Below are 56795 nucleotides of genomic sequence, written 5' to 3' on the forward strand. Positions count from 1 at the left end.
CACGGGACGCACTTCGAGATCGGCCAGTACATCGGCCGGGACATCGTCCAGATCCGGCTCGTTACGCGCGGGGATGAACACCGTCTTCAGCCCGGCACGCTGAGCGGCGAGCAGTTTCTGCTTCACCCCACCGATCGGCAGCACCCTGCCGTTCAGCGTCACCTCACCGGTCATCCCGATATCCGAGCGCACCGGACGGCCCAGCGCCAGCGAGACCAGCGCGGTGACCATGGTGACCCCGGCCGACGGACCGTCCTTGGGTACCGCGCCCGCAGGGACGTGCACGTGCAGGTTGCGGTCCAGGACCGAGGACTCGATACCGATCTCGCCCAGATGCGACCGCACATAGGTGAGCGCGATCTGCGCCGATTCCTTCATCACCTCGCCCAGCTGGCCGGTCAAGGTCAGCGCGCGTTCACCCTCGGCGGTGTTGGCCTCTATATAGAGAACGTCCCCACCGAGTCCGGTGACCGCCAAGCCGGTCGCCACGCCCGGCACAGCGGTGCGTTCCGCCGAATCCGGTGTGAACCGCGGGCGCCCGAGGTAGTCCTTCAGATCGGCGATATCGATGGTCAGCGGTTGCGCCCCGCCATCGGTGGCCACGGCCTCCGTGCCCACCGCACCGGGCGCGGGATCGCCGCCCGGTTCCTGGGCGGGGCTCCCGGCTTCGGACAAGCGGGTCGCCGCTTTGCGCAGCGCCTTGGCGATCAGCCGTTCCATCTGACGGACACCCGCCTCCCGGGTGTAGTTCGCCGCGATCTCACGCAGCGCCGGCTCGGTGACCCGCACCTCCTCGGCGGTCAGAGCATTGCGTTCCAGCTGGCGGGGCAGCAGGAAGTCGCGGGCGATGGCCACCTTGTCGTCCTCGGTGTACCCGTCCACCGTGATCACTTCCATCCGGTCCAGCAGCGGGCCGGGAATGGTTTCCATGACATTGGCGGTGGCCAGGAACAGGACATCGGAGAGATCGAGGTCCATATCCAGGTAGTGGTCGCGGAAGGTGTGGTTCTGCGCCGGGTCCAGCACTTCCAGCAGTGCGGCCGCGGGGTCGCCGCGGTAATCCGAGCCGATCTTGTCGACTTCGTCGAGCAGGACCACCGGGTTCATGGAACCGGCTTCCTTGATCGCCCGGACGATCCGGCCGGGCATCGCGCCGACATAGGTCCGCCGGTGACCGCGGATTTCCGCCTCGTCCCGGACCCCACCCAGCGCGACCCGCACGAACTTGCGGCCCAGAGCGCGGGCGACGGATTCGCCGAGCGAGGTCTTCCCGACCCCGGGCGGGCCGGCGAGCACCAGCACCGCGCCGGAACCGCGCCCACCCACGACCTCCAGGCCACGTTGCGCGCGCCGCGCCCGGACCGCCAGGTACTCCACCATCCGGTCCTTGACTTCGTCCAGGCCGTGGTGGTCGGCGTCGAGTACGGCCCGGGCCGCCGCCACATCGGTGGAATCCTCGGTCTTCACCCGCCACGGCAGTTCCAGCACGGTGTCCAGCCAGGTCCGAATCCAGCCCGATTCGGGGCTCTGATCGCTGGACCGCTCCAATCGGCCCACTTCGCGCAGCGCGGCTTCGCGCACGCTGTCGGGAAGATCGGCCTGTTCGACGCGGGTGCGGTAGTCCTCGGCACCGTCCGGCTCGTCCTCGCCGAGTTCCTTGCGAATGGCGTTGAGCTGCTGGCGCAGCAGGAATTCCCGCTGGCTCTTCTCCATGTTCTCGCGGACCTCGTCACCGATTTTCTCGGTGACCTCGGCTTCGGCGATATGGGCCCGGGTCCATTCGACGAGGCGGTTCAGGCGCTCGGTGACGTCGGGGGTTTCGAGCAGTTCACGTTTCTGCTCGTTGGTGAGGTAGGCGGCATAGCCGGCGGTATCGGCGATGGCCGACGGGTCGGTGAGCTGGTTGAACGCGTCGACCATCTGCCACGCCTCGCGCCGCTGCAGCACCGAGACGACCAGCTTCTTGTATTCGGCGGCCAGTTCCCGGGTGCGGCCGTCCGGGGCGGGCGTTTCGACCGGTTCGGCCTCCACCCACAGCGCGGCACCCGGCCCGGTGACACCGTGCCCGATCTTCGCGCGCCGTTCCGCCTTGAGTACGGCGGCGGGCGTTCCGCCGCGCATCCGGCCGATCTGTTCGATGGTGGCGACCACACCGTAGGCGGCGTAACCCTCGGTCAGGCGTGGGGCCAGTAGAACGGTTCCGGTCTTCGCGGCCTGCGCGGCATCGATCGCCGCCTGGGCGGATTCGTCCAGTTCGATCGGCACGACCATTCCCGGCAGCACGATGGGATCGGTCAGGAACAGCACCGGAAGATTCAGTGGTGTAGTCACGAACACAACCTCCAAAACTTGAGCTACACCCACTCAACTTCACCGGGGTGGCCTTTGTTCCACACCGGTGTTCGCCCACGGCGAAGCCGCCATGTCGATTCTCATTTGATGTGTCGTCTTCTCATATTTCTGTCGGTAACTTGTCGCCCTTCTCATCTGTTGTCGCAGGTGAGACCATAGAGAGGTGTCCGCGCGGATCCGCTCCGCATTGAAGGTGGGGCTGAGTTACGCGACCGAGGAGCTCGGCCGGGTGGACACGGACGTGCGTTCCGCGGACGCGGAGTTGCTGGTTCGGGGCCTGCCAGTCCGGCGAGTTCACACTGCGGCGGGCAAGAGGCACTACACCGGCGCCTTTTGGTCGTCGACCACACGGACTCAGCACTACTACGAGAGCCGCTTGGAGCTGGACCGGCTGTGGCTTGCCGACTTCGATCCGTCCGTGGCGTGGATGGCTGCGCAGCCGTTCTGGCTGTGGGGACGTGACGGCACGGTCGTTCGTCGGCATGTGCCTGACCTGCTGTTGAAGCTGGGTTCGGGTTCATTCGTTGTGGTCGATGTCAAACCAGCGACGTTCCAGCTGGAGCCGAGAGCGGCGGAGGTCTTGCGGTGGACCGCGGGTGTGTGCGCCGCCAAGCAGTGGCGTTACGAAGTGTGGGGCGGGGGCGACAAGATCGAATTGGCCAATATCCGGTATCTCGGCCGCGCACGGCGGCAATTTCTTCGCCCGAAGCGCGACATGGACTTGACCGCGCACTGCGATCCTGCCGGTCGGCCGTGGCGTGAGATCCGGGCCGAGCTCGTCCGTGCCCAAGTCAGTATTCCTGACCTGTGTATTTCGGCGATGTTGTGGCAGGGACGCTGGGTTGCTGATCTGGCCCGGCCTCTCGACAGCTCATCGGTGTTGCGCACCGGGGAGGCGTGGTCGTGACATCGACAATGCAGCTCGGGATCGGCGTGACGGTGTGGATCGCCGGGCGTAGCTGGACGGTGCAGTCATTCGACGGTGGGACCGTTGTTCTTATTTCCGCTGACGAGGTCATGCGGGTCCAGATTGGTGAGTTGGCGCGCATCGCCAGGCTGATGGAATCCGATCCGGGGTCGGATCCCGCGAGCGCTGTCCCGGTCGGGATCATGCTGACCAGTCTGAAGCCGAGGAAACTGCGGAAACTGGAGAAGCGGGCGGCGTACCTTCGAGAACTCGGGGCGGTGCCAGCGTCGGAGCGTGCTCCGGCCTGCCAGAAGACGGCCGCGAAGTTAGGAGTGTCTGTACGGACTGTGCAGCGTTGGCTGGCCGCGTATGAGACGGCAGGCATCGCTGGTCTGGTCGATTCGCGGATTCTGGGGAGAACTCGTCGCGGTGTGCATCCGCTGTGGGACGAGGCGTGTCTGGCGGAATTGCGGCAGTACACGAACCGGTCGACTCCGTCCAAGGGCTCCATCATCGATTCCACCGCGATCCGGCTCGAAAACGAACATGGTCCTGGAGCGATCCGGCTACCGTCGCAGGCTACTGCGTACCGGCGAGTGGCAGAACTGTCCAAAGGCAAGTATTCCTTCGGAAGCGCCAAGGCTCGTAGGTCTGTCGCGAACCGGCCCGGCACGCCCTACGGAAGGCTGCGCGCCACACGTCCCGGCGAGTATGTGGTGCTCGATACCAATGACCTGGATGTCTTCGCGATGGAGCCGGTCACGTTGCGGTGGGTTCGGGTCAATTTGACCGTGGCGATGGATCTGTACAGCCGTTGTATTCTCGGCTTGCGGCTGTCGCCGATCTCGACGAAGTCGGTTGACGTCACCAATGTGCTGTTCCAATGTGTATCGCCGCAGACTGCCGCTGAGGGCGGCATCTGGCCTTTCCACGGCGTTCCGGGCACGGTGCTGGTCGGGCATGAAGACATCTCGCCGGTGAAGGTGTGGCATACGGGTGACCTGCTGGCGTGTATGCCGGAGACGGTGGTCTATGACAGGGGGCCCCAGTACATGGCTGCGCATGTCCTGGGCGCCTGCCAACGCTTCGGTATCAACGTCCAGCCGGCAATCCCATACAAGCCCACCGACAAAGCAGCCTTGGAGAGATTCTTCCTGACCCTGCGACAAGGCCTGCTCCAGCACCTACCGGCCTACAAGGGCCCTGATATCGCTTCCCGCGGCGCGGATGTGGAGGGCGAAGCCTTCTATTACGTGAGCGAGTTGGAACAGATCATCCGCGAATGGGTGGGATCGGTGTATCACCGCTCGCGGCACTCCGGGTTGTGTGTCCCGGAGTGCGCAGGCGTGAAGTTGTCGCCAAGTGAGGCTTTCGAGATCGGCGTCGCCGCGGCGGGCGGGGTGACGCTACCGACGAGCCCCGACCTGGCCTACGAATTCCTCGACGTGCAGTGGCGCCACATCACTCACGAGGGTGTGTCGATCGACAATCGTCTCTATGATGGTCCCGGTATTGGTGACTACCGCGACACCCTCTCCCCATACAAGGGAAATTACGCGGGGAAGTGGCCGATATTCGTCGATGTCCACGACATACGGCAGGTGTACTTCCGAGATCCCGATCCGGGGCTTTCACAGTCGGCGAAACCACTCTGGCATACGCTGACATGGGAGCACGCGGCGGCTTTACACCAGCCGTTCAGTAAGGACGCCGCTGAATACGTCAAGCGAGTATCGCTGCGCGAAAACCGGTTTGTCGAGCCTCGCCAAGCCGTGAGGGAGCTACTCGAACAGTGGAGCCGCGGCCAAGTCGAAACCCGCCGAGACCGCAGCTTGGCTCGCCGTCTCAGCGCCCAGCGAGCCACCTACGTCACTGCACCGGAAGATACTGGTGGGTCCCAGGAGCGGCGGGAACGCGCCTCTGCTCCGGGTGTGGCCGACCTGCTCGCCGAACGCGACGCGCGCGCCGCGCAGGTCGAAGCGGCCGACGACCTGGACGTATTCGCCCAGTACTACATCGAGCATCCCGACAGTGACGGCTTGGAGGTACTCGACTGATGAGTAATCCGTGGGCCGCCTGGCTGGCCGAGCATGACACGCGCCGATTCCCGCTATCCCGCAAACAGGGCTGGGATGCCTTCGCGAACACGCCGCCGCGTCCGCGGTTCGACACCTTGACCCGTGAACAGATGTCGCAGCTGAGCGAGGAAGAAGTCGCCGATTACAACCTGGCTCGCTACGTATGGCATGCCAATCCACCGGTGGTCAAGACCCAGCAGCTCAGCGCCGCGTTCGCGCTAATCGATCAGGTGATGTGTGAGAACCACCGCGACAGCGACCGAGTCAAGGGCGCGGTGGTCATCGATGCCAAACCACGATTGGGCAAAACGACCATCGCCGCGCGGTACGCCAAGCAGTTCCATCTCGAACAGATCCGCCGCTACGGACCGGTGACAGCAGAGGGAAACCAGCGCCTACCGGTGGCGTTTCTCTCGCTGGCGGCGGGGATGACACTCAAGGACCTCAACATCAAGATGCTGCAGTTCTACGGCCATCCAGCCGCGCGGGCCAAAACGAAGTCAACGCTGGGATCATTGGCTGTCGACTGCGTCCTCAGCTGCGATACCAGGCTCATCGTGATCGACGACCTGCACTTCATCAACTTCCGGCATCGCAACGGCGTCGATGTGTCGAACCACCTGAAATGGCTGGCCAACGAGATGCCGGTCACGTTCATCTATACGGGGGTCAGGCTGGCGCACAAACACTATTTCGACGAAGGTCTGCTGGGTGAGGAAGCCGAATACGCCCAAACCGCGGCGCGAACCACACCGTGTCCTGTCGTTCCCTTCGCCATCGACACCGCGGCCGGCCTACGCGCCTGGACCGACCTGCTACACGCCTTCGAGGCACACACGATCCTCGCCGATGCCCATCGCGACATGCTCGCAGACCACGCACGCGAGCTATTCCGACGCTCGAAGGGCCGTATCGGGTCCCTGACCGACCTGTTCGATCGCATGTGCTCGCTCGCGATCAACACCGGCGCAGAGACAATCGACGCCAATATCGTCGAGCGAGCAATCGCCGATGGCGCTGCCCAATCCCGCCTCCGGGCCCCCGCCTGATCCTCAAGATCCTGCACGCTGGCTGCTGACGCCGGTGTGCCCCGGCCGCGACATCGATGCCTGGCCCCTGGCCGTTCCGCGGTATCACGATGAGCAGTTCGAACGGTGGCTGGGCCGAGTCAGCCACCGTTACGGTGTATCGCTGAGCCAGATCGTCAAGACGATGGCGCTGCCCTCGATGTCGGAAGACAGCAAAACCGGCGCCGTCATGGCAGTCATGCTGGACTTCGCACAGTTCGCGCGAACGTTGGGGCTCCCGCACAACCAGACCGACGGACCCGCGGAGCCCGATCAGGCCGCTATCGCCGTCGGAAACGCTGTAGACCCACTGAGAGCTGTGCAGCCGATTACCCTCGACCGTTGGTGTCCTGCTTGCCTCGCGGCATCGGGGTATTGGCGGGAGCAGTGGCTGGAATGGTGGGCATTGGCCTGTCCCGAGCATCGAGTCGAACTGGTGTCCCAGTGCCCGAGCTGCGCCAAGAAGCCGTGGTCCTCTCGGTCGTGGGTTTACCGGGCCGGCCCGGTCGACCGGTGCCCGGAGAAGATGCCCGGCTCACACCGGTCCGACTTCTGCGGAGCCGACCTGACACTCGCTCCCGCCAAAACGGTCGACCCGGCCCTGCTCCACGCGCAGCTGCTGTTCGCAGATCTGCTCGATTGCGCCTTCGAGGCACCACAAGAACATGTCACCCTCGGCGAATTCACCGTTCCACGCACGATGGGCCTGCACGCTCTGTGCTGCCTGGCCGCGGCCCTCGCCGACCGGAACGGCAACCGCCCCGACGACTCCCATCGGCTCGTGCGGGCCCTCGCCGATACGTTTGCCCTGTTCGAGGACTTGGTCGCCGACCGAACCAACCACGCACTCGACCTCCTTCTGGCACCGTCCGGCCCGTTGGATCCGCTAAGCACCGGTCGGGGCACAATCACACCGACACCGAACCCACTGCTCACGGCCGCGGCGCTGCGCCGACGCGAGCACCTGATGAAACCGGCTGATCACCTGCTGTTCCGATGTGGACGGACCCACCCGGCGCTGCCACCGGCCCAGCTGGACACCGCCCGGCAACAGCAGGTCGCACCTAGCGACCTGCTGCCCGACCACCGCACCGTTCCGCTCACCGTGCCCGCGACCTGGGTCCCACAGCAACTATGGCCGGAAGCGATCGACGGTATCGGCGATAAGCCCACCACACGCAGTGCGGTCGCCATCTGCCTGTTGCGTCTCGGTCGGGACATACCCACCGGGGCAATGGCATTGGAGTTGGGCCACCCGTGGCAGTCGGCCCGCCGCATCGACGCCGAGATCGCCCGAATCTTCGGTCACCGCCACTGGATGCAGCGGCTGCACGACATCGAAGACCTCGCCTCGAAGCTGCACCACGCGCCACCACCCATCGACTACCGTGCGCGCCGCATTCTCGGCACCCAACCCGAACTCCTCGACACCGCCCTCGACACCGCCAACCACCGAAACCACAGGGAGTCCGAGCAGCTCACCCCCGAGGTGAGAGCACGTTTCTGGGAACGGTTTACCGGCAGCGACATCGCCTGGGCTCCCCCCGTACTGGCTCAGTACTTCCGCGGCACCGCCTACACCCGCTACACCCGAACCCGTCTGGCATGCGACATCCACTGGGACCACACATTTCGCTCTGGCCTGGATACCCTACGAACGATCAGCACCCTGCCCGTGATCGGGCCGCTGGACTGGACACCACCATGGCTCGCCGGAACAGGTCGCGTCACCGCCGGGGCCTGGCAACGCTTCCCCTACCAGCAACTCTTCGACGACCAAGCCACCGACCCCCGGCCTCTGCTCGCCTACACGGTACTGACGGCCCTGGTACCCGACTGGGAAGCAACCGAAAACATATCCCACTCACCGGTGCCGACATCCGATCGCTACCGCTTCTTCGACGCGGTCCCCCAACTGCTTCACGGCAACCGCGGCTCGCTGCGATCGACCCCGTACCCAGGAGAGGAACACCTCGGCGCAATGGTCGCACGCACATGCGGCACACCGGATGCACCACTGCTGCAATTCCTCCTACCGCACCTACACCGATGGCCTCACCGCCAAGACTGAAAGTGCAACGCACCCTGCTCCCAGGAACACCGGGCCGACGCCTGCAGAGTCCCTCACCCGTACCGGCTCCTCCACAGCCAGCCCCCGAACGTGGACCGCCAAGTCCTCGAGCGACTGAGCCACCAGTGGCGTGCCATTCAAATTCCTCATCTACCGCTCCCTCGAACAGGGTTTCGAACTTGCCGAGACAATCGGCACATCACCCGTCTCGCCTGCGAACTGCGCTGGCCCTACCTCCGGTCAGCGCCCAACTCTTCGCTCGGCCTGACCTGCGGTGCCGCTGGAGCAGTGCTTTCGTAGCAGAGTCTCACATCAGGGCATCGCCTCGAACGGAGTGGACCGGCCGGCGGCGCACTGGACAGGCGGGGTCTGAACGTCGAGGGTTAGGCTACGCGTTCTCGTCCTCGATAGGTTCAGTGATCCACTCCGGAGGTACGAGCGCCTGGTTGTTGCTGTAACGCCAGCGTTCGACGACGTGATCACGGAAGAGCGGGGCGGTCAGATCGGCGTGTTCGACGACTATGACCTGAAGGGCACCGTCGAGGGCCCGGGTGGTGTTGACGATGGTCTGGTAGACGTTCAGCAGGTGGCTGAGGTCGCGGGTGGGCTCACCGTAGTCGGCGGGGAAGTACACCTGGGACGGCTGGTCGAGGATCAGCGTCCGCGGGACGGGTGCGCGGTGTTCGCTGAACCACTCGTGCAGGCTCAGCAGCGTGGCGATGTGGTAGCCGAGGTGGTTTTCGGCGCTGCCCATGTCGGCGAGTCGGACGGGGCCGTCATTGGTGTCGGCGACGACGGTCAGCCGGTTGACGTCGAGACGGACGGGCGCGTCTGAGTGGTCGAGTACGAGCGCTGCTGCTTTGGTGCGGATGTTCTGGCTGATCAGCGATAGGTAGCTGGTGAGCCGGTCGTTCTGGGTGTCGTCGCTGAGGAGATCCTCCAGTTCAGCGATCTGCCGTTGTAGGTCCTCGCGGCGATCCTCGACCTGTGGGCCACTGACGTGTTGGGCGGTGGTGTCGAGGTAGAGACTGATGCGGCCACGCACATGGGCGGCGCGCTGCGCGTCGTCCGGCTCCTGCTGCAGCGCGCGCAGCCCGGCGCTGATCTCGTTGATTTCGTCCTGGTTGCGGGTGAGAGCTGCGCGCAACTGCTGCAGTTGCTCCTCTTCCCGGGCCAGTTGCCGTTGCAGCGCAGGCGTGTCGCTGCCAATGACCTGCAGGTCGCCATCGAGTCGCTCTAGGTCGCGCATGATGGCGGTCACCGTGCTGTTGGCCGAGGCGATCGGGCTCTCGCACACCGGGCAGTGAGCGGCCTGGGAGGCGCCCTGGTTCACCCGCATCAGCCCGAGGGACGCGAGGCGGGTGCGCTGCTCGCGTGCTTGTCCGGCGAAGTCGTCATTCTCCTCGAGCGCGCGTTTGAGGTCGGCGATGCGAGCCCGAGACTGTCCGACTGCACGGCGTAGTTGAGTACGCCGGTCAGTGGCGGCGGCCAGCGGATCGCCGTCGCTGTCGCGGTGGTTCTCAGCCGCGGGCGCGAGCTGGATATCGCCTTCGAGGGCGAAGCGGAGCAGGCCGGAGACTTCCTCGGCGGTCGGCTCGCTGTCGCGCTGTGAAAGCAGCCCTGCCTCGAGCGCTTCGGTCAGCAGGGCTCGGGCCTGGCCCGAGGCTGGGCCGAGGTCGCGGCTCTGGGCGAGTTTGGCCTCGAGATCGGAGAGGTCCCGGCGCAGCAATCGCAACCGGTTGCGTCGCGCAGCCTGTTCGGGATCGACAGCGCCGAGGAAGTACGGGATCACGCCGCGGATGGTGTTCGGGCGCCACTCCTCGCCTTGGGAGTGGAACAGCAGATCGGGGTTGGCGACCTCGTTCTGTGCCTGGAAGCAGAAAAACAGCGCGTGACGGATCGAGGGAGCGATGGTCTGGGCGCGGGCAAACGCGGGAACCTTGACAGTCCGGTCGATCCCGGAGAAGTCGCTGAGGAGGTCCTTGGCGACGTCCAGCGGTGTCGTGAAGGACAGCTCCTCCAACGAGGGAGTTGGGGTGCCAGCAGCCTGGGAGAGGATGCACAGCACCGTGCTGACGGCGGCTCCGCGCTCGGGGGCACGTCGAGCGACGAAGAGCTGCTGGCCCGGTTTGACCAGGGTGACGGCGTAGGCGCCCACATATTTGCGGACTTTGCCGGCCTTGACGGGGTGGTCGGAGCTGGCCAGGCAGTAGTCGATGATCGTCAGTAGCGCGCTTTTCCCGCGCCGGGAGTCGCCCGTGACGATATTGAGGGTGCCGGTGCGGAAGGGGACCGTGCGGGCCTGCCCGGGCTGCTTGCCGTAGACGGTGACCGCCTGGACCTGAAAGGTCACGCTTGTACTCCCAGGAGGGTCAGGACGGTGCTGATACTGCCGGTGCTGGGCAGCCAGCGCCCGAGTAGCTGGGCAGCCTGCTGAATCGCGGTGTGCTGCCCGGGGCCGTCGTTGACGGCCTTCACAGCCCGCGGTGTCAGGGTCAGCCCGGGGCCTTGCAACCTGAGCACATCGCTCTGCAGAGCGAACAGCAGCCCCGGCCGCACGACGGTGGCGAGGGCGGTAGCGTTCAGGCCCATCGCTACGCGCACGGCCTCGTTTGCGTCGAGCCAGCCCATCAGCCCTGTTCGGGTGGTGGCCGGCAGCACCGCTCGGATGGACGGCTGGAGGGCCATGACCGCGGCGGTCACGGCGACCGGAAACGGGCACGCCGAGCGGTACTTCTTCTCGTAGCCCTGCACGGCCCGGACGCACACGAGTGCGGTGAAAGCCGGGTTGAACAGGGCGCGCTCCTCCCGACTGAGGTCAAGATCGGCCATCAGCGGCTCCGGCTGGCTCGAGCAGGGCAGCCAGGCGGGCGGTGAAGTCCGGGTGCCACCCGACCTGCAGCTCGTCCGCGAGCATCTGGTAGGAGCCCTTGGTGACGAATACCTCGTCGCACCCGGGGCGGATGCGCATCCGGGCGTCGTGGTCGACCCACCGATAGATCAGCTTGGCCTGACGCTTCATCTCTTCTTCGGTGGCTTCCTCGCCGAGTTCCTCGCGCATCTCCGCGAAGCGCGACTCCCACTCCTGCACGAGTCTGCCCTCGTAGGCGCCGAGCTCCCCGGTACGCACCAGATTCTCGTCGGCCCAACGGGATCGTTGGGCGAAGGCCCGCACCCAATCTCGCACCGCGTAACCAATTCGTTCGGTGCCTACGCCGATCAGCCGGAGTTGATGGACGAAGATCTTGTCGGCGGCATCGACGGCGGCCGGGGACTCAGCAGTCAGCGCGAAGATGTCGGGGTCGATGGGCAGGTTGTGTTCACCGATCTGGTTCCGTAGATCGTTGAACAGCTCGTCGAACTCGGCGCCGGTCACGGGCTCCGATCCCGGGTAACTCATCTGGACGGACGCCCGTTCGAAAAACCAGCCCTCCAGGCGCTGAAGAAAGGCCTCGGCGTAGCGTCGCTCGACGGCCAGATTCGCGTAGCCCAACAGGTCATTCCTGATCTCATCCATACCCGGTGCACAACCGATGACTTCGATGCGGCTGACGAGTTCGGCCCGGGATCGCTGGTCGAGCGCGTCGAATGCGTCGAATGCCTTGGCGAGAGTCTCGCTCTTCGACGAGCGGCGAGCCTTGACGAGGCAGTCGGCGGCGGCCTGCTCGTCGCGGTGCCCAGTATCCTTGGGCTGCAGAAAGTATCCCGCGCTGCGCTCAGGCAGCTCTGCGGTGGTAATCAGGTAGAGGCTTGTCTCGGCAAGGTCGATGCGCTTCTCGGTGACCGCCTGCGACCAGACCCTGAGTGTCTTCCATAGGTCCGACGACAGGTCCGTCAGTTTCACGTTGTCTGCCCGCTTCTTCAGCTGGGTGAGCTCGGTGCGTGACCCTATGAGGGCCTGGACGTCGTCCGTTGCCTCAATCGCCACGCTCCACTCGATCCCGCCCCTCGAGAGCTCCACACATCGCTGGAGAGCCACGCGCAGCTGGTAGAGGTAGCCGAGCGCTGACGCCGATGCCTCGAAGGGATTCACAGGGCTGTTCATACCCCATCGCCTCCCTCTGATTACCGAGTACAACGATCATTACATGGCCGTGGCGCAATTCGAATACCGATTTTCGAACTTGCCCAACCCTTTCGAGCGCGGTCCAGCGGTCTGTCGTAGCTGCGCCGACTTTGCCGACGGCCCGCGAATCAGCGCGAGGTGGGCGGCTTGGTCATGCCTATCACGATGATGCCGGGCGGGTGCGGATCAGCTCGTGCGCAGCGAGAACGTCAGCGGTGACTTGGGCGAGTCGTCGATCGTCCACGCCATGTATCTCGGCGGCATGATCGACAGATCCGGAGCTCGGTGCCGCTGTCGTCGCGGTTGTGGATGGTCTGGGCGTAGTAGCGGCCGAGTCCTTCGTCGCAGCCCCGAGGCGCCGTGCCGCTGCCCGCTCGACGACGCGAAGTCTCAGTTTCCGACACATAGTCGCAGCGCTCCGAGACGTCCATCCGTGCGAGCTGCTTCATGCCCACGCAGCCGCTCGAACCTTGTATACCCTCATCCCGGCCACAGCAGTGGGTTACCTCAATCGTGAATGCCCGAGGCAGCCCACTCGTCGCTGAGCCGATTCAGATTTGCCCGCAATGCCGGAGAACGCTCACCTTCGGCGACTTTCACCAACTTCGCCCAGCGCAGCTTTCCGCTGGTGACGGCCTGCGCCAGCGCACGCGATAGTGCAGGCCACCCGCCGTCGACGGTCGTCTCCCAGCCGCCCCGCAGCAGTTCGAGTGCCGCGATCTCGCCCGGAGTCAGCGACGTGCGTTGCATGTTCGCTCGGCTGGTCACCGCGACCGGCAGTCTCCGGGGGGAACTACCGGTCACTGCCAATGTCGGCCTCGACGGCACCTGTGTGGTCAGACCGAACCAGCGGGCAGCAGTAAATCCTGCTGGACCGACACCTCGAGTACCCAGCACCGCGAAGGCGATATCGGTGGATGCCGGAAGGGCCATACCGTAGCGGGTGCGCTTGCCCTTCCAGTACACGCCCTTGGCCACCCGGACCAGCTCGCCACGTTCACGCGCACGTTTGAGCGCTGATGAGGAGGCAGCAGCCGAGCCCGGCAAGCGGCTGGCGTGAACGAAACTGCCCACCGGGATGCTTTGCAGCTTCTCGGTAGCAGCACCCCACACAGCAGCCATGATCAAAGACTACCGAAAACAGCCTCCACCATCAGCCGTAAAAGCAGATCTCTACATGCCGTTTGTATCGCGTGCGATACAATAGGTGGGTCGATGCGATTTCTGTGTAGACCTATCAGCGCGGCATCGGGGTGACTGCGGCGTGCGATGATGCCGCCATGCCGGTGCCGGAAGCCTCGCTGACTCCGCAGCAGAGGAGGGAGCGCAAGATGAGGCGCGACGCAGTCGGCGCCGCTATTCGACGTGCGCGTGAATCGGCCGATATGACTCAAGATGAACTGGCCGAGGCCTCCGGTTTGTCACGGCCGTCGATCGCCCGAATCGAGTTGGGCACCAGCGGCGTGCAACTCGATCGGCTCTTCGAACTGGCCGAGGCGATGTCCACCACGCCCTCCGCGCTGCTCGCCGACGCGGAACGTGAACTCGCCCGCCACCACCAGCGATGACCACGCTTCTGCCGTGGATCCGGAGGCCGATCCGCTTCTCGGCGCCGATTCCGTGGCGGCCCGCGAGCGTACGCATTCGACAGCGGCGGCGATGTTCAGTGGGCCTGCCCGCTGCACACCGCGGCGGTGGTTGACTCTGTTCCGCATCGACTCTCGACTCCTTTTCCTACGGCGCTGCGATCGGAGCCTGCACTACCGCCGACGGCGGATTGCGGTGGCCGGAGGTGGCCGATTCGGGTGGCTCCGCATCCGGGTGAGTTGCGTAGTAGCTGGCTGGCACGAGTGTCACAGCGCTACGGTGTCGGGCTGCGGGATCTGGTCTGGGACCTGCGCCTCGACGACGGGTCGCGGCGTGCGCCGGCGCTTCTGATCGATTCGGCTCCCGCCCGCTGGTGCGCTGCGCTGGGCATCACCCGCGAGTTGTTTCCGGCCGCTGATTGCGACAGCGACTGGCCGTATACCTCGTGGAGTCCGATCGATCTGCGGAGGCCGTCCCCGGGCCGGTATTGCCGACGTTGCCTCGCCGAAAGCGGGTACTGGCAGCGGTCGTGGCTACGCGTGTGGATTCTGGGATGCCCCCGGCACATGATTCGGCTCTCGCAGGCCTGCCCTTCGTGCGGCAGGCGGCCCTGGTCCGACCACGCCTGGCAGTCGATGCCCGCGATACCCCACCAGTGCCTCAATCGCCTGCCGGTCGGCTCGGTGGGCGGACGGCGCAGAGTCCGTCCGATCTGTGGCGCCGATTTATGCCTGGGCCCGACTATTGGGCTCTCGGCTGACGAACTGCTAGCCCAGGACCTGCTGACCCGTCTGCTCGACGAGGCCGCTACCGAATCCTGCGGTTCCAGGCGATGCCACGGCGTCACGGTGACACCGGCCATGCGGCTGCATGTCTTCACCGAGTTGCTCACCGAGAATCTGGCAGTCGGCGACGAGAACGGCCGGCCCGGTTTGGCGACCGCACTGGCGAATACCGCACGGCAGTTCACCGCGTTCGATTCCACGTCACGTATCGACGGCGCGGTTCCCCGACAGCGTAGGGTGATCAGTCCGCTGGGTTCAGGCCGGATCGTCCTCCGTCGCCGGCACAGTCCGATCGTCACCGCCGCCTGCTTGGCCGCACAGGGCACGAACTTCGCGCCGGCCACCCAATTGCAGTACCGCACCGGGCGCCGCCGGCCGGCCTATCCGATCGACTGGCTGCCCCAGCAGTACGAGCCGGCTCTGCTTCTTCCCGAGCACCGCACGGACCCCCTGATCGTTCCGCTCGAATGGGTACCACAACGCCTGTGGCGCCATGAGGCCCTGGGCGAGCCCACGCCCGGTCGCGCCGTGGTGCTGGCGATGTGCCTGCTGAAGCTGGGCCGCACTGCGGGATGGGCGACGATTGCGAGCTGGCTCCACCTGCCCCGCACTGTCCGCGTCACTGTCCGGACCGAATTGACCGACCTGCGCAGAACAGGCGCCTGGAATGGGATGCCCGCGGCATTGGAGCAGGTGTTCGAGACCCTACGACATGAGCCACCCCCGATCGACTATCAGGCCCGACGCAAGGCTGGCGCGCTACCAGGTCTGATAGACCAGGCGTTACGGGAGGCAGTCGACGCAGAAGCGATCACGGAAACCTCACCTGCCGTCCGCGCCCGCTTCTGGGAGCTGCTCACCGGAGGCTACGCCGCCTACGATCCGACCGGCCCGGCATCACCGTGTGTCGGCGACCGCTACCCAGGAATCGGTGAGGATCCCCCCTGGCTCACGCTCTTCGACATTTTCCGCGAGATCAGTCCCGTATCGATCGAAGGGCCACTGACATGGACGCCGACATCAGGCGCGGGCCGGACTCGTTAACTCACGCCAACAGGGGAATTCATTGCCTCATCGCGCGGCGATCCAGGCGTATACAGGCCGCGCCTCGCGCCACCGCGCTATCCGTTCTTGTCACCGCACCGCAGCAGTTGTCGTGCCATAGTCATGACGTATGGTATCGCACGCGATACATTTGGCAGGGCGTCGAGGTGTTTTGGCGTCCATGGAACCAGGTCACCGGCCGCGCCGTGTCCTTCGGCTCAGCGCGCTGTCGGTCGGTGACAGCAGTGAGGTGTTCGAACCCGTAAGCGATGTTAGGAGAAAGCATTGTCGATATTGATCGTCACCGGCACGAATCTCCCAGGAGAAAGGCGACCGGGCCCGTTCGTCATCGGTCCGGTGCTCAATCTGGGCCATTCGGCGAGTTCCTCCGGGCGGCAGAAGTGAGGAAATACACCGACGAGTTGAAGGCCCACGCGGTGCGTTCCTTTCGTGATGCAGACCCCCAGCCATCCATTCGCCAGCACGCACGCGATATCGGCGTGAATCATGAAGCACTACGTTCCTGGATCCGGCAAGCAGATACCGATCCGGGAGACCGTGAGGGTAAAGCGTCAGGGGATCTGATAGCCAAGAACCGGGAGCTCAGGAAACGGATCGCAGACCTGGAGAAGACCAACTCGCTGTTGCGTTCGGCCAGCGCCTACTTCGCCTCGGAGATCCATCACGCTCAGCGGTAGCCGACATCTCGGATCCGTTGCCGGGACAGCGATTTCCTCGATGACGAGGCAGGCGCCGTCCGGACCGCTCTGCCCTCGAGAACGAGCCGATGCGGCCCCTGCCCGGATCAGGCACGGTTCGTCGTGCGGCGGGCCACGCCAGCCAAGCGACGCTGTCGGCCTTATTCGATCGTGGGAGGGGCGACCGAGCCGGTCGGGGCCGGTCGTCTTACCGGGTCGGTTCGATGACCGCGGCCCACAGCGCACAGGAGTTCCAGGCCCGTTCGGTGATCAGCGCATGTCCGTCGAGGCCCCAGGCCGGCCCCCAACTGTTGCGCACGCACACCAGATGGTGGCCGGCCGGAAGGTCGTCTAAGGAGTTGTCGAGCCGGGCGATGCCGACGACGGTGATCGCGTGGCCGTCGCTGCCTCGCTCGGTACCGTCGACGATGCCATGGGAGGGATTACGGAACGCTGTGGGGATCCGGATCACAGCTACTGGTAGTAGTTCGGCATCGAGCTGGTCGGCCAGTCGTGTGGGTGTGTGGGGAACCCGTCGAGGCGCGGCGGTGTGGAACGGGCCGGTGACCGCGGCCGGGGGATGGTAGGCAGCGGTGTCGCTGTGTCTCGGGTCGTAGGGCCACTGGTCCCGCGGAGGTTGACCGGAATCCCGCAAGGCCCGACGCAGGCCGAACAGGGTGCCGTGGCCTCGTGGTCCGCACGCCCAGTGCAGGTACTCGATACTGAGCGGGCCTAGTCGGTGGTGTTCGTGAGCGGCGGTGGCCGCCCACGCCAGACAGGTCCGCCGGATGCCTTGATCGCCGACCGCGTCGGTATGTGCACGACGGTCGGCGAGCCAGGTGAGGTTCACGCTGCCGCCAACTCCTGGACTCGACGCCCGTTCTGCTCTGGTGCCAATCCCTGGTCGGGCAGCGTGCGTCGCGGCGCCGCGCTCACCGTGACCCGGCACATCGCCATCGGCGCCACTGTCGGCTCCCACTCCCGCCGCAACCGCAGCTGGAGCGTGTGTCTCCCGCTGGTCCCGGGCGAGACAACGAAGATTCTGGTGCCGGGCCCTGGCAGGACTAGATCCTGGTCTTGGTCGGCGAAGAGGCCGAATTGCCCGTCGTGTTCATCATCCTGCGCAGGTTCGGTGAAGTGTTCCTGGTGAGAATGGAATTCGGCGAGCAGGTCGAGCCCGGCCGGTGGAAGGCCAGGACCGGTCGGCGCTGCAGTGGCAGGTGCGACGTCGATTTGGGAGCCTCCATCCCACCGCAGCCTGGGTGCCGACGCGACCGAATCTCGCGCCGGTCGTGCGGGTGGGTCACCGAGGCTCCAGGTATAGCCGGTGCCAAGGTCTTCGGGGACACGGATGTGGATCTCGTCGCCCACACGGCAGGTGAGCGATCGTGTGACCTCGGTGCCGAGCTCGAGGGCCAGGTTCAGCGTCCACAGGTCCGCGCGTGCGTCGGCGATGGCGGGGCCACCGCGTAGCGCGTCTTTGGCTCGGCGCACACCGGTTTGGGAAAGCGTGGCGGCGGCCCGGCGATCGAGTTTGTTCAGATCGGCCAGCCCCCACACCATGGCCGTGTAGCTGACAGCGAGGTCACGGCTAGCGAGGTAGATATCGCCGGCGGTGGGGTCGGCAGCGGCCCCGAGTCGGCGCAGGGTGTGGTTGACCAGGGGGCCGGGCATCAGTAGTGCGGCCGCAAAGGCTTGTGCCTGGTGTTCGCGGACGGCCACCTCGGCGCCGGCTTCGACGGTGTCCTGGTCGTCGGTGTGGCTGCCATGACCGAGCAGATGGTGTCCGAGTTCGTGGGCGCAGGTGTAGCGCTGCAGCACTTCGGGGTGGCGGCTGTTGACGACGATGCCCGCGGCCGCGTTGTCGTGGAGATAGAACCCGTAGGTGCTGTCCATCGGTTGGGCGGCCAGCCATACCCCGAGACGTTGGGTGAGCGCGAAAACGTCCACCGGCCGGTCCATGGGTGTGCTCATGCGTTGATGCAGGCGCGTAGCGCGCATGCGGGCCTCCGCGAGCGCGTTGCGGCGCGTGAAAGGGCTCATCGTGGCACCGACCTATCTCGGTCGTGGCTGGCCGGCCTCGTCGTCCAGTTGGGGCGCGGGCCCGGCGTTGCGTAGGAACTCTGCGAAACGCAGTACCTGCATTCGGTCGCGATCGGACAGGGTTTTGGCCGTGCGGAACAGGGCTGTTGTAGTTTCGTCCTCCTCGACCGCGGCTCCCAGAAGGCGATCGACGCTGGTGCCGAACAGCTCGGCCAATCGTTTGAGTTCTTGTCCGCTGACTTTGCGGCGGCCGGTCTCGATGGCGCTGACCGCGGCGCGTGAGGTCTTGAGAACTTCGGCGACCTGCTCCTGTTTGAGGTTCAGGTATTCGCGTTCGCCACGGATTCTCTCGGCCAGACGCCGCCCCTCGTCGTCGACACGGATGTCGTCGCGTCCACCGTCGTGGGCGGTCATCGTGGGCTCCTCTCTTTCCATGGTGGTCGGCCGGACCGGGTGGGTAGGACCGCGATCGCTGCGGCGATCGCGAGGTCGGTCTCGTGACCGAGCGAGACCGACCATTCCCACAGGTGAGCGTCCTCGGGCCAGGGCAGCCCGGCGATCGGGTATACCCACGGCCTGCCGTTTGCTTCGCTTCGGATTTCGATCTGTTGCGGACTCAGCCCGCGGAATCCGCTGCCTACTGCTTTCGCCACGGCCTCCTTGGCCGCCCATCGCCCGCCGAGCCGGTCGGCGCGGCCCTGGCAGTATCGCAGTTCGTCCTCGGTAAAGGTATTACTCAAAAACCGCGATGCGGTGGCAGATTGCAACTGCCGCGTCAGGAGGGTGAGGTCGCAGGCATCCACACCGATCCGCACGTTCAGCCCCTGCGGCCCGACCACGCAGCCGGCGAGCAGGTCACGCGCACGTCGCGCACGGTCGGAGTCTGCGAATCCGGCCTGATCCTGCGGATCCGGGCCTCGCCAGGTCGAGGCGGTCATGACGTGGCAACCCGTGCCGGTGACGGTAGTTCCAGGTCGCTCCAGGATGCGCCGAGCCCGCGGTTGGACACCTCGATCGGACCGACCTCGCCTTGTGCCTCGGCGGCACGGGCGAGCAGGTCACGGTTGTGCGCGGTCGTGCCCATCTCGAGGTCGGCGTGGGTACCGACGATCATCATGGCGCCGACCTCTCGGCCGCTCTCGCGTGCCAGAAAATTCAGCAACCGTGCCAGGCCGAGGAAGTTCCCGTACGCGCGGGCGATGTAGTGATGGCGGCGGTAGAGCGCGGTCAGATGTATCGCACCATCGAGCACGGTGAAACTCAGATGCGCCAGACACGGATTGCCCCGGATACGCCGGTCCTGCGGGCCGATGACCAGCGCATCGGCCGTGAGAGCGTCGCCGACGAGCTCGGTCGACTCACCTGGGAAGGTCAGCGGCGCCTCGTAGCGGTCCGACCATGTCTTGCCCTCGGCGAGCACGTCGAGGAATTTTTCGAGCTGGTTGACCTTCGACCCATCGGCACGCGGATAGGAGACCAGGCGTCCGAAGTAGGTGCCCCACTCGTTTCGGCGCCGCTCGTGCAGGTCGCCTACACGCTGGGCTCTGTCGAAGAACTCGGCGGCAGCGCCGGGATGACCCGGGTTGTACATCGAGATGGGGAAGATCGTGTTCGCCACGGTGTGGACACTGTGCAGGGTCGGTGGCCTCTTCACACCGTTACCGCGAGCCAGATCGGCCAGCGACTCTTCGAGCACCCGGCGTATCCCCAGATCCTCACGCAGGGGATCGGCGATGCTGACAGCCAGATTGACCAGGGTCCGGCCCCGAGCCCGGGCCAGTGCCTGCGCAGCTTGCAGCCATGCGTCGCCGATATCACCTGCGTGGATGGAGGTGGCCATGGGTCTCATCATCGTCGACCGCCCATCGCGGCGGTGATCGCGGTCTGCAACGCCCCCACGGTGGCGAACTGATCGCGGCGTAGATCCGCCGGTTTCGGCAGATGCCAGGTCAGGCCCAGAATGTGCTCAACGTGTGCGACCACCCATTCGGCCAACCTGCTTTCCAGCTCGAAGGCGTAGTCACCACCCACCGCGGTGATCGCATCTTCGACCTCGTCGGGGGTCACGACGTTGAATTCGGCGATCCCGGCAACCAACGCATCGCGCAGAACGTCTTCGTCGACCATCGCTACCTCCTCGACGCTTGACTTCCAACCACAATAATGTGAGCGTGATTGATAATCAATCATAGATGGGGTGGATGATGGATTTCGACGGTTACCAGAGTGAGGCGTGGGCCTACGACCAGCATCAGGGCGATCCCGAGCGGGCATTGACGATCGCCCTGCTCGGGCTCGGAGGTGAAGTGGGGACCTTGCAGGCCAATCAGAAGAAAATCGTGCGCGATGGCGCCATACACCGGGACCACCATGCGGTCGCGGTGGAGGATCTCGGCGACATCCTGTGGTACGTCGCCGACACTGCGACCTGGCTGGGCGTCAGGCTCGACGAAGTGGCCGGTGCGAACCTGTCCAAGATCGCGTCGCGCTGGCCGCGGCAGGGCTCACCGCTTCCCTCTGACCAGCCGCAATCACCGGCGAGAGTGGCGACGGCGCCGGTGGAGCGCATTGGTCCCGCGCGAGTATTCGACCGCCTCGACGCGCCCGATACCCAGCGGTTGCCCCGCCGGCTAGAGGTTCTTATCGCGCCGTCCCCGCGCACGGTCGAGGGTCTGCCGCCGCTGGTGATGCCGGTGAGCGGCGATAGGGCGTGCGGAGATCCGTTGGGTGACAATGCCTATTACGAGGACGGCTACCGCTATCACGACGTCTTTCACCTCGCTCATCTCGCGATTCTCGGATGGAGCCCGGTGGTGCGGGCGCTGTTGAAACGCAAGCGCAAGTCCAGCCCGCGGATCGATGATGTCGAGGACGGGGGGCGCGCTATCGCGATCGAGGAAGGTCTGTCGGCATTCGTGTTCGAAGCCGCCGGTCGCGCAAGCTATTTCGCCGGGGCAACGGTGGTGGACAGCGAGATCCTGCGCCTGTGCCGCCGGATGACCACCAATCTCGAAGTCGGCGTGTGCACCGAGATGGAATGGGAGAGGGCCATCCTTGAGGGCTTCCGCGTCTGGCGGGCGGTGCACGAGCTGGGCGCGGCGGCGGTGTTGTGCGACCTCGATGCCCGGACCCTGACCGCTCGGCCTCTCACCGACGCCGAGCGTGGGCACCACGCTCGGGTCTGCGAACGCACGATCGCCGAGAAGAGCGGGGACGGAGGGTCCGAGGTTCGGCCAGACATCACGGTGTAACGCGGTCGGTTAGTTCAGTCCCCATTTCGGGGGGAACCACGCGGTCACCCGATCAGGAACGGGCGCGAACAGCTGTTTGATCCGGGTCCTGCCGCTGTGGCCGGCGACCTCCGGGTGCATGACCCGCGCGTATTTGTCGACTTCGCAGAACAAATTCTGGCAGTCGATCAGTTGCAAGGGGCGCCGGCCGCCCAGACCGGTGAAGACCAGGCCGAGCCGCTGGAAGTGGTCGTGCTGATGCTCGGCCATATAGCGGATCACATCGGCTTCGATGCCATTGGCGGCGGGGCCGAAGCATTTGCGAATCCCGTCGCGCGCGCCCGGGCCTGGGACGACGAACTCCATCTCATCGAAGTTCAGAGCGGTCGAGTAGTTCAAATCGATCGCGAACTGGAACGCCAGGAAGTCCCCCATGGCGGGATAGGCCACCAGCGCGTGGAAGACCTCCTGTAACGAGGTGGCCGCGGCGAGCTGCTCGGGTAGGCCGGTGGCCATCATGTGCTGCAGCAACCGCAGGTGGTTGGTGTGTTTGCGGTCGGCACCGAGGCGCGGCGGAGGCACCACATAGGCGGCGGAATACAGTTTGCGGCCCTGCGCGAACTCCGTAGTGAGAACCTCGTTGAAAGCGTTCAGGTCGAACTTACGCCAACTCACCGGGCCGAAGACCTCGTTCAGCAATTGCCAGGTCGAGACCTTGTTGAACAACTTGAACAGCAAGGTCCTGAACAGCACCTCGTCGAGGTCCTGATCACCGCGATAGCTCACCTCTCGGATCAGGTATTGGCTGACCCGGTCGGCCGCGCGATAGCAGTTGGTGAAGCGATGCCGCAGCAGCACAGGGTCGGCAGTCCACGGCCCCGCCCGCCCCGCCAGACGTGCCTCATAGATTTCTTGACGGCGAGCAGCGAAACGCCAGTAGGTGTCGAACACCGGCGTCGGTCGTAGCCTCCGCCCAGCGATCGTCACCTCTGTACCTGCCATCGATGACAGTGTGCCCGCGCCCGGCTCCGACACCAGCGCGGGGACCTCCAGATCGAGCTCGCACTGCCCGGCACCGGCCGTCGTCAGCACCACCGTCGATACCTCCTATTGCGTTACGTGAAACGCGTAACGCGTTACATTGTAAGCGTGTCAGTGCAGCGGCGGGAGGTGATCCGCGATCTTTCGGCAGCGGTCTTCGGCAACCGCTATATGGTCGATGTCGTCTCGGCCATCACTCGCCTCAGCGCCGACAACGACGCCCTCACCGTCAGGATGATCGCTCGGGCGACAGCGGCCCCGCATACACAGGTTCCCGATGGACTGGTCAAGCAAGTTGTGAAACGTCTGGTCGATGCCGGCTTCCTGGATGAGCTGCCCCGCACTGGGCCGCGGGCACCGCTGTATCACAGACTCGACCGGGGCAACCGAGCCTGGACGGCGCTGGCACAGTTGAGCATCGCACTCGAGGCCGGCCCGGCCGCCGACTCCCACGGGACCGCTGAGACCCTCTGAACCACGGCGCCCGCGGCAACGTCAGTGCTACGCCACGGTTGGGTCCTCGGCTAACACCTCGACGGGCCTCCTGCGGGATCGATGCGCATTCGGCCGGTCCCAAAGCATCGCGATCGGCCCGGGCACCCTAAGTCTTGACATCCACGCCGGAGCAGCGCACGTTGAATTTGTGGCGGCTACGGCAAACCGGCAGATACGAGCGCTGGCCGGGCTCGCGCGCGAGGTCGGGAGTGGTCGCTGCTATGTGTACACCAGCGCCGGTACCGGGTGAAGAGCTATGGCCGGTCCGCATCGAGACCCGCGCCTGGACACACCGACACGTGAACATCCTGCCCGCCCCGGGGGGCACAGCTTCACCCCGTGAGCGAAACCCGCACCACCGAAGGGACCGTCACCATGACGGAAATCGGCAAGGGGGCCACCGAACACTCATCCGGGGGTCCGCCGAACGCGCACGGCGGCGGACTGCCCTATGGACCGGTAACCGCTGGCCACTACCTCGACCGGACTGCCCGCCCGGAGTCCACCGAGCGCACCTACGGTTGGGCCCAGCGCCGGTTCTTGGCTTGGTGCACCGAGACCGGGCAAACGGCGCTGCCCGCGAGCCCACGCACCGTCGAGCGGTTCCTGGCTCTGTCCGCCGACCGCGACGGCTTGGCCGCCAATTCCATCGGCGTCCTCTGCGCGGCCATCGCACGCGCCCACCAGGACAGCGGGCTGGCCGACCCCACCGCAGATCCCGCTGTCCGGGCCGTGATGGCAGAACTCCGTGCTGTACACGTCCCACAACAGACACCTGCCGCGACGCTGCGGGTTGTGGCCCGGATGGTTGAGACCGCCCAAACCACGGCGCTGACGTGGAAAGAACAGGTCGCCGCACGCCGCGATATCGCGCTGCTGTGTCTGGGCTTCGCGGCGGCGCTGCGCCGCAGCGAGATCGCTGCGCTGGTCGTCGGTGATCTCGTCGTCGAGGCCGGCCTCGCTGGCGAGCCGCTGCTGCGGCTGCGAATCCGCAGGCACGAACGAGCGCGGGCCGAGAACGCCTATGCCTATATCCCCCGGGGCCGAAATGATGGGCTGCGCTGCCCGTGGTGTGCAGTGGCGCGATGGCTCGATATTGTCGCGGTCTGCGACGGCGCGGCCGCCGTCGAGCGCCGCCGCCAGCAACAGGCCTCGATCATGGACCCGCCTGCGGTCGAGGATGCCGTGGCCGTGTCGGTGCAGCGGTTCGCACGTACCGACACCGCCGCCGCGCACAGCCATCGCTGCGACGGTGCGTGGCCGGATGCCGTTGATACTGCAGCCCCGCTGTTCCGACCGGTCGACCACGGCGGTGCCCCTCGCCCGGCTCCGTTGTCGGATCGCTCGGTCGGTCACATCCTCGAAAAGCGTTCCCGCGCTGCTGGCGTCGAGGTGATGCGCGCTCACAGCCTCCGCGCCGGCACCGCCGCCGAGGCATTCGACCGCGGCGCCACCGTCGAAGAGGTGCAGGCACTGGGACGGTGGAAGAACTCGGCCACAGCGCTGCGCTACGACAGCAGCCATGTACCCCGCAGCACTCGTGTCGATCTCGGCCTGTGATGCCCCGAGGCACAATCCACCCGCGCAGGACGAACGATGACCGGACTCCACAGCGACAGGTCTGTCACCACCGCCCTCCCTGGCCTCACCGGCGAAAAGGCCCGCGAGTGGCGGCAGTTCGTACGCTGGGCGCGGGCCACCGATCAGCCGGCGTTGCCCGGTGGTGGGTATTCGGCTGCCGTCACGCTTTCCTATCTCGAGGAAAACTCCGGAACATCGGGCATGCGGCGCAACCGCGTCACCGCCCTGAACGCCGCCCACCACCTCATGGGCTGGCCGGCCCCCGGGGACGCCGAACCGGTGCGCCGCGCTCTAAACCCCGAACGGGCCGCCCGGCTGAGCGATATGAGGGCCCAAGCCGACCCGACACTCCGCCGGCTGCCCACCACCAGCTGGCCCGAAGGCCTGTGGGGTCGCCGTGACGCGGTGATCCTGTTGCTGGGCACTGCCGGCCTGCGCTGGGCCCAGATCGCCAACCTCACCCAGAACCAGATCCGAGTCACCCACGCCGCAGTCACTGTGGGAGCCCAACCGCTGGTCGAGCTGCCCGCTACCGGTGAACCCGAGACCTGCCCGGTCGCGGTGTTCCGACGCTGGCAGGCCATCCTGGCTCACGCACCCGAACCCCGCGGTCATCTCATTGCGGAGCGGATCCTCACCGGTGCCGAAGGCGACGATCCGGAGCTACTCGAAGCGTTCTCCGGACAGCCCTATCTCACTGAATTCGATGCCTGCGGCATCGCCCACGGCTACATCGGCGAACTCGACCCCCTACCAGCCGAAACCATCGCAACAATCACCCTCGCCGCAGTACGCCCGTGCCCGGCGGCTACCGCTGCCACGGCGCTCGACCCGAACTACTACCAGCGCGGTATCGCCGCCCGGCACCGCGCCCAACCTCTCCTGCACGAGCTCGACGACATCCTCGACCGGATCGAGGCACTCCCGGTCCCCGCGGTGCTGGACTTCCCACCGGGCGCCCATCGCCCCGCGCTCGTGTAAGCACACAATCCGCGCGGACAACCAAAACCGGATCGTGAACATCACGGGCCAGGCTCCGAAAGGCCGCGTGGCCAAGGTGAACCACCGCCTCGACCGGCCCCGGTCATGAGCGTAGACAGAAGTCGCTGTCCGGCGGACCCGAGTCGCTCCCACTTCACCGAGCCAGCGCTTCAGTACCTTGACATAGCCGCTGAGGTGGCGGAGATTGACTGAGGGATGGCGTCGTCTCCGCAGGTAGCAGGCGGATGATGCGACGTATCTCCCGGGAGTGAGTACAGCACTTCGAAGCAAGCGCCGCCCTCGGTACGGCCCCGGCTGGCCGGCAAGAGCATCGGCAGTTCAACCGCAGAGCGCTGATCTGTACCAGGACCTCAGTAAGTGCACAGCCGACCAAACACAAAGCCACCAGCGATGAGATTCGAGAAGCCTCGGTGATGCGACGGCAGACCTGCGGAGCAGTAGCAGAGCAGGCTTGAAAGCTCCTGCTCAGCCGCCGAGGCCCCGAAGCGACGCAGGGACAAACTTTCACGGAGGGACCGCCACCGTGATAGACCAGGACGCAGTATCGGCGATCGGACGCCATGGCATGCAACTCACCGATCGCGAGGTCGGAGGTGGGACGGACGACGCCGATGAGGCAGTAACCAGCTGTCGGCCCAACGGACTCCAATCGACGGTCTCGAAGAAGACCGCGCTCGTCTATCGGGCTCCGGTACAGCGGTTCAAGGCGTGGTGCGCCGCGCGGGGGTATAGCTCGAGGCCAGCCGACCCTGAGGTAGTCGCCGCCTTCCTTGCTGCGGCCGACGCCGAAGGAGAGGGGGCCGCCTACCGGTTCTCGGCCTCGACGCTGAGGGTGTGGGCTGCCGCAATCCGCCGCGACCATCTCGATGCCGGACTTCCGGATCCCAGCTCGACCCCGGTCGTGCGATCTGTGCTTGTCTCGATGGCAAGGCGCCGGACCGATGCCGGGCGGACCCCGGAAAGGGTCTACCCGCTCGTAGCCGCAGACCTGTGTACGTTGATCGACTCGATCAGCGCTCGGGCGGCCGAGGGAGATTGGAAGTCCCGGATTACCGCGTGTCGCGATACCGCGCTGATCGTGATGGGATTCTATTCGGCGCGTCAACGCTCAGAAATCGCTGCGATTCGGCTCGGCGATCTGATCATTGCCACTGACGACGACGATTCTGGGCGGCAATGGATCATGATGCGGATCCGCGGATCGAATACCTCCCGTACCACTGCGGATTACGCCCGACTTCCGCGTAGCCGCGACCCTCGTTACTGCCCTTGGTGCCGGCTGCTGGACTGGCTCGTCCTGGTGGCACGATACGACAGGACAATCGGCAGCATAAAAGACCGTCGTGAGACCAGAAACCAGCAGTCGTGGGCGGCCCGCCGAACAGTGATCAGAGTTCTGGACAACATCGACCACAACCCCCAATACCACCACTGTGGCCGAGAGCTGCCAGCACCGCCCCGCGCCACCGCGCCGGTCTGGCGCCCGCTGGCAAAGTCCACGCAGTATCTACCCGTCGACACCGGTCAACCGATCACAGACCAGACCATTGCTTATGTGCTCAAGAAGCGGTGCCGAGAAGCAGGTTTTCAGCCAGCGCAGATCGCCCGAATCAGCGGAGGCTCCCTCCGATCCGGTTTCATCACCCAGGCCCACGCCGAAGGCATCTCGAGCGAAGACATCAAACTGCAGAGCGGCCACAGGAAGACCGAGTCAGTCGACCGCTACTACGTCCGAGAGCCCCGATACCGCCGCAACGCGGTCGACAGGCTTCCCCTGTGACGCCAGTCGGTCCGCTTAGCCGTCCCACACGGTACCGCTGCGCATGGGAAGAATAGGACCGCTTGTCCGCGGCCTTTGCACTACGCCCAAGCCCGGGTCACGGTAAAACCGGCATGATGGCTCACCCTCCAGCAGACCGAGACGACACGCTCACGCAGGCCATGGCGGCGTGCTGAACCTCTCGGCACAGCAACGAGCTCAGGTAAGCGCCTCCGCAGAGGGCCGTGCGGCGGCGTGCGCTCATTCGACTCCTCCAATCACGGCCACCTGCGGTTATGCTGGACGAGCGGGTAGTTGCGCCCGTCTACGAATGGGGTGAACCCCGGGGCTGTGCGGGTGCCAACACCGGTGTTCAACGGCAGCACCAGTGGAGCTGTTCCGAGCAGGTTCTGTGACGCGAGCAACCCCGACCCGGTGGTGTCTGCGTGTCCGTCCGGGCGGGTGGCCGGGTGGCTCGTAGCGTGCAGGGTGACCAGGCTTGATCCAGCTTCACCCGAGCGGGAGGTAGGCATGGAGGGCAAGCTCGAGCTGTTCACCGACGCGGCCGGCAAGACCCGGTGGCAGACGGACATCTGCAGCCTCCAACGGTGCACCGACCGCACAGGCAGCTGGGGGTGAGGCCGCGCGGTGAGCACTATCTGATCGTCGGTTACTGGCGTGCGGCCAGTTCGAGGTCCAGACTCTGTCGAAGTCCCGCGAGCCGGCGCATGACGGTGGCGCCTTTCCTTTCGTTGAGACGACCGGCCATGGCCAACGAGAACATTCCCTTGTCTGTAACCAGGTAGTCGACGAATGGTGAAATCGCTGCGATGGCGAGGTAGTCACGCGCGTCGCTGGACTTCAAAGTCCGGTTGGGCTGCAGATGAGCTTGAACTCGCAGCTCGGAGAAGCGTCCTTGGATCGGCATGCAGGCGAGAAACGCCGACACCGCCGCCGTGTACTCCTGGTCGTCCAGATACTTGCCGATATCGGTGGCGATGGCATCTGGAGCTAAACCCAACACCAGACATGCCTCGATGATATGCGTCATGGTGGTCGGATCGGCGTAGCACAGGCCCTCGACGAGGCCTCGAACCCTTGACGGGGTGCGGTCCTTCTCGTCGATCATGGCCCGAATACTGTGTTCGTTCTGAACAAGCCGATCGCCCTTGCCATCATCCGGTACCGCGGCAAACGCCGGCATGCCGGGCTCGAGCCGAGGGTCACGTCGCGCCAGGGCAGCGAGCTCGACCCGGTCCGCCATCCGTTGCTCGGTTCCCTCGGGCAGACCATCCCCAGTGAGGCGTTGGCCGGTGAGCGTATCAACGACCTCGGCCCGTACCTCTCGGCCGGTGAAGCAGTGGGCCCTCCCCCACCCGAAAACTTCCGGACGAGGTATTGCGCTGTTCATCCCGAGGTAGGTGGCAGTACCGACCAGGGCATCCCAGAGATTGAGCCCGGACAGATTCATTGTGTTGAAGCCGGTCAGCTCGGCCATCGTGACCGCGGTGTCCCAGCGGCCGTCCTCATGCTCGCGCGTCGAGTTCTCGTAGTAGTTGACCGGGGAGAGCGCGAACACGACCTTCGCGTCGAGGGCGAGCTGCCGGAAGTGGTCGAAGCAGCCCGCCTCGTCAGGAATTTGGGGGTTTCCTGCGCGGTCGTGGGCGAGATGGGCGTAGCACCATTGGTCCAGATAAACCACAAGAGGCGCGGGGGAAGCTTCCCGGTTCCAGCGCGGCGGAAGGGTCGGGTCGTAATCCATGGGCCACGGCTCGGTCAGCACGCAATGATTGTCTACCGCGACCAGGCGATTCCGCGATCCGTTATTTGACGGCGGTCAGGCGTAGGCTTCGGCAGCCATGACGGATATATCGGTGGAACACGGATACATTGGCCCTGATCCCACCCGGCCGCCGGGCTACGCGTTTCCTGGTGGCAAGCCTGAGGGGCTTCCCCTCTCGGCGGCGATCTACGAACACTGGAACAGAAGCGGTGGGCAGGCATCACAGGCCGTTGTTCACGCGCTGTATGAGGCGGTAAAGGCACTCGAGACCGAGATCCAGCAGCTACGCGGCCAGTGACCCATGGGCCTGTGTGCGACCCTGGAACGCGAGAACCGGCCAGATGTGAGCTGGCCGGTTCTCGTCTTGTTCGGGGATCTCAGGCGTCGAGCATCCAGAACCAGCATGCCCCTTCGTCCCGCAGCCGGTCCCGCGGTCGTCCGCTGTTCACCAGGACGCCGTCGACCTGACGGCTCACCGCGAGGTCGCCGGTTTCTGACCACATGGCGGTGGTTCGATCGCGAACCGACCATCGAACTCTGAACCACAGGCATACGTCCATGTACGGATCGAGGCCGTGATCGTCCAAAAGGCCGGTATGCGGCGGCAACGCCGCTGGCGCCCATGTTCGCCTCCAACATCCCCTGGTCCCAAGTCAGCCCCGGATCTTCGGCGATCAGCGCAGGCCAGTCGATCGGGTGATCGGGTGATCGGTACGGGCCCAGTTCGGCCACGGGCCTTCCGGCGGTTCCAGCGGTACGCCGGCCAGCGCGGCCGCCAGCGGGCCCGGCATCTCATGCAGCAGTTCCGCCGGCAGCAGGAATGTGGCGTCGTGCCCACACTCCGCGCCACCCTCGGCGCCGCCGAACGCGGCGATCCGCAGAGCATCGGCCCACCGCACCGTTTCAGGCGCGAACTCGGTCCGGCATTCATCCCACTCGCTCTGCGCGATCCTCAGTACCGCCCGGTCTGGCGGTACGGAGGTTGTGTTCCCAGTCCATTACTGGCTTTCCGTCCTTTGGGTTCCCCGGCGCCCGGTTGCGCGCCGGCGGTTCTATCAGGCGGACCGCGCCAGCCCTGTTGCGCGCTGAAGCCACCGACTGGCGCACGCATGATCGGCCGGCGGTCGGCGGATCCTTGATGCGGGTGGACCACCGTTCCCGGTCCTTAAGTGCCTGATCGCCATACCGCGGGTGTGAACTGACGGCTTCATCATGGACTAGAGGAAAAGGGTCTGATCAGGTAGTATCACATCTACGTGATAACCTGGACCGGTGTTGTTCGAGATTATTGCCGAGCAGGAAGTCGTGGACTTTCTGCTGGACTTGGGTCCTGGAGATCGCGCCCGCGCGGACTTCAGGGCGGGCCTCCTTGCCGAGAAGGGCCCAGAACTGACCGAGCCTCACTGCCGCCATCTCAAGGATGGTGTCCGTGAGCTCCGCTTCGAGATCTCCAGGAACCGGAACGTCCGGATCACCTACTGGTTTCCCGGGGACCGCAAGATCATTCTCCTGACTGTCTTCACGAAGTCGGCACAGCACGAGGCCAATGAGGTCGACCGTGCCGTGCGGGCGAAGAAGGTGTGCGAGAAAAAACACGACCGGACGTATCACAACGTGTTCGAGACCTGATCCACCTGGTGGTGGGCTTTCGCGGGCCGCGGCAGGAACCGCGAAAGCCACCCACTCCCTCGACTTGCCGCCCGGTGACGATTTCGGACAGAACAGCACACAGCATCACATCCAGAAGATCGACCCACACCCCTGGAAATAGGGAGGCACGAGACCGATGACCTACACCGTTGCAAGTCCGCCAATACCACTTTGCCAGTCGAGACGGCACCCACCTCCAGGGCGGTAGGACTACGACGACCAACCCCAGCGAAGAGCTCGGAGCCGTGTGAACAACGCCGGCATGAGAGATCTTCAGTCCCTCTGCCTAGGAGGCAAGGCAGAAGGCAAGGCGTACGAACCTCCCTCGGTCCCGCTGCAACGGGGCCGAGGGAGAGGCACCAACCTACAAAGGGCAGATAAACCATGACCACCACAGAACGAAAGATCAGCCAGGAGGAATTCACCCGCCGCAGCGCAGAAGCTCGCGCAACCCCGGAGTACCAGGCCGCCTACCGTGCAGCTGAGATTGCCTACCGGCTCGGCGAGCAGGTCCGGCATGCGCGGGAGGCGCGAGGATGGACTCAGAGCGAACTGGCGAAGCGGGCAGGGATGAAGCAGAACGCCATCAGCCGATTCGAGGCAGGCGATGGCGTGCCCACGATCCAGACCCTCGACCGACTCGCGAGCGCGCTGGAAGTGCAATTGAACATCGAACTCACACCCGCGTAATCGAATTCGGATTGCCAGATCGCTTGGCCCGGGACAGCGACACCAGTCGCCGTCCCGGGCCTCACTGTGTAATGACACCCAACCCCTACTGCAGTAACGCATGTCGACAGCGTGGCTACCGAGACCGGCGGCGCACCCGAACTGAGACATTATGAAGGCGAAGGGGGCTGCACCGAGGAAGGTGGAGTAAATGCCGGTTTCAGGCCACTACCTGCGGATCTGTAGGGCTGGAATGGGTTGGATTCGTTCCTCGACCCCAAGAATCCACCCAAGTGGTCAGCTCTGAGCGAAGCTTCGCGTTCCATATCTGCTCCGCTGCGTGCGGCGTCGCGGACGACCGGCAGGATTTGACGCTGAAGGCACAGATCCTCAAGCAGACTCCGGTGCAATGCAGGATCCGGTAGGCCGCCGGTATGGTGTGCAACGAACTCCCGCGAATTGAAGATTGTGGCGCGGTTGAACGCCGCGGCATCAACTTTCCGCAGGTCCGGCCGGTCGTTCCGGACGATGATCAGACCGAGATTTGGAGCCAGCGGCACAGTAATCCGCGCGCAGTTACTGAACCCGACACCCATACCATGATGCGTCCAGCGTTCAGGCAGCTCGCTGGTCGCGCCTGCGGCCACTCCCCACATGCACACGGTGGTGTCGCCTACAACGAGTTTCGGGCCAGTCGGCCGATAGAGGTGCCATGACCACGGACCGTACTGGAGCCAATCAGCTATGTAGCAGTGACGCTCTTTCGGGTCGAACTCCCCTGCGAGCCGAGCTTGCCAAGGCCAGAGCACGCCCGTCTGAATCTGTCGGATACCTAACGATAAGGCGAGTTCATCGATTGAGGCGCCGGGATCCAGAACGCTACGCTCGAGAATCTCGATCATGAAGCGGGATCGATACCACTGCAAGGCGATGAAGAATCCGAGCACTTCACGAGCTTCATCCGACAGCGTTCGGACGTAGCTGCTGAGCAATGACGCGAGCACCTTGCCCGTAGCCGTTTCTATTGAGCCCATGCTTGCTTCGAGGATGGTGTGGTCGGGTTCGCGCCCGGGCCAGTACAGGGTGTGCCCGCGAAGGGTTTGCGCGACCTTTCGCACGGGCGCCCAGCGTGGACGCTCATCCTTGTCCGCGCTGTATACGAGGAGCTTCTTGTTGCTGTCAGCGAACCGCCTGAGCAGGAATTGCGGCACGTAATGGTGCTTCTCCGGGACAGACACCGCATCACCTCGTAGACCGGCTGGCGCGGGCCGCATTGCGGTGAGACCGCCCGCTGCCGCCAGGGTTGCCATCTTTCACATCGAGACCATCGCTTCTCAACGGTTGAACGTATCGATACCGATTTTCCGACTGGCCTACCTGCGACTGGCCGCGGAGGCCGGGCGTGCCCGATGCCGCCTCGAAATCTTGATAATGAGACGAACGTTTTCGACATATTCATGGGTATGAGCAGGCAATATCGCCGGTCGGCTCTCGACCGGCTCGCGGACGTGAAGGTCGAATGGGTCCCGGAGTACAAGGAGTGGAGGTTCGAGAGCTGGCTGCTGGACTTCGATGCAACCGGTCTTTGTGCGTACCCCGAGGATGGTTCGTTCGGCTATCTCTACGTCCTCGGCTTGAGTGATGACTGGATCAAGGTAGGGCGCACCGGCAAGTGGGCGGCGCGTCAGAGCTCTCTGAGGGGGCAGTTCCGCCAGAGGCACACGCTCAGCATCGAGCAGGTTTGGAAAACCGTGCCCATTCCAGCGGCCGAGCTGGCCTACGCCGAAGCTCGTGTGAAGGCCTACGCCAGGCGCCTCGCGGACGGGTCGCGTCTGTTCTACGCCCGCGGCGACGGCCGGGTCAGCGAGGAGACCGAGATGTTCCACGCTGCAGATTTCGGCCTGGTCCGGGCATACGCCGACGTGATCGGACGATGCGAAGTGCTCTGGTGAGATACAGCGCGGGACATTCTGGGAGTGTGGCGGCGGCATGGTCGCGGGACTCGTAGCCGCGACGGCGAGCCCGACGAGCGGCGCTGAATATCCCGGTTGCCTGCGTGCCTGTCGCACCGCATGCAGCGCTTCAGATATCTCGGCAACGAGATGGACGCGTCGACAACGAGGCCTCAGGTCGGCGGAGGCTGATCTGGACCACGCCTGGGGGAAATGATCTACGATTCCGTATCCGCACGGCAAGGTGCCTCTTGTCGTTCAGGCGTACAGTCAACCCTGTGACCAGCGATTTCAGCGACCGGGCCGACAGAGCCGCGGAGGTTCGCGCCGAAATGGAGGCGATGACCCCCGAGCAGCTCCGGGCTCTAACCGATCGACTGGTTTTCACCGGTGAACCGGTCGAGTTCGAATTGGCTCCCGACACAGATGCCGACCTTGGACCGGAAATGCGGCCGCGACCGGTGGCGATGTCCGATGATCTGGACCTGCGATGCCAACTACGGGCGAGCGACCTGCGGCTGAGCCGGTCGGCGTATATTCGCCGCCTGATCGAGCAGGACCTGCGGACCGCTTTTGAGGTCGACCGCGGCAAACACCTGTAATTCCTCCTCCGAGCGGGTCAAGTCAGGCTTCGAACGCGAGCGGTATCACCCGGATTAGACATTCCGGCTGTACCGATGCCCACCGTCGATGCGAAATCGCCAACAGGTCAAATGCTGCGGTCACAGGGGTTTGACCACAGCTCAGAGCGGTAGGCGGCGGCACGAGCAGCCCGTCCCCGGCACCGAGTGCTGTCGCCGCAGCTCTGCCTGCGCGATCGAATCCGAGGCACTACGCGGCAGAGCCGGCCCACAGGGCCAACGCGACCAGATTCGATACCCGTCGGCGCGCCGCTCTACGAAGAGCAGCCGCGCTGAACAATTGCCTCACCAATGTGCACAATGCGTGGCTGTTCGCCGCTACAGAGAGCAGAGTGCCCTCGGGGAGAGGGGGCCGCCAGGGTCGACTGACCGCTCCCGCTCTCGGACGCGGTGGTGGGACTGGAAGTCGACATCGAGTCTGAGGAGTTCACATGCAGGATCAGGCGTATCCCGACGACCCGGACATGCATCGGCTGGTGCTACGTAACATCAAAGAGTGGACCGCGGCGCTGAGCGAGAAACCGGCAGGTGTCCCGGTCTGGCAGTTCCCTCTGCGCGCTTTCGAGATCGCTGGCAGTCTGGCGGAAGGTCGGACCGATCCGGACGCTACATCAATGTCCGGCGAATTGTGTCTCGAAATGTTGACCTATACGCCTATTCGGCTGCGCAGAACCGACGGTGCCGAGGTGACGACCTGCATTGCGCAATGGGCCAGCGACACAGGGCAAAGCGTCCTCGAAGTCATCAGAGATTTCGAGGACGCATATTGCCAGGGAGAGTTCTCGTGGGAGGCCGCGGGCGATGACGGGGTCCATGTGATCGGCGCTACCGTTGGCCGCAGTCGGTAGACGCTGTTGGCGTGGTACCGGCGGACGGTGATTCGAGTGATGAACCCTGCCCGCGGAGCCGACGATGAGGTGCCGGCCAGCCGCATCGAGCGATCCGAGGCGGACGCGGATCCCGAGACGGTCAGGTGGGCACTGCCGCCCTGACCTGCCCGTGTTCGGGAAATTCGACTGTTCCGTATGCAACGGAACAGTCGAATTTCCCGAACGCTGGCCGTACCGGTGCCCTCAGGACAGGGTCGAACTGGCGGCACGGCGTGGACCGATCTCGACCGCCCGCTGAGCAAACCGTACATTCCCGCAGTTCAGAGCCTCCGGTACGACCATCGGAGTATGGCCGATGCAGGGGAACGGGCGCTTAGAGATCGCCGACGATCCTGAGCGCCGACCTCAGTGGTGATAGCCGACGGCCGGCGGGTCATGACGCAAAGCTTTGCCCATACCAGTCGCGGATCAATGCGGCGGCCACGTTGGTGTCGTTGCGGTCGGAGTACAGGCTCAGATGGCTCATTCCCGGAAGTATTTCGAGCTGTATGAACGGGGACGGCACCTGGTTGAATGCGGCGATTTCCAAGTCCCATGCGGTGATGTTGTCGCCTTGGGTAGACAACAACGATGAACGACGACGACATGTCGATTCTCATTTGACGTGTCGTTTTCTCATGTGAATCGCCATCCTGAGAGGCGACACCAGAATGTCAGTGATCTGACCTGCGGATACGACAGCAATGTCAGCAGCGGACGACACGGGATGTCAGTGCTCGGCGGGGTTCCGGGCGGCGTGTTGACCTGGGGTTCCGTTCGCAGGCTGTGTGAGTGGCGCGGCTATCGGGCTGGGTCGGTCAGGGGGGGGTGGTGGGTCCTCGCAGCGATGCTGCGAGGACAGCGTGTGTCGGCGGTTCAGGCGGTTCCTGCTTTGTGGTTGCGCCACAGGAGGATCGTGCTGGCCGTGAGACTGTTCGGTCAGCGCGGGCGGCCGTCGGCCGATGCGGCCGCGGGCGCGGGCTGATTCGAGGCCTTCGAGGGTCCCCTCGCTGATGAGGTCGGCGGTCATCTCGTCCATGGCGGCGATGACGTGGAACAGGAACCTTCCGGGTGGGGTCGCCGCGGCGTAGGTGGTCGAAGCATTTGTCCCACTCGGGGCGCCGCCGTTCGGGGTTGTCATGCAGCAATCGTCCGAGGCACAGGGCCGCCCCGGTGACGATGCTCATCGACAGCCGCGTGCACGAGCGCGGCCCTTCCAGGTCCGCGCACAGCAGCCGAGCGCTCGCACCACAGGGCGGCACACCACCGTTAGCAGGCCGTTCGAGGGCAGTGCAGCAGGTCTTCGGCCGATTCGAATGGGGCCGGTCCCCGGTCATCGCCTCCGCCTTGCCCGGGGACCACCCACGGCCGGGCAGCCGAACGGCACCGGGGCTACACCGTTGCGGATGTCGCCCGAGAGGTCGATGAGGCCCGTTTCGGCAGTTAGGCGACCTGGGGCAGTTCCGGTAGAGGTTGGGAGATCAGCCGTTGTGCGGTGCGCTTGTTCATCCCGAACATTCGCAGCGCGCGGTAGGTCATCTCATCGGAGAGGGCGTCGGCGTCGGCCTCGGGGTGGGCGTCGAGCAACTGGAGCAGGCCGAGTAGAGCGCCGCCGGCCGCCATGACGGCCATATCCGGATTCATCGGCTCGAACCGCCCGGATTCTTGGGCGGCGAGGATATCGCGGCGCGCTCGCGGGGCCAGGCCTTCGTCGCGAAGCATGATCGACATTCCGGAGTTGAGTACGACGCGGACCATCTCCGGGATCTGGCGCTGCAGGCGGCCGGTCATGCGAAAACTGACGGCGAACACTTCGGCCGGGTCCTCATAGAGGGCCACGATCACATCGCGCATCTCGCTGTAGGCCTGGAGTGCGGATCGAACGGCCTCGTCGAACAGCTGATCTTTCGACTCGAAGTGGTTGTAGAACGAGCCGAAGCCGACGTCGGCGGCGTCGGTGATCTCCTGGATGCTCACCGCGGAACGGCCTTCGGACAGGAACATGCGCGCGGCGCCCAACAGAGCATTGCGGGTGCGCTCGCGGCGCCGATCGGTGCGAGTGCGCACCTCGGGTTCGGCAGTCATCGGGCCCTCCACCTCGGATCGTCACCACAATCGTAACTGACGAAAACATCAGACACGATTCCGCCACCAAGGATGATCCGGCGACCGCTGACGGCGGGAAGCCATGCTTTTTGATTATTTCATCATTTCTTCTTGACAAGGGATTCGCTCTGGACTGATGATTTCATCATTAACTCAGTGGAGGTGGCCGTGACAAGCACAGACAATGGCGTCGAGGCCGGGCAGACGGTCCGGGTCGGCGACCGCGAGATCTTCTTCACCGAATCGGGCTCCGGGCCTGCTGTCGTGCTGCTGCACGGCGGGGGTCCCGGCGCCTCGGGCCTGTCGAACTATTCCCGCAATATCGAGGCGCTCGCCGGCCGGTTCCGGGTGATCGTGCCGGATATGCCCGGCTATGGCCGGTCTACCAAGCGGATCGATCAGACCGATCCGTTCGGCGACCTGGCTGCCGCGGTCGGCGGTTTGCTCGATGCCCTCGATATCGAGTCCGCGCATCTGATCGGCAATTCCTACGGCGGTGCCGCGGCGCTGCGGCTGGCCATGGATCGCCCGGAAAAGGTCGGGCGGCTGATTTTGATGGGTCCCGGCGGCATCGGGACCACCCGGGCGCTGCCGACGAAGGGTTTGCAGTCGCTGTTGTCCTACTACGGCGGAAGTGGGCCCAGCCGAGTCAAGCTGGCCGAATTCATCCGCGAATACCTGGTCTACGACGCAAGCGCGGTAACCGAAGAGATGATCGACACCCGGTATCAGGCCAGTCTCGACCCCGAGGTGATCGCGAACCCGCCGCTTCGGCGGCCCTCGGGCCCGTCCGCGCCGAAGACGATGTGGCGGATGGACCTGACCAGGGATCCGCGGCTGGCGAAGGTCACCCATCCGACGCTGGTGCTCTGGGGCGCAGAGGACAAGGTGAACCGCCCGGCCGGAGCGCAGCTGCTCGCCGAGCGAATGCCGAACTGCGATATCTACCTGCCCGCGAAGACCGGGCACTGGGTCCAGTGGGAACGCGCGGAGCTGTTCAACTCACTCGCGGCAGCCTTCCTAGAGGCCACACCGTGACCGATTTCCTGCGCCCGAACAGCGACGCCTCCGTGTTCGGCGCTGTGCACCTGGGTTATCTGGCGGTGCAGTCGCGCAGGCTCACCGAATGGCACCGGTTCGGGGCACTGGCGATCGGCTTGCACGTCGATGAGCTCGACGCCGACACGCTGCGGTTCCGGCTCGACGATCGCGCGTGCCGTTTCTTGATCCAGCGTGGCCCGGCCGAGGATGTGACCGCTTTGGGCTGGCACGTCGACGACCACGACACCTTCGACCGTATTCTTGCCCGGGTCAGCGACCGCGGAGTGCCGATCGAGGAGGGCACCGCGGTGCAGGCGGCACTGCGTGGGGTGGAGCGGTTGTGGCGGTTCCCCGGCCCGAAGGGGATCGCCACCGAGATCTTCACGACCGCGGTCACCACCAGCGAACCGTTGCGGATGCTCAGTTCCGGCTGGGTGACCGGCGAGGCCGGAATGGGGCATGTGGCGATCGTGTCCCGGGAGCCGGAGTCGATGCACGGCTACTACCGCACCCTGTTCGATTCACGCCTGTCGGACTTCATCGACGAGAACGTCTCCGGACTGAAGATGAAGATCCGCTTTCTGCGCGTCAACGAACGACACCACTCGATCGCCGTCGCCAATATCCGCGGCATCAAGATCGACCCGATCCGTACCCGGGTACAGCACGTCAACATCCAATCCGCGACGCTCGACGATATGCTCGCCGCGTACGGGCGGGTCACCGACCTCGGCTTCCGGATGGCGTGGTCGGTCGGCCAGCACACCAACGACCGCGAACTCTCCTTCTACTGCGTCACCCCCTCGGGGTTCGAACTCGAAGTCGGCTGGAACCCACTCGTGCTCACCCCCGACGTCGAAGCCGCGTGGAAGCCGGTGACCCATCAGGGCATCAGCATCTGGGGCCATCACACCGTGTCGGAGACCGTGCTGGACAAACTCGCGCAAGCCCGGACCGGCGCCCGCCGGCTCCGTACCCCGGAGATCACGATCCCGGCACTGACAGAAAGCCTGCCCCGATGAACGAAATCGACTACGAGGTGGTCATCGTCGGTCTCGGCCCCACCGGCCTGACCCTGGCCAACCTGCTCGGGCGCCGCGGAGTCCGGGTGCTGGTCCTCGAACGCGAACCGGTGTACTACGGGCTGGCACGCGCGGTCTACACCGACGACGAATGCCTGCGCATCTTCCAGACCGCCGAACTCGCCGACGAACTCGCCGCCGATATGAACGTCGACTCGACCGTGCAGTGGGTCCGCGGCAACGGGAAGGTCCTCGCCCAGTTCAACGAGACCGAACGACCGTTGAGCTGGCCGGTATCGAACTTCCTCTACCAGCCCTATCTGGAGACCTCCCTGGAACGCGCGCTGGCACGCTACCCGCACGTCACGGTGCGCCGCGGCCGGGCGGTCACCGACTTCGACCAGGACAGCGAACTGGTCAGCGTCGAGCACGCCGAATGCCCCGGCACCGGCTACGGCAAACGGGAAGCCACAACCGACCCCCGCACCGCCGAACGGGTACGCGCGAGATTCCTCATTGGCTGCGATGGCGGCCGCAGCGTCGTGCGGACCCGGCTGGGCATCGAGATGTCGGGCACCAGCTTCCCCGAACGTTGGCTCGTCGTCGATCTGAAAGCCCGCGACGGTATCGACGCATTCCGGCATCTGCCGTACTTCGACTTCGTCTGTGAGCCCGAGCTGCCGATCGTGTCGTGCCCGCAGCCGGGCGGACATCATCGTTTCGAGTTCATGCTGCGCGCCGAACAGTCCAAAGAGGAGATGGAGGACCCGGAGACCGTGCGGCGCCACATTTCCCGCTACGTCGACCCGGACGAGGTCGAGGTGCTGCGAAAGCTCGTCTACACGTTCAATGCCGTGGTCGCCGACCGCTGGCGTGACGGCCGCATCCTGATCGCTGGCGACGCCGCGCACATGACCCCGCAGTTCATCGGTCAGGGTATGAACTCCGGGGTGCGCGACGCCGACAACCTGTCCTGGAAGCTCACCGCGATTCTGCGACACAGCGCCGATCCGGTGATCCTGGACAGCTACGAAACCGAACGCCGACCGCACGCGAAGGCCATGATCGACTTGTCGGTGTTCAACAAGAACATCGTCTCGCTCGACAAACCTGTCCTGGCGAAAGCGCGCGATATCGGGCTGATGACTGCGATCCGGGTGCCGGGCCTCGGCGGCTGGATCAAGGGCGCGAAGATGAAACCCCGCCCGCGCTTCCGCCGCGACGCCTACCTCGGGCTTCCTCGCCCGATCCTGCGCGGTGTCGAGGGCACGCTGGCCCCTCAACCGGAGGTCCGCACCTACAACGGCCGCCACCAGCGACTCGACGATGCCCTGGGTATCGGATTCGCAGTCCTCGGCTACGGCGCCGACCCGCGACGTGCGCTGTCCGCCGCTGACCTCGCCACGCTGCGCGCCCTGGAGGCCACCTTCGTCACGGTCTACCCTCTCGGCGGCCGGCCACAAGGAAAGCCGGGGGATGGACGCGACGATATCGTCGATGTCGAAGACCACACCGGTACGTTGACCGGATGGTTCCGCAAAGCGCGGATCGGCCCCGGCGGCCTGGTCCTCTTGCGTCCGGACCGGTTCGTCTTCGGCACCGCGGCGAGTGCGGACACCGCGCCACTGATCGCGCAGTTGCGCCACCAACTGGGTCTCTCTCCGCGGTCGGTCCCGTCGGTCGCGCAGCTACCCGCAGAACACTCCGATATTGCTGCGGTCTCCGACTGAACCCGCTGGCCTCGATTGTGACTTGTTGTCCGACACCAGAAAGTTAGCCTTGATGAGCAACCCTCGCTCCGCTGGTTCGACGAGCCGGCGGCGTCTACTCGGCGGCGCGGCCGCCGGAACCGTGGGCATCGCCGCACTGGCCGCATCGAGCCTCGGCGCCCCGAAAGCGCAGGCCCACCTACGTCGACAGTCCCCGCCGCCGACCGGCTCCTACCGGATCGACCTGCATGCTCACTTCCTGCCGCCGGACTACCGCGCGTCGCTGATCGAGCACGGGCATCTCACCATCGGCGGCTACCCGACCCCGAACTGGTCGCCGGAGGAAGCGATCGGGTTCATGGACTACTACGGCATCCAGGCCCAAGCCCTCTCGGTCTCCGATCCCGGAGTGTCCTACCTGCGGGGCCGGGAAGCCAACGACATGGCACGCTACTGCAACACCTACGCCGCCGACCTGTTCAAGAAGTTTCCCACGCGTTTCGGCGCGTTCGCCGTGCTACCGATGCCGGATATCCCCGCCGCCATCGACGAGGCAATCTTCGCTCTGGATACCCTTCGTCTCGACGGGGTGGTGCTGCTGTCCGCCTACGACGGCGTCTACCTGGGCGACCCGCGGTTCGAACCACTGATGGTCGCGCTGAACCAACGCAAAGCCTATGTATTCGTGCACCCCGCCGCGATCCCCGCAGACGCGAAACCCGAACTGCCGCTGCCGGACTTCCTGGAAGAATTCACCTTCGACACCACCCGCGCGGCAACTCTGATGATCGCCACCGGCATGACTCAACGGTATCCCGACATCCGTTTCCAGCTCGCCCACGCCGGTGGCACCCTGCCCTTCTTGTCCCACCGGATCGGCGTCGCCTCACACACCGCCGCCGGAGAAACCTGGCCTGCCGAGCTGCCCAAACCTTCGCTCCTGGATACCGAGCGCCAGATCTCGCGCTTCTACTACGACACCGCCCTGAGCGCCTCACCTGCCGCCATGGCCGCCACCCTCGCCGTCACCGGCCACGACCACATAGTCTTCGGCTCCGACTGGCCCTTCAGCGCCACCACCCTGCCCCAGACCGGAGACAACGACCCCGCACCGCGACTGAGCGAAGTCTTCGACACGAATCAGCGCCTGGAAATCGAGCGCCACAACCCGCTACGTCAGCTTCCCCGTCTCGCCGAGGCCGTCGGAGGATGAGCACCATGCCCCACAACCGTATCGACGTGCACCAACATCTCGTCCCACCGGTGTATCGGGATGCGCTGCGCAAACACGGAGTAGCGACGGCCGGCGGCCGGGAGGTCCCCGAGTGGAGCGTCGACTCCGCACTGCAGCTGATGAACACCGCGGGAATCGCCTCTGCCGTGCTGTCGGTATCCACACCCGGCACAACGTTCCTATCGGATTCCGGCGAGGCGGCGGCGCTGGCCCGTGCACTGAACGACTACGCGGCGGAGCTGGCCACAGCCCATCCGGAGCAGTTCGGGTTCTTCGCCACGCTGCCGATGCCCGATGTCCCTGCCGCCGCGGCCGAAGCGCGCCGGGCGCTGGATGTGCTCGGCGCCGACGGAGTGGTCCTACTCGGCAATGCCCGCGGCAGCTACCTCGGCGCCGAGGGGCAGGACGAGTTGTTCGGTGTGCTGAATGACCGGTCGGCGGTGGTGTTCGTCCATCCTGCCGATCTACCGTCCGATCCCGTACCGGAGGTACTGCCGTTCGCCGCCGATTTCCTGCTCGACACCACCCGCGCGGCGTACCTGCTGGTGCGAAACGGAATCCGCAGGCGATACCCGAACATCCGCTTCGTGCTCAGCCACGGGGGCGGGTTCCTCCCGTACGCCGCGCACCGGATGGCGCTGGGAATCTTCACCCAGACCGGAACCAGCCCGCTCGACCTCCTCGACGACTTCGCCGGCTTCTACTTCGATACCGCCCTGTCGGCCAGCGCCGCCGCATTGCCGACCTTGCTGGCATTCGCCCGCCCCGGCCACGTGCTCTACGGCAGTGACTGGCCCTTCGCTCCCGATCCCGCGGTGCTGTATTTCAACGCCGGACTCGACGAGTACTCCCTCGCCGACGCCGACCGCAGAGCCATCGAGCGAACCAACGCGGCCGCCTTGTTCCCCCGTTTCGGGTCCGCGCCACAGCCCCCGGCGATTCCGCTGCGAGACAGGGTGCGCAGGAACGTCCGGCAACGGGCCTTCCGAGGCATCGCTCGAGCAATCAATAAACGCTGACCATCGGCCATCCCATCACGCGCGTCGGTAGATACCGATGGGCGCGTGATGGGATGGCCGTATGAGCGCACCGCAGCCCCCGCAGAGCCGACGACGGATCCGGGATCCGGAGCGGACGCGGCGAGTGATCGTCGAAGCAGCACTCGCGTCGCTCGACGACGGAGACGTGGCACCGACGGCCAAGCGGATCGCCGCGCGCGCCGGCGTGTCCGAACGGAGCGTGTTCACGCATTTCCGCGATCTCGACGAAATCAAGGTGGCTGCCGCACATGAGCAGGCCCGCAGGATGGCCGGCCTGATGGCGACAATTTCCCCCCGGGATCCGCTACCTGCCCGGCTCGACGCGCTCATCGAGCAGGGCGAGCGGTTATACGCCCACCAGGTCGGCATCCGGACCGCCGAATCGGCGTTCGCGCCACTGTCCCAGGAATTGACCGACCTGGTCGGCAAACGCCGGAGTATGTTCCGCGACCAGCTCGCCGAGGCGTTTGCACCAGAACTGGGCACGCAGCCTGCGCCGGACCAGGCTCTGGACCTGTTAGAGGCGATGTCGGACTGGTCGTTCCGGCACTTCCTCGTAGCGCGAACAGGACGGACGCAGCCGGAGGCATCAGCAATTGTGCGACGCGGAATGTTGAGCGCACTCGGCACCGAACCACTATTGCAGTGACACTGCAATAGTGGCAGGCTGGCGTCATGACCGACTCCTCCGCACCACTGCCCGACACGGCGCCCGCGACGCGGGCGCCTGCCCGGCGCCGGGTCGGCCGTATCTTGCTCGGGGCCGGGGCGGTCGTTCTCCTCGCCGCTGCGGCACTGACCTACCTGGGCCGCGACCTGATCATCGACCGGGCGATCCGCAACCAACTCTCGGCGCAGCCGGACAACTCCTATCTCGACGACACCGAGCACGTGCGAGTGCTGCTCTGCGGGACCGGATCCCCCGAGATCAGCAGTGCCCGCGCCCAGGCCTGCACCCTCGTCGCGGCCGGCGGAAAGATGTTTCTGTTCGATGCAGGCGAGGGTGCGACCAAATCGCTGTCCCAGGAGAACATCGACATCACCCGCATCGACCACGTGTTTCTCACTCACTTCCATTCCGACCATTTCAACGGCCTCGGCACCTTGGTCAACGAGAGCTGGATCTGGGGTCGGACCACACCGGTCGAGGTCGCGGGCCCGCCCGGAATCCGCGAACTCATCGACGCACGCAACACGATGTACAGCCTCGACACCGGCTACCGCACCGAACACATGGACGATCTCGCCACCGCGCATGCCGCAGCGCAAGCGGTCCCTCTCCAGATCGACCTCCCCCGCGGCCAGGACTCCACCCGCGTGTACGACGAAGGCGGTGTCACGATCGATGCGGTGCGCGTCGTTCACGACCCGGTCGAGCCGGCGTACGGCTACGTCCTCACCTATCGCGGCAAGAAGGTCTTCATCAGCGGCGATACCCTCGTTGCACGGCAGAACCTGCCGGCCATGCGCGACGCCGACGTCGTCGTCCACGAGGCTTACGCGACCCACCTGGTCCGCCGTGCGCTACCGGTGATGCGTGAACTAGGCCAGACCCACGACGCCGATGTCGCGGAGCGGACGATCGACTACCACGCCGACACCATCGCGCTGGCGAAGCAGGCGCAGCAGGCAGGCGTGAAACACCTGGTCCTCACCCATTTGACGCCTTATCCGAACAATTTCTTTGCACGGCGAATGTTCGTCGCCGGTATGGACGACTACTTCGACGGTGAGATCACGCTGGGCCGCGACGGAACGCTCGTGGTCATCTGACTTTCGCGGAACAGCGCTGGTACCGAGGGCAGTAGCGTGCCTGTTCCGGATCGGTCAGTCGCGCAGGGTCGCGGTGGTGACAGCGAATCCCGCGATGTACTCGCGGATCGGTTGGTAGAACTGGTAGTCGAGCACATATTCACCGCAGCTGCGCAGTGCTGAGTAGGCGGCGACCCAGGTGCGGACCTCATGGGAGGAATGCCCGGCGACAGCGTCCATCTCGTCGGCGTCGTAGCCGTCGAACTCTTCGATCCGGCCGCTGCGGCACACATCCAGGAACGCCTTATCCCAGGCTGGATTGAGGTCCATGATGTCGGCTGTGCCGGCCGCGAATCTCCGGGCGGTGTCGATTGTGTTGGCCTGCCGGGCCGCGCGCGCTTCGGGAGTCGGATTGCGACCGTCGACGAGTAGGGCACGTTGGCGGTCGGTGGCAGTCGCGATCTGGGGCACGGGTGGGTCATGGGACAACCCACCGGATCCCAGGAACAACACGCGGTGATCGGTGTTTCGGAAGAAGGAGCCGATCGCCTGTCCGAACCTGCGGACACGAGCCATCTTCACGAACGGGCGCGCGACGGAATTGACGAACACGGGTATGACCGGCTTGGCCGCTGGATTGCCGTCGAAGACGATTTCCAGCGGCTGGACGGCGCCGTGATCGACCACCATCTGCCGGGAGATCGCGGCGTCGAGGTCGTGATCGAGCAAGTGCTGGGTGAGTTGTTCTGCGAGCCCGGTAGGGACGTCGAGTGTTCCGCTGTAGGAGTCGTAGTCTCCGGCGCCGCGGGCGTGATAGCCGATACAGAACGGCGGCATGAGGTCGTAGAAGAAGCCGTTGTAGTGGTCGGGGCCGAAGTTGACGATGATGTCGGGGTCGAAATCGTGGACGAAGGCGCGGGCGTGGGCGAACGCTGCGGCGACGGCAGCCTTCGTCTCCTCTGCCGGGTGGGCGTGGTCGAGCAGCGGGCTGTGGGACATGCACAGCAGCGCCTGCCGGGTCACGCGGCCGACCCGTCGGCGGCTTCGTGGGAGGCGAGGTACTGGCCGACGATCATGTTGAAGTCTGTGGCTCGTTCCACCTGGGACCAGTGTCCGCATTGACTGAAGATGTGGGTGTCGGCGTGCGGGATCACCGTGAGCAGGTCCCACGTTCGTGACACCGGGATCACGACATCTTGGGCGCCGTGGATGAGAAGGACCGGGAGTTCGAGCCGGCCGAGCGCGTCGAAATCCAACGGCAGGCGGTCGCGGTCGCGATCTCTGGCGGCCACCACGCGCGCGAGCCGATCCGAGGCGGTGTCGTTGAGCGCGGACTGGTAGCGCAGGGCGACCAGCTCGTCGGTGACCAGCGATTTATCGACCACGAACAGTTCCAGGGTCTTGCGGATGCCTTCTTCGGTGAGGTTCGGGTTGGCGTGCGAGGCAAGTGCACCGGTCATTTTCGCTCCGCCGGTGCCCATCGAGACGATGCCCAACAGCCTCTCGGGGAAGTCGATGGCGAACTGGAAGGCCAGCCACCCGCCCAGCGAGTTACCGACGATCCAGGTTTTCTCGATCCCAAGTGCGTCGAGCACACGCACCGCGTGCCGGACCCATTCCCGAATCCCGTATTCCGTACCTTCGGGAACCAGGGTTTGTCCGTAGCCGATCGAGTCGATGGCGATGCAGCGGCCGTGTTCGCTGAGTGCGGGCAGGTTGAGCCACCAGTTCGCGGCGGCGGTGACTCCGGTGCCGGATCCGTGCAGGAACAGTATCGGGGTTCCTTCGCCCAGCTCGTGGTAGTGGGTCAGTTCCCCGGGCGCGGTTTCCAGCCATTGGTCGGAGAGGCCGAAGAACGGGTCGGTGGTGTAGGCGGGGATGTCGAGCGTCATCGAATGCGGGTCCCTTCCGGTGTGACGGGTGCCGGTGCAGAACGTGCCGTGAGTTCGTGCGATCGTGCCTGCGAGGCTTCGAGGAGTTGTCCGGTGAACGACATGGCCTGTAAGACCGCATCGAGCGTGGCGGGACCGTGCTGGGCAAGGCAGGCGCCGGCCACGAATCGGTCCGGGCGCAGGAACACCATCGGTGTGGGCCGGTCGTCGAACCACCGCTTCAACCGGCCGGTGTGATCGCCCACGACGAGCACATCGTCGTCCATATACTTCTCTGCCCAGCTCCGCTGAGATTCCGGGACTGCCGCCACCAGGCGCGCACCGAGCGCCGCGAGCTGATCGAGCGAACGTTGCGGCAGTAGATCTTTCGGACTGTTGCCCCAGGCGAGGACCGCCCACCAGTTTCCGATCGCGTCGTCGAACAGGACATCGGAAGCCGTGCGCGTGTTGACCCGGGGTTGCGGGAACTGCACGCCGACCGGCGAAACCCGGGTATTGGCTGTGCGGACCGGCATGAGGCTGCTAGTGATGCGCGCTCGCGCCCTGCCGGACTCCCGGGTGCTCGGGTCGGCCAGCACGCCCTGGGTGTACCTCGGCATCGGCTTGAATCGCATATCGGCGAAATAGCTCTTGACCTGCGGGAAAAAGTTCAGCGCCGAGGCCACGGCATCTCTCGCGGTAGCAGCGACCGGGTTGGTGATCTTGATGAACTTCCCGAAGGTCAGTGATAGATCGACCATGGCGCGCGCGTGATCGCGGCGTTCGGTGGTGTAGGTGTCGAGTAGGTCTTCACCGGCTTGCCCGCCGAGCACGGCAGCGAGCTTCCAGCCCAGATTGGTGGCATCACGCATCCCGGAGTTCCAGCCCTGCCCCATCCACACCGGCATGAGGTGGGCAGCGTCCCCGGCGATCAGTTGCCTTCCACGGCGGAAATTCGACGCGACCCGCCCATGATGGGTGAACACACGGCAGCGAATGAATTCCAGGCCTGCCGGGTCGGGAACATGGCTTGTGAGAAGGGTATTGATGAACGCGGGATCGGTGGCCTGTTCATCGCTTTCGCCGTCGTAAAGCATAAATTCCCAGCGCCGCACGGCATGCGGCAGCCCGATGGACACATACGGTCGTTTCGGATCGGCACCGAGGAAGACGTTCGGCGTTCCCAGCGGGTCATTGGCGACATCGACAACCAGCCACCGCGTCGACGGGGACTCGCCCTCGAAACCGATACCCAGCCGTTTGCGCGTCGGCGATTTACCGCCTTCGCAGCCGATGAGGAATCGGCCGCGGAACGCAGACTGCCGGGGAGCACCGTCCTCGCCGGTGACCACGGCATGTGCGGTCACCGAGTCAGGATCTTCGACAACGTCCTCGACCAGATGCCCGAAGTGCACCTGGACGTGCGGAAAGCGGAGCAGTCCCTCGTAGAGCGCCCGGTCGACCTCGGGCTGGATGAACCCGTGTTTGCGTGCCCATCCGAATTCGTCGGTTTGCGGATCGTTGACCAAAACGACTTTTCCCGCCCCGTTGACCAGTCGCATGATGTGGTGCGGGTTGGTGTGGGGGCGGACCTTCTCGACCAAGCCGACGGTCTGGATGGTGCGGAACGATTCGTCGTCGAGCCCGACACCGCGTGGGTAGTCGATGAGCCGATCGCGCGCTTCGACAACGGTGACCGTACGGCCGTACATGCCGAGGATATTGGCGAGCATCAATCCCGCGGGGCCCGCGCCGACGATGACGACTTCACTGTCGTGGGTGATAGCCATGACTCCCTGCCTGCGACTGCGCATCCCGATGCGCGCGCACAAGATCGGTTACGTGCCGGCGATGGCGGCGCTCCCGGCCCGGAGCGTCCAACCTCGCGCGTTATTTGCACATGAACAGTCTCTATATGAACACCAGAGCTCAAAATTGTCAATGCCCTGACAAATTTCAGATCGCGATAGACCTCAAAACCCGAGGTGAATCCGGGAGCGGTCCTGGAGTCGACCGGGAACTAAACGCTGAGTTCTGCGGCGACTCGGACCGTGAGTGAGGTGGCGTCCTCGATCAATTCCCGGGACGGGCTGATCAAGGTGAGGCAGGCCGCCTGTTCGCCGTTCGGCCGGGTCAGGGGCACGCCAAGGCCCCAGAAGCCGGGCGCGACCTCGCCGTGGGTGATGACGTAGCCGAGCCGGCGACCTTCGGCCACCTTCGCGTCCTCGCCGGGGCGCGCCGGGAGCGCCGACAGAAGGGCGTATCCGGCCGCTCCGCGGCCTAGTGGGTGGCGCCCGCCCTGCCTGAACGCCACGCGCACCGGACTGTCGGACGGTTCGACCACGGCCACGGCTACGGCTTCCTCACCTTCTGCCACGAACAGCGCCACGCTGGCACCGAGCTTGTTGGCGAGGCTGCGCATGGCCGGCGTCGCCTGATCGCGCAGGGCCGCATAGACCTCGCGGGCCAGGGCGGCCAGGCCGCCACCGGCCCGGTAGCGGCCGTCGGGGCCGCGGCTTATCCAGCGGAATTCCGAGATCGTGGTCAGGAGCCGGGCGGCGATGCTGCGGTGGACACCCAACTCGTCTGCGACGTCCTGGATCGTCATGCCGGTCGGAGTATGGGCGATGAGTTCAACTGCGCGAAGGCCTCGCGCAAGGGTCTGTGCGCCGGTGGCGCGGGTCGCCGGAACGCTGTCGGGGGAAGCCACAGTTCACTGTATGTCGAGCATGGGGTCGCGCCCGGTCGCGCCCCGCGTGAATGCATATGCCTGACTGTCAGAGCATTGACAGACTCTGGTGACTGGTGTCACTCTGTGGTCGCGACGCGTGTTCGACGGCCCTCGTAGGCGCACCGCGTGTTTCTCATACCTGCCCGAACAGGGCTGTTCCGGGAGTTACCTGATGACAACGAACGACAAGAGAGCTGTGTCCGGCGGCTGGTCGGTGATCGCCGTCTGCTTCGCCATTCTGATCTGCGAGGGCTATGACCTGGCGATGTTCGGCAGCATAGTGCCCTCGCTGCGCGAATACGAGGCATGGTCGCTGACCGCGTCGATGATCGGCTACATGGGTTCGGCCTCGGTCGTCGGCATGCTGTGCGGGGCGTTGAGCGCCGCGGCGCTCGCCGATCGCATCGGCCGGCGACCGGTCATCATCGCCGCCGTGGTCACCTTTTCGACCGCGATGGCGCTGGCTGCGTTCGCACCCAACCCCGAGATTTTCCTGATTCTGCGTTTCTTCGTCGGTCTCGGTGCGGGCGCGGTCATGCCCACCGTGACCGCCACGCTGCTCGAATTCGCGCCCGAGGGGCGCCGCAACCGCAATATGGCGTTGGGATTCATCGGCGTCGGCGCGGGCGGCATGCTGGCCGGAGCGCTGGCGATATGGCTGGTACCCGCGTTCGGATTCCGGGCCATGTGTGTCGTGGGCGCGCTGCCGTTGCTGTTCGTGGTGCCGTTCCTGTTCCGTTTCCTGCCCGAGTCGATCACGATCCTGCGGGCGATGGGCCGCATCGACGACGCCCAAGCGCTCGCCCGGCGGCACGGTGTCGCTTTGGCGGCCGCTGAGACCACCGCACCGCCGGTGGTCCACACTGGCAAGACCGCCGACCGCTTCATGGCCGTGTTCCGCGACGGGCGTGCGCTCAGCACCGTCTTGTTCTGGGTCGCGACCTTCTTCTGCCTGCTGCTGACCTTCGGGGTGAGCACCTGGCTGCCCGATCTGATGCGGTCGGCCGGCTACGGGGTCTCGGCCTCGCTCGGCTTCCTCATCGCTCTCAAAGGTGGCGCGGTGGTCGGTGTGCTGACCGCGGCGCATCTGGCCGACCGGTTCGGAGAGAAACTGGTTGTCGCCTGTACCTTCCTGGCCTCCAGCGTGGCCTTGACGCTTTTGGCGACAACGCCACCGGTTGTCCTCGCCTACCTTCTGGTCGCGGTTGTCGGTCTGGGCACGACAGGCCTGCAGACCCTGATCAACGCCTTCGTCGGCGGCTACTATCCCACCGAGGTCCGCGCTACCGGACTCGGGCTGAACCTGTCCATCGGCAGGATCGGCGGCATTCTCGGACCGACCTACCTCGGAATCCTCGTTTCTATGGGCCTCGGGTTCGACGCGAAGTTCTACGCCCTGGCAATACCGGCTCTGATCGGTGCCGGGGTCGTGGCGATGGTGCCCAAACGCATCATGAACACCCCCGGCGAGCCACGCGAACCCCTTACCGAAGTCCAGCCCAGCCGATAGATCCCCCACCCACCGAACGGAGGCATCATGCCCGGCCGCATCGACACCCACCAGCACATCGTCCCGCCGCGGTATCGCTCCTGGCTTCTGGACAAGGGACTCACCGCCGGAGGGCGAGCCGTCCCCGAATGGTCCGCGCCCGCAGCGATCGAACTGATGGACAACAACGCCATCGACACCGCGATCGTCTCGGTATCCACCCCCGGCGTGGAACCGGCAGAAACCCTGTCCGAGGGCCGGGCACTGGCTCGCGAACTCAACGAGTTCACCGCCGCAGTCGTCGCCGACCACCCGGGGCGCTTCGGTTTCTTCGCCACCCTGACCTTGCCCGATGTCGACGGCGCTCTCACCGAAGCCGAATACGCCTTCGACGAGCTGGGTGCAGACGGCGTCGTTCTACTGGCGAACTCGAAGGGCATCTACCTCGGCGACAAGGAGTTCGACCCACTGTTCGCCGAACTCGATCGACGAGGTGCCGTGGTATTCGTCCACCCGTCCCACCTACCGGCCGAGCCGGTTCCAGGCATCCCGCCCTATGCCGTGGACTTCCTGCTCGATACAACCCGGGCCGCGGTCAACCTGGCCCGCAGCGGCACCATGGATCGGTACCCGAATCTGAAGGTGATCCTCTCCCACGCCGGAGGGTTCCTGCCCTACGCGGTACAACGCACCGCCGGTGTCGCCTCACCGGACGGTTCGGACGAGGATGGACTGCGCATCCTGCGCAAGTTCTATTTCGACACCGCACTGTCCGGGTCGCGCTATGCGCTGCCGAGTCTGCTGGCATTCGCCGACCCGACCCGCATCACCTTCGGCAGCGACTGGCCTTACGCGCCGGCCGAACGGGCCACCTTCTTCACCCGGTCGCTGGACGCCTACCCCGAGATCGATCACACGGCAGTCGACCGCGGCAACGCCGAACGGCTGTTTCCACGGCTAACCGGTCAGAACGCGAACAAGTAAGGATCGAGTCCGTATGACCACACCGAATATCGCTCTCGGGCACTGGTTCGCGGCGCGCGCCACCCGTTCAGCACAGCGACCGGCCCTGACCTTCGAAGGCAGAACCGTGACCTACGGTGAACTGCTCGATCGAATCGATCGCCTCGCTGCGGCGCTGCATGCGCGCGGCCTCGGCCGTGGGGACCGCGTCGCATTTCTCGGGGCGAATCAGCCGGCATTCCTGGAAACCTTGCTCGCCGCCGCCCGCATCGGCGCGATATTCGTTCCCTTGAACTTCCGGCTCGCCCCACCGGAACTGGCGTTCATCCTCACCGACGCCGGAGCTCACACACTCGTCACCGACGCCGAACACCAGGCGACGCTCACCGCACTCCGACCGGAGTTGTCCACTCTCAGTCACATCGTCGTCGGCACCACCGCGTCCGGCTGGGAAACGTACGACTCCCTGATCAGCGGATACGAGCCGCTTCCGACGCCCGAGGACGTCGCGCCGGAGGACACCGCGATTCTCATGTACACCTCCGGCACCACCGGCCAACCCAAAGGTGTCATCCTCAGCCACGCCAACCTGTGGTGGAGCAACATCAACCTGCTGTCGCAGTTCGATGTCCTGGCCGATGACGTAACCCTCGTCGCCGCCCCTCTCTTCCACATCGCCGGTCTCAACGTCACCACCTTCACCACCTGGTTCAAAGGCGGCGAAGTCCTTCTCCAGCGCAACTTCGACGCCGGCGCCTGCCTCGACGCAATCGCCGGGCACCGTGTCACCACCATGTTCGGTGTCCCGGCGATCTTCTCCTTCATGAGCCAACACGCAAGCTTCGAGGCCGCCGACCTCAGCAGCCTCCGCATGGCGATCTGTGGCGGCGCCCCGGTCCCCGAACAGCTACTCCGGACCTATATCGACCGCGGTATCCAGATGCTGCAGGGCTACGGGCTCACCGAAACCGCGCCCAGCGCCAGCTTCCTCACCGCCGAACACGCCCTGACCAAACTCGGGTCGGCCGGCACCTCACCGCTGCTCACCGAGGTCAACCTCCTCGATCCCGAAGGCAAAATCATCGACGAACCACATCGGCGAGGCGAAATCTGCGTCACCGGACCCAATGTGACCACCGGGTACTGGAATCGGCCGGACGAGACAGCCCGCGCGATCGATCGGCACGGTCGGTTCCACACCGGTGACGTCGGATACCGGGACGAAGACGGCTTCCTGTTCGTCGTGGACCGGATCAAGGACATGATCATCTCCGGTGGGGAGAACGTCTACCCCGCGGAGGTGGAGAACGTCCTGTTCGCCCACCCCGACATCGCTGAAGTCGCCGTGATCGGCCTACCCGACCAACGCTGGGGGGAAGCGGTCACCGCGGTCGTGGTCTGTAAGCCGGGCAGTGAGCCGATGACGCTGGAGCAGCTCCGCGCGTTCGCCGGCGCCACCCTCGCCCGCTACAAACTACCGACACGGCTGCAGATCGCCGCCGAGCTTCCCCGCAATCCCAGCGGAAAAATCGTGAAGTATCACCTGCGCGAATCGCTGTCCACGCAACCTTCCATCGCCCAGAACGCCGGGGTTTAGCGCGCCGCCGCCGGGCAGTGCTGCGACACCGAGCACGTCCGGCGGCGAGCATCCCGATGTCTAAGCAATATCATCAGACCATGAAAAGGGCAGGGCAAGAACCGATGAAGTCAACGGAAAAGCCCAGCGTGTCACCGTCTTCGGTCAGCGGGTCGGAGTTCGGTGAAATCGCCGCCCAGCTGACACGCGAACGTCACCCCGGCCTCGACGACCAAGCGGTGGCACTCGGGCTGGCACTCATCCGCACCTCGACGGTGCACATGCAGCAATCAGAGAAGCTGATCCACCGACCTCAGGGCTGGAGCTGGAGCGGTTTCCACATCATGTACATGATCTGGCTGTTCGGCGAGATCGAAGCACGCGATATCGCGAGACTGGCCGCGGTCACGAGACAAACAGCTTCTACCGTCCTCGCCAACCTCGAAAACAATGGGTTCGTGCACCGCGAACGCAGCTCGAGCACCGACAAACGTCTGATCACGGTCACGCTGACCCCCAAAGGCCTCGAAGCGATCGATTCCGCCTTCACACAGCAGAATGCGCTGGAAACCGAGTGGTTCGGTGGCCTGACACGCGACGAACGCGACTTGCTCAAGAAGCTTCTCGACCGCATCGCCATGCGCATCACCCAGTCCAAGCGCACCGCTCCGTAACGAGAGGACGCCGGCTCATCGAAGAGCAGGCACGATACTCGCTCCGGTACGCAACAGCTGGCCTCGCGCCACCGCCACGAGTTGCTCGTCCGCGCCACGAACAGACACGTCGTAGACCCCGGCCTTCCCCGACTGACTGACCACACGACACTCGGCGACCAACACATCACCCAACTTGGCGGCCGCGACATACGAGACGCTGGCACTGGTGGTGACGTTGGCGTGGTTCGTGGCACTCGCGGCATAAGCGAGTGCAGTGTCGGCGAGCAGAAAAATGATCCCACCGTGGCAGATGCCGAGAGTGTTCGTCATATCGGGCCGCACCGTCAACGCCATGACCGAATAGCCCTCGCCGACCGTCCGGCACTCGATCCCATGCGCCTGGGCACAGTGGTCACCAGCCATCAAAGCCTGCGCGACCGCTTCCGGCGAGACGACTCGCAGGCTTTCGCCGAGCATCCCCAACCTCCTAGATTGTCAGATCACTGACAATCTAGGATACGGGAGAGCCCCACACAGAGCAAAGAACGCACAATAGGCTCCCGAAGCGCAAGCACAGGACCATGACCTGTACTTTCTCGCGGTATAGAGCACCACCGCGAGATACATCTGATCCGTGACAAGTTAGCGAGAAAGCCCTGGAGACAGGATCCTGATAATGCGCAGATGGTGCGCGACAAGTTAACCGAGAATCTAGACGCCATGTAGATTCTCATTCGCGGTGTCGTTCTCTCATGTTTCTGTCGGTAACTTGTCGCCCCTTCTCATCTCTTGTCGCAGGTGAGACCATGGAGGGGTGTCCGCGCGGATCCCCTCCGTGCTGGAGGTGGGACTGAGTTACGCGACCGAGGAGCTCGGCCGGGCGGACACGGACGTGCGTTCAGCGGACGCAGAGCTGCTCGTGCACGGTCTGCCGGTGCGGCGGGTCCATACCGAGGCGGGGAAGAAGCACTACACCGGCGTCTTCTGGTCCTCGACCACAGAGACTCAGCACCACTACGAGAGCCGCCTGGAGTTGGGCCGGCTGTGGCTTGCTGATTTCGATCCGCATGTCGTGTGGTTGGCCGCGCAGCCGTTCTGGTTGTGGGGTCGCGATGGTACTGCTGTTCGTCGGCATGTGCCCGATCTGCTGTTGAAGCTGGATTCGGGCTCGTTCGTTGTGGTCGATGTCAAGCCCGCGAGGTTTCAACAGGAGCGGGACTGCTGTGAGTTTGGTTGACTCGCGGGTTTGGTCTTTCAGGCCGCGAGTGCGGGCCGGTTTATTGTCTCAAACTCGATCGGGGTGAGGCGGCCGAGTCGGCGTTGCCGACGGGTGCGGTGGTAGGTCTTCTCGATCCAGACCACGATCGCCATCCGGAGCTCGTCGCGGGTCGCCCACCGCTCCCGGTCGAGAACATTCTTCTGCAGCAACGCGAAGAACGACTCCATAGCAGCGTTGTCACCACACGCCCCGACTCTGCCCATCGAACCTCGTAATCCATTGCTCGACAATGCGTTCACGAACTTCCGAGAGCGAAATTGACTGCCCCTGTCGGAGTGGACGATCGTCGCGGTAGGCGCTCGGAGAGTGACGGCATGGTTCAGTGCCGACACCGCCAACGACGCCTTCATCCGCGAATCGATCGAATACCCGACGATCCGGTTGGAGAACACGTCCTTGACAGCGCATAAATACAGTTTTCCTTCACCGGTGCAGTGCTCGGTGATGTCTGTCAACCACACCGCGTCCGGAACGGCGGCAGTGAAGTGGCGTCCGACGAGGTCGTCGTGGACCGGCGGGCCGGCCTTGCGGTTCAGGCCGCGTTTCTTGGCGAACACACTCCAGATCCGCTGGGCTGAACACAACCGGTGGACCCTGTTCTCGCCCGCACGGATACCGCGGGCAGGCAGCTCGTCGGCGATGAATCGGTAGCCGAAAGCCGGGTCGTCGGCATGGATGTCGAGAGCGGCGTTGATCAGATGGGCGTCGTCCCAATCGCGTTGCGAGACAGGGCATCGTTTCCATTTATAGAACGCTTGGGTGGAGAAGCCGAGTACCCGGCAGGTCACCGCGACGGGGATACCGTCAGCGGCCAGGTCGAGGACCAGCGGGTAACTCATTTTGGGTTGACGTCACGCGAGAAATAGGCGACCGCGCGGCGCATGACCTCGGCTTCTTGTTCCAACTGACGGATCCGTTTACGCGCTTCGCGCAGCTCGGCCGACTCGTCACGGGTG

The 56795-nt window shown here is 65.1% G+C and carries 54 protein-coding genes (2 of these 54 running past the window's edge); 30 read left to right on the forward strand and 24 right to left on the reverse strand.

From position 1 onward, the window contains the following. A protein-coding gene (lon, locus tag ACYR7D_RS05535; protein ID WP_459550037.1) for an endopeptidase La crosses the window boundary here: on the reverse strand, nucleotides 1-2271 show its 5' portion. It extends 87 nt beyond the left edge of the window; 2271 of the gene's 2358 nt are visible here — the first part of the coding sequence; the start codon lies at nucleotides 2269-2271; its stop codon lies off the left edge, out of view. Nucleotides 2272-2515: 244 nt separating this feature from the next. Here lon and ACYR7D_RS05540 point away from each other — a divergent pair, with 244 nt between their 5' ends. Genes ACYR7D_RS05540 through ACYR7D_RS05555 form a run of 4 tightly spaced genes read left to right on the forward strand, consistent with a single transcriptional unit; the run spans nucleotide 2516 to nucleotide 8475 of the window. Then, the gene (locus tag ACYR7D_RS05540) at nucleotides 2516-3259 is read left to right on the forward strand and encodes a TnsA-like heteromeric transposase endonuclease subunit (protein ID WP_459548544.1); all 744 of its coding nucleotides are present in this window, start codon (nucleotides 2516-2518) and stop codon (nucleotides 3257-3259) included. Continuing rightward, nucleotides 3256-5316 (forward strand): helix-turn-helix domain-containing protein, encoded by a 2061-nt coding sequence (locus ACYR7D_RS05545; RefSeq protein WP_459548545.1) that lies wholly within the window; start codon nucleotides 3256-3258, stop codon nucleotides 5314-5316. Before ACYR7D_RS05540 ends, ACYR7D_RS05545 begins: the two co-directional genes overlap by 4 nt. Beyond that, nucleotides 5316-6386, forward strand: coding sequence for a TniB family NTP-binding protein (locus tag ACYR7D_RS05550; protein ID WP_459548546.1), 1071 nt, complete (start codon nucleotides 5316-5318; stop codon nucleotides 6384-6386). The genes ACYR7D_RS05545 and ACYR7D_RS05550 overlap by 1 nt, the downstream gene beginning before the upstream one ends. Continuing rightward, on the forward strand, nucleotides 6349-8475 hold the full coding sequence (locus ACYR7D_RS05555; protein WP_459548547.1) for a TniQ family protein: 2127 nt from the start codon (nucleotides 6349-6351) through the stop codon (nucleotides 8473-8475). The genes ACYR7D_RS05550 and ACYR7D_RS05555 overlap by 38 nt, the downstream gene beginning before the upstream one ends. A 388-nt stretch (nucleotides 8476-8863) precedes the next feature. On the opposite strand, the gene ACYR7D_RS05560 is transcribed toward ACYR7D_RS05555, so the two are convergent. The 4 genes from ACYR7D_RS05560 to ACYR7D_RS05575 form a co-directional block, all read right to left on the reverse strand. Then, nucleotides 8864-10828: a DUF3732 domain-containing protein gene (locus ACYR7D_RS05560; protein WP_459548548.1), complete on the reverse strand. Its 1965-nt coding sequence runs from the start codon at nucleotides 10826-10828 to the stop codon at nucleotides 8864-8866. Beyond that, nucleotides 10825-11307: a three component ABC system middle component gene (locus tag ACYR7D_RS05565; RefSeq protein ID WP_459548549.1), complete on the reverse strand. Its 483-nt coding sequence runs from the start codon at nucleotides 11305-11307 to the stop codon at nucleotides 10825-10827. The genes ACYR7D_RS05560 and ACYR7D_RS05565 overlap by 4 nt, the downstream gene beginning before the upstream one ends. After that, complete coding sequence (locus tag ACYR7D_RS05570; protein WP_459548550.1) at nucleotides 11294-12520, reverse strand: ABC-three component system protein; 1227 nt, start codon at nucleotides 12518-12520, stop codon at nucleotides 11294-11296. The genes ACYR7D_RS05565 and ACYR7D_RS05570 overlap by 14 nt, the downstream gene beginning before the upstream one ends. 528 nt (nucleotides 12521-13048) lie before the next feature. Beyond that, on the reverse strand, nucleotides 13049-13663 hold the full coding sequence (locus ACYR7D_RS05575) for a DUF6088 family protein (RefSeq protein ID WP_459548551.1): 615 nt from the start codon (nucleotides 13661-13663) through the stop codon (nucleotides 13049-13051). Between the two features lie 209 nt (nucleotides 13664-13872). Here ACYR7D_RS05575 and ACYR7D_RS05580 point away from each other — a divergent pair, with 209 nt between their 5' ends. The 3 genes from ACYR7D_RS05580 (at nucleotide 13873) to ACYR7D_RS05590 (ending at nucleotide 16655) form a co-directional block, all read left to right on the forward strand. Continuing rightward, the gene (locus ACYR7D_RS05580) at nucleotides 13873-14109 is read left to right on the forward strand and encodes a helix-turn-helix domain-containing protein (RefSeq protein ID WP_459550038.1); all 237 of its coding nucleotides are present in this window, start codon (nucleotides 13873-13875) and stop codon (nucleotides 14107-14109) included. Between the two features lie 237 nt (nucleotides 14110-14346). Then, nucleotides 14347-15957, forward strand: coding sequence for a TniQ family protein (locus ACYR7D_RS05585; protein ID WP_459548552.1), 1611 nt, complete (start codon nucleotides 14347-14349; stop codon nucleotides 15955-15957). 269 nt (nucleotides 15958-16226) lie between these two features. Continuing rightward, nucleotides 16227-16655, forward strand: a complete 429-nt coding sequence (locus ACYR7D_RS05590) for a transposase (RefSeq protein WP_459548553.1) — start codon at nucleotides 16227-16229, stop codon at nucleotides 16653-16655. Nucleotides 16656-16863: 208 nt separating this feature from the next. On the opposite strand, the gene ACYR7D_RS05595 is transcribed toward ACYR7D_RS05590, so the two are convergent. Genes ACYR7D_RS05595 through ACYR7D_RS05620 form a run of 6 tightly spaced genes read right to left on the reverse strand, consistent with a single transcriptional unit; the run spans nucleotide 16864 to nucleotide 20825 of the window. After that, nucleotides 16864-17505 carry a C1 family peptidase gene (locus ACYR7D_RS05595; protein ID WP_459548554.1) on the reverse strand — a complete coding sequence of 214 codons (642 nt, stop codon included), beginning with the start codon at nucleotides 17503-17505 and terminating at the stop codon, nucleotides 16864-16866. Continuing rightward, nucleotides 17502-18698, reverse strand: coding sequence for an ImmA/IrrE family metallo-endopeptidase (locus ACYR7D_RS05600; RefSeq protein ID WP_459548555.1), 1197 nt, complete (start codon nucleotides 18696-18698; stop codon nucleotides 17502-17504). Before ACYR7D_RS05600 ends, ACYR7D_RS05595 begins: the two co-directional genes overlap by 4 nt. A 12-nt stretch (nucleotides 18699-18710) precedes the next feature. Next, entirely contained in the window at nucleotides 18711-19112 is a 402-nt protein-coding gene (locus ACYR7D_RS05605) for a helix-turn-helix domain-containing protein (RefSeq protein ID WP_459548556.1), read from the reverse strand. Further along, on the reverse strand, nucleotides 19109-19636 hold the full coding sequence (locus ACYR7D_RS05610; protein ID WP_459548557.1) for a 4'-phosphopantetheinyl transferase superfamily protein: 528 nt from the start codon (nucleotides 19634-19636) through the stop codon (nucleotides 19109-19111). The genes ACYR7D_RS05605 and ACYR7D_RS05610 overlap by 4 nt, the downstream gene beginning before the upstream one ends. Continuing rightward, nucleotides 19633-20538, reverse strand: coding sequence for a thymidylate synthase family protein (locus ACYR7D_RS05615; protein WP_459548558.1), 906 nt, complete (start codon nucleotides 20536-20538; stop codon nucleotides 19633-19635). Before ACYR7D_RS05615 ends, ACYR7D_RS05610 begins: the two co-directional genes overlap by 4 nt. Nucleotides 20539-20546: 8 nt before the next feature. Further along, nucleotides 20547-20825, reverse strand: coding sequence for a hypothetical protein (locus ACYR7D_RS05620; protein WP_459548559.1), 279 nt, complete (start codon nucleotides 20823-20825; stop codon nucleotides 20547-20549). A gap of 74 nt (nucleotides 20826-20899) precedes the next feature. Here ACYR7D_RS05620 and ACYR7D_RS05625 point away from each other — a divergent pair, with 74 nt between their 5' ends. Beyond that, nucleotides 20900-21949, forward strand: a complete 1050-nt coding sequence (locus tag ACYR7D_RS05625; protein ID WP_459548560.1) for a nucleoside triphosphate pyrophosphohydrolase family protein — start codon at nucleotides 20900-20902, stop codon at nucleotides 21947-21949. 9 nt (nucleotides 21950-21958) lie between these two features. On the opposite strand, the gene ACYR7D_RS05630 is transcribed toward ACYR7D_RS05625, so the two are convergent. Continuing rightward, on the reverse strand, nucleotides 21959-23023 hold the full coding sequence (locus ACYR7D_RS05630; protein ID WP_459548561.1) for a nucleotide kinase domain-containing protein: 1065 nt from the start codon (nucleotides 23021-23023) through the stop codon (nucleotides 21959-21961). A 54-nt stretch (nucleotides 23024-23077) separates the two neighbouring features. On the opposite strand from ACYR7D_RS05630, the gene ACYR7D_RS05635 reads away from it, so the two are divergent. The 4 genes from ACYR7D_RS05635 (at nucleotide 23078) to ACYR7D_RS05650 (ending at nucleotide 27827) form a co-directional block, all read left to right on the forward strand. Beyond that, nucleotides 23078-23443: a hypothetical protein gene (locus ACYR7D_RS05635; protein ID WP_459548562.1), complete on the forward strand. Its 366-nt coding sequence runs from the start codon at nucleotides 23078-23080 to the stop codon at nucleotides 23441-23443. Between the two features lie 654 nt (nucleotides 23444-24097). Next, nucleotides 24098-25024 (forward strand): site-specific integrase, encoded by a 927-nt coding sequence (locus ACYR7D_RS05640; RefSeq protein ID WP_459548563.1) that lies wholly within the window; start codon nucleotides 24098-24100, stop codon nucleotides 25022-25024. Nucleotides 25025-25060: 36 nt separating this feature from the next. Next, on the forward strand, nucleotides 25061-26026 hold the full coding sequence (locus tag ACYR7D_RS05645; RefSeq protein WP_459548564.1) for a hypothetical protein: 966 nt from the start codon (nucleotides 25061-25063) through the stop codon (nucleotides 26024-26026). A 544-nt stretch (nucleotides 26027-26570) separates the two neighbouring features. Beyond that, entirely contained in the window at nucleotides 26571-27827 is a 1257-nt protein-coding gene (locus ACYR7D_RS05650) for a site-specific integrase (RefSeq protein WP_459548565.1), read from the forward strand. A gap of 649 nt (nucleotides 27828-28476) precedes the next feature. Here the strand turns inward: ACYR7D_RS05650 and ACYR7D_RS05655 are convergent. Continuing rightward, nucleotides 28477-29589 (reverse strand): hypothetical protein, encoded by a 1113-nt coding sequence (locus ACYR7D_RS05655; RefSeq protein ID WP_459548566.1) that lies wholly within the window; start codon nucleotides 29587-29589, stop codon nucleotides 28477-28479. A 76-nt stretch (nucleotides 29590-29665) separates the two neighbouring features. Between ACYR7D_RS05655 and ACYR7D_RS05660 the strand changes: the two genes are divergently transcribed. Further along, a complete protein-coding gene (locus ACYR7D_RS05660) occupies nucleotides 29666-29887 on the forward strand; it encodes a hypothetical protein (RefSeq protein ID WP_459548567.1) in 222 nt (73 codons plus the stop codon). Between the two features lie 79 nt (nucleotides 29888-29966). Here ACYR7D_RS05660 and ACYR7D_RS05665 read toward each other — a convergent pair whose 3' ends face one another. Beyond that, entirely contained in the window at nucleotides 29967-30092 is a 126-nt protein-coding gene (locus tag ACYR7D_RS05665; RefSeq protein WP_459548568.1) for a hypothetical protein, read from the reverse strand. Between the two features lie 171 nt (nucleotides 30093-30263). Next, nucleotides 30264-30488: a hypothetical protein gene (locus ACYR7D_RS05670; protein WP_459548569.1), complete on the reverse strand. Its 225-nt coding sequence runs from the start codon at nucleotides 30486-30488 to the stop codon at nucleotides 30264-30266. Nucleotides 30489-30861: 373 nt separating this feature from the next. Between ACYR7D_RS05670 and ACYR7D_RS05675 the strand changes: the two genes are divergently transcribed. Beyond that, a complete protein-coding gene (locus tag ACYR7D_RS05675; protein WP_459548570.1) occupies nucleotides 30862-31218 on the forward strand; it encodes a type II toxin-antitoxin system RelE/ParE family toxin in 357 nt (118 codons plus the stop codon). A gap of 405 nt (nucleotides 31219-31623) precedes the next feature. Beyond that, nucleotides 31624-31929: a helix-turn-helix domain-containing protein gene (locus ACYR7D_RS05680; protein WP_459548571.1), complete on the forward strand. Its 306-nt coding sequence runs from the start codon at nucleotides 31624-31626 to the stop codon at nucleotides 31927-31929. 149 nt (nucleotides 31930-32078) lie between these two features. On the opposite strand, the gene ACYR7D_RS05685 is transcribed toward ACYR7D_RS05680, so the two are convergent. Then, on the reverse strand, nucleotides 32079-33218 hold the full coding sequence (locus ACYR7D_RS05685) for a DUF4238 domain-containing protein (RefSeq protein ID WP_459548572.1): 1140 nt from the start codon (nucleotides 33216-33218) through the stop codon (nucleotides 32079-32081). Nucleotides 33219-33371: 153 nt separating this feature from the next. Between ACYR7D_RS05685 and ACYR7D_RS05690 the strand changes: the two genes are divergently transcribed. From ACYR7D_RS05690 to ACYR7D_RS05700, 3 genes are all read left to right on the forward strand, one after another. After that, entirely contained in the window at nucleotides 33372-33860 is a 489-nt protein-coding gene (locus tag ACYR7D_RS05690) for a hypothetical protein (RefSeq protein ID WP_459548573.1), read from the forward strand. Between the two features lie 278 nt (nucleotides 33861-34138). Then, a complete protein-coding gene (locus ACYR7D_RS05695; protein WP_459548574.1) occupies nucleotides 34139-34462 on the forward strand; it encodes a hypothetical protein in 324 nt (107 codons plus the stop codon). A gap of 470 nt (nucleotides 34463-34932) precedes the next feature. Continuing rightward, on the forward strand, nucleotides 34933-35349 hold the full coding sequence (locus ACYR7D_RS05700; RefSeq protein ID WP_459548575.1) for a hypothetical protein: 417 nt from the start codon (nucleotides 34933-34935) through the stop codon (nucleotides 35347-35349). Between the two features lie 751 nt (nucleotides 35350-36100). Here the strand turns inward: ACYR7D_RS05700 and ACYR7D_RS05705 are convergent. Both ACYR7D_RS05705 and ACYR7D_RS05710 read right to left on the reverse strand, forming a co-directional pair. Continuing rightward, nucleotides 36101-36511: a recombinase family protein gene (locus ACYR7D_RS05705; protein ID WP_459548576.1), complete on the reverse strand. Its 411-nt coding sequence runs from the start codon at nucleotides 36509-36511 to the stop codon at nucleotides 36101-36103. 302 nt (nucleotides 36512-36813) lie between these two features. After that, nucleotides 36814-37455 (reverse strand): TetR/AcrR family transcriptional regulator, encoded by a 642-nt coding sequence (locus tag ACYR7D_RS05710; RefSeq protein ID WP_459548577.1) that lies wholly within the window; start codon nucleotides 37453-37455, stop codon nucleotides 36814-36816. Between the two features lie 189 nt (nucleotides 37456-37644). Between ACYR7D_RS05710 and ACYR7D_RS05715 the strand changes: the two genes are divergently transcribed. The 7 genes from ACYR7D_RS05715 (at nucleotide 37645) to ACYR7D_RS05745 (ending at nucleotide 45295) form a co-directional block, all read left to right on the forward strand. Continuing rightward, complete coding sequence (locus tag ACYR7D_RS05715; RefSeq protein WP_459550039.1) at nucleotides 37645-38514, forward strand: alpha/beta fold hydrolase; 870 nt, start codon at nucleotides 37645-37647, stop codon at nucleotides 38512-38514. An 8-nt stretch (nucleotides 38515-38522) separates the two neighbouring features. Then, nucleotides 38523-39539 carry a VOC family protein gene (locus tag ACYR7D_RS05720; RefSeq protein WP_459550040.1) on the forward strand — a complete coding sequence of 339 codons (1017 nt, stop codon included), beginning with the start codon at nucleotides 38523-38525 and terminating at the stop codon, nucleotides 39537-39539. After that, nucleotides 39536-41269, forward strand: coding sequence for a bifunctional 3-(3-hydroxy-phenyl)propionate/3-hydroxycinnamic acid hydroxylase MhpA (gene mhpA, locus ACYR7D_RS05725; RefSeq protein ID WP_459548578.1), 1734 nt, complete (start codon nucleotides 39536-39538; stop codon nucleotides 41267-41269). Before ACYR7D_RS05720 ends, mhpA (ACYR7D_RS05725) begins: the two co-directional genes overlap by 4 nt. 52 nt (nucleotides 41270-41321) lie before the next feature. Beyond that, entirely contained in the window at nucleotides 41322-42461 is a 1140-nt protein-coding gene (locus tag ACYR7D_RS05730; RefSeq protein WP_459548579.1) for an amidohydrolase family protein, read from the forward strand. Between the two features lie 5 nt (nucleotides 42462-42466). Further along, nucleotides 42467-43501 (forward strand): amidohydrolase family protein, encoded by a 1035-nt coding sequence (locus ACYR7D_RS05735; RefSeq protein WP_459548580.1) that lies wholly within the window; start codon nucleotides 42467-42469, stop codon nucleotides 43499-43501. Between the two features lie 124 nt (nucleotides 43502-43625). Further along, nucleotides 43626-44171, forward strand: a complete 546-nt coding sequence (locus ACYR7D_RS05740; RefSeq protein ID WP_459548581.1) for a TetR/AcrR family transcriptional regulator — start codon at nucleotides 43626-43628, stop codon at nucleotides 44169-44171. A 26-nt stretch (nucleotides 44172-44197) separates the two neighbouring features. Continuing rightward, nucleotides 44198-45295 (forward strand): MBL fold metallo-hydrolase, encoded by a 1098-nt coding sequence (locus ACYR7D_RS05745; protein ID WP_459548582.1) that lies wholly within the window; start codon nucleotides 44198-44200, stop codon nucleotides 45293-45295. A 54-nt stretch (nucleotides 45296-45349) separates the two neighbouring features. On the opposite strand, the gene ACYR7D_RS05750 is transcribed toward ACYR7D_RS05745, so the two are convergent. The 4 genes from ACYR7D_RS05750 to ACYR7D_RS05765 form a co-directional block, all read right to left on the reverse strand. Then, nucleotides 45350-46297, reverse strand: a complete 948-nt coding sequence (locus ACYR7D_RS05750) for a 3-carboxyethylcatechol 2,3-dioxygenase (protein WP_459548583.1) — start codon at nucleotides 46295-46297, stop codon at nucleotides 45350-45352. Then, entirely contained in the window at nucleotides 46294-47166 is an 873-nt protein-coding gene (locus ACYR7D_RS05755; RefSeq protein WP_459548584.1) for an alpha/beta fold hydrolase, read from the reverse strand. The genes ACYR7D_RS05750 and ACYR7D_RS05755 overlap by 4 nt, the downstream gene beginning before the upstream one ends. Continuing rightward, the gene (gene mhpA / locus ACYR7D_RS05760; RefSeq protein ID WP_459548585.1) at nucleotides 47163-48935 is read right to left on the reverse strand and encodes a bifunctional 3-(3-hydroxy-phenyl)propionate/3-hydroxycinnamic acid hydroxylase MhpA; all 1773 of its coding nucleotides are present in this window, start codon (nucleotides 48933-48935) and stop codon (nucleotides 47163-47165) included. The genes ACYR7D_RS05755 and mhpA (ACYR7D_RS05760) overlap by 4 nt, the downstream gene beginning before the upstream one ends. 230 nt (nucleotides 48936-49165) lie before the next feature. Further along, nucleotides 49166-49855 (reverse strand): IclR family transcriptional regulator, encoded by a 690-nt coding sequence (locus tag ACYR7D_RS05765; RefSeq protein WP_459548586.1) that lies wholly within the window; start codon nucleotides 49853-49855, stop codon nucleotides 49166-49168. 193 nt (nucleotides 49856-50048) lie between these two features. On the opposite strand from ACYR7D_RS05765, the gene ACYR7D_RS05770 reads away from it, so the two are divergent. From ACYR7D_RS05770 to ACYR7D_RS05785, 4 genes are all read left to right on the forward strand, one after another. Beyond that, complete coding sequence (locus tag ACYR7D_RS05770) at nucleotides 50049-51386, forward strand: MFS transporter (protein ID WP_459548587.1); 1338 nt, start codon at nucleotides 50049-50051, stop codon at nucleotides 51384-51386. Between the two features lie 27 nt (nucleotides 51387-51413). Next, entirely contained in the window at nucleotides 51414-52349 is a 936-nt protein-coding gene (locus ACYR7D_RS05775; RefSeq protein WP_459548588.1) for an amidohydrolase family protein, read from the forward strand. A 13-nt stretch (nucleotides 52350-52362) separates the two neighbouring features. Beyond that, nucleotides 52363-53925 carry an acyl-CoA synthetase gene (locus ACYR7D_RS05780; RefSeq protein ID WP_459548589.1) on the forward strand — a complete coding sequence of 521 codons (1563 nt, stop codon included), beginning with the start codon at nucleotides 52363-52365 and terminating at the stop codon, nucleotides 53923-53925. 80 nt (nucleotides 53926-54005) lie between these two features. Beyond that, nucleotides 54006-54578, forward strand: a complete 573-nt coding sequence (locus tag ACYR7D_RS05785; RefSeq protein ID WP_459548590.1) for a MarR family winged helix-turn-helix transcriptional regulator — start codon at nucleotides 54006-54008, stop codon at nucleotides 54576-54578. 15 nt (nucleotides 54579-54593) lie between these two features. On the opposite strand, the gene ACYR7D_RS05790 is transcribed toward ACYR7D_RS05785, so the two are convergent. Next, nucleotides 54594-55037, reverse strand: coding sequence for a PaaI family thioesterase (locus ACYR7D_RS05790; RefSeq protein WP_459548591.1), 444 nt, complete (start codon nucleotides 55035-55037; stop codon nucleotides 54594-54596). A 337-nt stretch (nucleotides 55038-55374) separates the two neighbouring features. Between ACYR7D_RS05790 and ACYR7D_RS05795 the strand changes: the two genes are divergently transcribed. Beyond that, a complete protein-coding gene (locus tag ACYR7D_RS05795) occupies nucleotides 55375-55797 on the forward strand; it encodes a TnsA-like heteromeric transposase endonuclease subunit (RefSeq protein ID WP_459548592.1) in 423 nt (140 codons plus the stop codon). A 17-nt stretch (nucleotides 55798-55814) separates the two neighbouring features. Here the strand turns inward: ACYR7D_RS05795 and ACYR7D_RS05800 are convergent. After that, nucleotides 55815-56795 (reverse strand): IS3 family transposase gene (locus ACYR7D_RS05800; RefSeq protein WP_459545742.1). Its coding sequence is split into 2 segments (ribosomal slippage): nucleotides 55815-56680 and nucleotides 56680-56795, totalling 1146 coding nucleotides (it continues 164 nt past the right edge of the window); the frame shifts between segments, so codons are not numbered across the junction.

Source organism: Nocardia sp. X0981 (assembly GCF_977089955.1).

What these genes read in the sequence shown, in the direction of transcription:
- ACYR7D_RS05550 (WP_459548546.1), top strand. Translation starts at nt 5,316, where the DNA reads ATGAGTAATCCGTGGGCCGCCTGGCTGGCCGAGCATGACACGCGCCGA.
- ACYR7D_RS05555 (WP_459548547.1), top strand. Translation starts at nt 6,349, where the DNA reads ATGGCGCTGCCCAATCCCGCCTCCGGGCCCCCGCCTGATCCTCAAGAT.
- ACYR7D_RS05565 (WP_459548549.1), bottom strand. Translation starts at nt 11,307, where the DNA reads ATGGCCGATCTTGACCTCAGTCGGGAGGAGCGCGCCCTGTTCAACCCG.
- ACYR7D_RS05570 (WP_459548550.1), bottom strand. Translation starts at nt 12,520, where the DNA reads ATGAACAGCCCTGTGAATCCCTTCGAGGCATCGGCGTCAGCGCTCGGC.
- ACYR7D_RS05575 (WP_459548551.1), bottom strand. Translation starts at nt 13,663, where the DNA reads ATGGCTGCTGTGTGGGGTGCTGCTACCGAGAAGCTGCAAAGCATCCCG.
- ACYR7D_RS05580 (WP_459550038.1), top strand. Translation starts at nt 13,873, where the DNA reads ATGAGGCGCGACGCAGTCGGCGCCGCTATTCGACGTGCGCGTGAATCG.
- ACYR7D_RS05590 (WP_459548553.1), top strand. Translation starts at nt 16,227, where the DNA reads ATGTTAGGAGAAAGCATTGTCGATATTGATCGTCACCGGCACGAATCT.
- ACYR7D_RS05600 (WP_459548555.1), bottom strand. Translation starts at nt 18,698, where the DNA reads ATGAGCCCTTTCACGCGCCGCAACGCGCTCGCGGAGGCCCGCATGCGC.
- ACYR7D_RS05605 (WP_459548556.1), bottom strand. Translation starts at nt 19,112, where the DNA reads ATGACCGCCCACGACGGTGGACGCGACGACATCCGTGTCGACGACGAG.
- ACYR7D_RS05610 (WP_459548557.1), bottom strand. Translation starts at nt 19,636, where the DNA reads ATGACCGCCTCGACCTGGCGAGGCCCGGATCCGCAGGATCAGGCCGGA.
- ACYR7D_RS05615 (WP_459548558.1), bottom strand. Translation starts at nt 20,538, where the DNA reads ATGGCCACCTCCATCCACGCAGGTGATATCGGCGACGCATGGCTGCAA.
- ACYR7D_RS05620 (WP_459548559.1), bottom strand. Translation starts at nt 20,825, where the DNA reads ATGGTCGACGAAGACGTTCTGCGCGATGCGTTGGTTGCCGGGATCGCC.
- ACYR7D_RS05625 (WP_459548560.1), top strand. Translation starts at nt 20,900, where the DNA reads ATGATGGATTTCGACGGTTACCAGAGTGAGGCGTGGGCCTACGACCAG.
- ACYR7D_RS05645 (WP_459548564.1), top strand. Translation starts at nt 25,061, where the DNA reads ATGACCGGACTCCACAGCGACAGGTCTGTCACCACCGCCCTCCCTGGC.
- ACYR7D_RS05660 (WP_459548567.1), top strand. Translation starts at nt 29,666, where the DNA reads ATGACGGATATATCGGTGGAACACGGATACATTGGCCCTGATCCCACC.
- ACYR7D_RS05665 (WP_459548568.1), bottom strand. Translation starts at nt 30,092, where the DNA reads ATGTGGTCAGAAACCGGCGACCTCGCGGTGAGCCGTCAGGTCGACGGC.
- ACYR7D_RS05680 (WP_459548571.1), top strand. Translation starts at nt 31,624, where the DNA reads ATGACCACCACAGAACGAAAGATCAGCCAGGAGGAATTCACCCGCCGC.
- ACYR7D_RS05685 (WP_459548572.1), bottom strand. Translation starts at nt 33,218, where the DNA reads ATGGCAACCCTGGCGGCAGCGGGCGGTCTCACCGCAATGCGGCCCGCG.
- ACYR7D_RS05690 (WP_459548573.1), top strand. Translation starts at nt 33,372, where the DNA reads ATGAGCAGGCAATATCGCCGGTCGGCTCTCGACCGGCTCGCGGACGTG.
- ACYR7D_RS05700 (WP_459548575.1), top strand. Translation starts at nt 34,933, where the DNA reads ATGCAGGATCAGGCGTATCCCGACGACCCGGACATGCATCGGCTGGTG.
- ACYR7D_RS05705 (WP_459548576.1), bottom strand. Translation starts at nt 36,511, where the DNA reads ATGACAACCCCGAACGGCGGCGCCCCGAGTGGGACAAATGCTTCGACC.
- ACYR7D_RS05710 (WP_459548577.1), bottom strand. Translation starts at nt 37,455, where the DNA reads ATGACTGCCGAACCCGAGGTGCGCACTCGCACCGATCGGCGCCGCGAG.
- mhpA (WP_459548578.1), top strand. Translation starts at nt 39,536, where the DNA reads ATGAACGAAATCGACTACGAGGTGGTCATCGTCGGTCTCGGCCCCACC.
- ACYR7D_RS05730 (WP_459548579.1), top strand. Translation starts at nt 41,322, where the DNA reads ATGAGCAACCCTCGCTCCGCTGGTTCGACGAGCCGGCGGCGTCTACTC.
- ACYR7D_RS05735 (WP_459548580.1), top strand. Translation starts at nt 42,467, where the DNA reads ATGCCCCACAACCGTATCGACGTGCACCAACATCTCGTCCCACCGGTG.
- ACYR7D_RS05745 (WP_459548582.1), top strand. Translation starts at nt 44,198, where the DNA reads ATGACCGACTCCTCCGCACCACTGCCCGACACGGCGCCCGCGACGCGG.
- ACYR7D_RS05755 (WP_459548584.1), bottom strand. Translation starts at nt 47,166, where the DNA reads ATGACGCTCGACATCCCCGCCTACACCACCGACCCGTTCTTCGGCCTC.
- mhpA (WP_459548585.1), bottom strand. Translation starts at nt 48,935, where the DNA reads ATGGCTATCACCCACGACAGTGAAGTCGTCATCGTCGGCGCGGGCCCC.
- ACYR7D_RS05770 (WP_459548587.1), top strand. Translation starts at nt 50,049, where the DNA reads ATGACAACGAACGACAAGAGAGCTGTGTCCGGCGGCTGGTCGGTGATC.
- ACYR7D_RS05775 (WP_459548588.1), top strand. Translation starts at nt 51,414, where the DNA reads ATGCCCGGCCGCATCGACACCCACCAGCACATCGTCCCGCCGCGGTAT.
- ACYR7D_RS05780 (WP_459548589.1), top strand. Translation starts at nt 52,363, where the DNA reads ATGACCACACCGAATATCGCTCTCGGGCACTGGTTCGCGGCGCGCGCC.
- ACYR7D_RS05785 (WP_459548590.1), top strand. Translation starts at nt 54,006, where the DNA reads ATGAAAAGGGCAGGGCAAGAACCGATGAAGTCAACGGAAAAGCCCAGC.
- ACYR7D_RS05790 (WP_459548591.1), bottom strand. Translation starts at nt 55,037, where the DNA reads ATGCTCGGCGAAAGCCTGCGAGTCGTCTCGCCGGAAGCGGTCGCGCAG.